The following is a 57671-nucleotide window of genomic DNA, read 5'->3' as shown; positions in this document are numbered from 1 at the left end:
GCGGTCTGCATGATCCTCTCGCTGCCGCAGTGGCCATTGATCCCACCTTCGTAAAAACACTGCCTATGAACATGCAAGTAGACGTGGATGGGCCTACCCGAGGCCGTACCATCGGTGACAACACGCGCTTGAATGATCCACGAAAGACCATGGAGGTCGCGGTACAGGTCGACGTTCCCCGGTTCCTGAAAGAATTCATGTCCCGCACAAGTGCCGCCTGCCGCTGAAAACAATCGTCAAACTTTGCCGGGCAATAGCCGCCCGGCATCGGTTGGTTAGGAAACTACTTTGTCATCACAAAATACTCAAACTGAAGCTCTTGATAAATTCGATCCCAGACAAGATCCAGAAGTTACGAACAGGGCTGCCGTCAAAGCCTTGATTCCCCTCCTCATAACCTTCGTGCTGGGCACATTGTGCATGCAGGCATTTAATCTGGTCTTCGAACAAGTTGGCCAAGACGTGGGTGATCCCGCACATGCCTCGCTCATCACGGCAATACCGGGTATCATTCTCGGCATTGTCTGTTTCATTTACGGATCTCTCGGAGATTTCGTTTCGCTGAAAAAGATGGTCATGGTGGGCATGGCCTTCCTTTTGACAGGTTCGATTCTCGGATTCCTAGCCACATTTTTCATCACCGGCAATCTGTGGGTGGTCATAATCGCCCGCTCAGTTCAAACGGCAGGCGAACAGGTCGCTGGTTCCGTCTATCTGGTGGTGGCTACGAAGTATCTGAAACCGTCGTTAAAGGTCATATTCTTCGGCGTCTTCACTGCAGCCTTCCAGCTTTCCAACGTCATTGGAATTCTGGCAGGTGGGTGGCTGGCCACCTTGCATTGGCAATTCCTCTTCCTCATTCCCGTGGTGACCATCTTCTTTATCCCGATCCTGATGCACAACCTCCCCAGCGATAGCGGTAATGGGAAAAAGATTGACGTACCAGGCTTCATACTCTTCGGTGGCGGTGCTGCATTCCTCACGCTCTTCTTCTCATTCAATGCGTGGTGGATGCTGATCGTCTCCATTCTGCTGTTTGCAGCCCTTGCGGTGTACATCCACAAGGTGGAGGAGCCCTTCATCACGCCCGGCTTCTTCCGTAATGTCCCCTGGCTGCTGGGATGCCTGTTGGTCTTCGTCATTGATTTCACGCCGAACTGGTTCTCGCCCATGCTCAACGCCATTGGCCGCGATGTTTATTCCATCAATTCCGCCAAGGTGTCCCTGCTCATCGTATGGGGACCTGTCGTTGCAGTCATCGTGGGATGCTGCTCCGGCTTCATTGTCGACAAGATCGGTCGTGGGGCATCAATTATCTGCGCTGCTACTTCAATGGCCATTGGCATGTTGATGGTTGCATTCCTAGCCCAGAAGAACACGATTTTCATGGCAATTGCCCCCATCTTCTTCAACGGCGGCCAGGCCTTCCTGTATTCTCCTTTGGTTGATACGGTTCTGGGAACACTGCATAAGGACGAATCCGGACGTGGTGTTGGCCTGAATGATCTGATTATGAACACCACCGGTTCTATCGGAATCTCTGTATTCGGTAGTCTGATGGCCAATCCGGCATTGTCGAAAGGCAGCTTGATCGGGAAAACCGGAGCGGGTGCCACATACTCCAATCTGGCTCTCATTTCGGTTGGTACCCTGATTGTAGGTGTCGTTCTGGTACTCATTCTTCGTCACAAGCTATATGGCTCTCGTACCGACCTCCAGAATGAGCGGTGATGATCAGTAGTTTATAGCCCCATCGCGGCGACAATCATATTTGTAAGTTAAACAGAATGAGTAAGGCCTGGTGGCGATCATCAAAAGACAATCGTTACCGGGCCTTCCACCAATGACCTACCAATGTTTCCCTCTGTAGAAGCACTTTTCTAAAGCAATAGGGCCCTTACCACCCAGGGAAACAACATATGTTCACTCTTTCCCCAGCAGCCCCGGTCCAAAAGCGAATTGCTTGTTATTGTAGGTTTACAGCAAGAGTCGACAACGAATTGTCTTATAAGACAGTACTTGGATAAAACAAAAGGAGCGGCTATGAGCGTACGAGTGAGGTTGAAGGATGTTGCTTCGGCCGCTGGCGTATCGGTGGCCGCCGCGTCTTTGGTTCTCAATGATAGACCTATCCGCATGTCCAAGAACAAACGGAAACTCATCATTGAGACTGCAAAGAAGTTAAAATATGTTCCCAATCAGAATGCTCGCAGTCTTGTAACAAATACCTCAATGCTGTTAGCCCTGCTGGTCCCCGATATAGAAAACTACTTCTTCGCCTCGCTGGCGAAACGTATTGAAGACACCTGCCGGTCATATGGATATTCACTGATAGTGGCCAACTCCGACGACAAGGAGAAAATCGAGCATGAGTTGTTAATTCAACTCGACTCACAGGATATCGATGGACTGTTTTTGATCCCCTCTCAAGAATCCGTAAGGAATAGCGCTGATCTTAAAGCAGCAGTTACTCGGATGAGTTGCCCAGTGATCCTCACCGATAGACTTCTTGGGATGGACTGGTGCGATAGCGTGGGTTCAAATAACTATTCAGGTGGAAGACAAGCTGCTGAAATACTGGTACGTCACGGTCATACACGCATAGCATGCATATCCGGTGATAGGGAATCCGATACCTCGGAGGCCCGCAAGGCTGGTTTTCTGGACGGTCTTTCAGAAGCAGGGTTTCCCATTAATCCAGAGCTCGATGTCAATGGAGATTATCGCTTCGGCAGCGGCTATGAAGCAGCGGATTCACTGATCGACAAGGGTGCAACCGCCGTATTCTGTTGCAACGACCTGATGGCTCTTGGTTTTGTTAACAGATTAAATGAACGTGGAATGAAAATACCCGATGACTGTTCTCTCATCGGGTACGATAATACTTTGAATCATTTAGGGGTTGGGCAGAACCTGACAACCTTCGATCAAGGGATCGCCGAAATGGCCAAAACATGCTCCTCGCAAATGATGCGTAGAATCTCTGAATTGCAAAAAGACGCTAGGAACAAGACCTGGTTGGAATCGCCTGTCACGCATGTTCTCGAACCAACGGTGGTCTACCGCGGTTCTGTGCGAAATATTCCGTCTAAAACAGATTGATCATCCTCAACAACGCACTACTAAACAGTCGTCTGTTGCAAAATGGGACATAGACAGATACGTGTGATAAATGGAAAATCTTACATATTAGAGCCGGTGCTTAATTATTCTGCATCCTGGATAGTGTCCAGAATTTTCCTTGACCCGACCTGCTCAAGACCAGGACATGAGCATCCAATACACAGCTATTTACCGAATTCGACATCAACCCACAAGAACCAGAAATTACGATCCTGACATATTGACAGCTCTTTGAATATCGTGGCTGCAAAACGGTGGCAACTCATCCATAGAGACGACACACAGTGTAACGAGATGCACCAATCCTCGGAATCCAGCATGGCAGAAAACAATTGGCTTCCGTGCACATTGAATCAAGATAAAAAGCAGGACGGGGTCATATGACGTACCTTCCTTAAATTGAACCCTTTGCTACCCACGAATGAACGAAAGCCACGGATAGGAGTATCCGCAGCAATGAAGTTCGGCATCCGAACGTTTACCCCAGACCCTCCCCCAAGGCGAGAATCTGAGCCGGCGAAAATGGCAGACTAAGAAAGCCCTAACTCCCGGATGTGGAACGAAAAGCATGGGGGGGGGGGGATACAGAACTCCGCGAAAACCTCCTACAACAAAATCTATTGGATGACCATAATTAACCTCCGGGACCCGTTCAAGTAATGTAGATGATGACTTGCTCTTCAGAGGTGCTTTTATCGTGTTAGGACTTTTGCCGCCCAAGTGTCACACAAAATCGTGCTTTTGCCGGAATCGCCGAACTATGGACAGGTTGGATCGATCCCGGATTTGTCTCGGCGGGATGGAGCCGGACTTCACGATACCATGCATTGCGCGCCGTTGCCTCTCTTTCTGTCTATGTTTTATGGCAAGCGTTTGAAAGCCATTGAAGGTTGCCCAACTGTTGTCGTCCCCTGAGACGCTATGGTCGCTATCGGTTCCTATTCGGTTGCAACCTTCCGCATGGTGTCTGGCTTGGCATTTGCCGCCTGCCCCGGCTTTGTCCTTGGCTCTGATCCGCTGCAAGTCGCCGGGCAGCCGGTCGCGCCTGCGCGAGGTCTGCCATCTGCAGTGGCTGCTTGGCATAGCCATTCCTGGAGAGATATGGATGTGTAGCCTTAGCTCGCGTCCAGAGGTAGGGGTTGTGGCGCGGCCAGGCAGGGGGCCCGCAGGAAGACGAAGGAAGGCAAACAGCACCTGCGGGCAGGTATAAGAAGAGGCCGGAGCCTCTTTCGGGTTCCGACCCTTGCACGTTAACAGGCTACGCCAAGTTCATCTGCGTTCGAGTTCATGCTGTGCATCGTGCACGTCGTCATGCTGGACGATCCTAATCAAACATAGAAGCAGCAAAGCAGTCCGACGGCTAGGTGAGCGCAAAATAGCACGGAAAGCCCGAAAAACCACGGCGCTAGCTTCGTGTTGCCTAAAATATCAATCGATGATGCCTCCGGTAATTATGCTGCGCTGATGAACCTGCGGTAGCTTATGGAAAGCCAGTTGCTAACCATGGCATCCCCTGCGCTTATTCCCAGTCCCCTGAAAGATTCCAGCTCGTAGGCAAGACGGAACGACCACTACGTCAGCGACGCTTACCGGCGGTGCTGCGACGGTTGGAATGGCTATGTATAGATTCCCTGTATTGAAGTTGCCTATCGTTTTCACAAAATTGGGAGTCGCGGATATAGCGGATATATTAGTCAGCATAAGTGAAATTGGAGTACGACAATAATACGGTATTCACTATTGTCGAGTGGTCTTTAACTCTCCGTAGAAGAGATTTCAGTTTAAGACTCGTATTAACACCCTGCTTGTGTCCTACTCAGTATCATTACTGTCCTGACTTCTTCCGGAATTTACGAATTGCATCATACATTCCAGCAATAATCTGGTTCGGATCCATGGCTTCATCAGCGTCGCCGAACTCGGTTCGCACTGTCATTCTCTCTTTGAAAAAGTCAACCTGCTCGACCTTGATTTTGCCATCTTTGCCAGGCTGGAGTGTCTTGACCTTTAACCGCGAAACGTGTGCCCCAGGTAATCCGCCGTTTACACCTTTCGCGAGTATCCCGGCTTCTTTAAGTAGCCAGTCAACGGCAAGGCCCTCTTTCTGCGTGCGATCGAGGGTGATATTTAAATTAATCTTCATGTTGTCACTCCCAGCCAACCCTTTTCCCGATGCTGCGACCGCTACCCCCTTTTCAATCTGACTTTCCGACTTGCCATACGGTTGTCCCTCGAACTGGACATACAAGGATCTTACGCCTACTGCAGATTGGAGTTTTTCCTTGGCATTCTTGCGAAGGACGGGCTTAAACACAAACCTTCGGCCTTTTTGCTGCAGATTCAAGTGAAGTGTCATCCATTCAGCGGCCGCTATGGATGTCGGGCCGGCCGACGAGCGAAACATTGCCACATATTTGGTGCCTTCCACCGGCAGCAAATATGTGTATTCATCAATCTCGCTCAACCCGAGTGCCTTTCTATTGACACCCAGGCTTTGTGTATTCCCCTGTACATCTTTGCCTTCCGGCCAATCGTGAAGCGACCTAGGCTTCAAAAGGTGAAAATATCTTGCTACCGGAGTTGAGCTTTCGCCAACTTCTCCTTCATAATAATTTTTCCCTAAAAAGTATGACTTCCATGGTTCGTTATATTCATTGAAGAATCGCTCCCACTCAGCTGGATCCCATTCCTTGACATTGCCCTTATTATCTGTCTCTTCACCGGTGTAGAAATATACGGTTCTTCTTTTCCCAGCCATAACCTTGCTCCTTCGTACAAGTTTAGCTGGGTAAAGAATACAACAAAATCCGGAAATACGTTTCTACAAGCAGCCACATCATACGAAAGGTCCGGGCATCTCTGCTCGCCCCTTACAATAAAAAACCTGTGTGGCAATCACACGTCAACGGACCAGTTTTGTCTAGTCCTGTTGCGTATGCGCAGGCTGTGGGCTAGTCGATGTCGAACACACACTTACCAGGCTCTTCCGTTTTCACTGCTGAGGGCAGTTTCCCGTGTTTGATCCACAGGGTCACCTGCTTGCGATTGATTTTTCATCCGATCTGTCTCGAGTCCGGTCGACGGCATCCCTGGGCGTGCAGGTGATGGTCCTGCCTTTGAACTCCTCCATCCTGGATTGTCTGATGGCTGTTATGCTCCACAATCTGCCACATACAGGGCAGGTGGCCATCTGGTCGTCAGAGGGCCTAGGATATCCGCTCCGCGCTTGGGGTTGAGGCATCCGTCCATGGATGATCCGGTCCGCGATGGCGTGGTGCGCACCCTGACCCAGTGGAGAGCATTGGTCAGGTGCCGGTAGTCGCGTCCGTGGTTTGGAGCGTCGGCGAGCCTGCCCACCCGGACTGTCAGCTTGGCGAGCAGATGGGGCGCTCTACGTCCCCAGAGGCCGATATCGCCGGGCGCACCCTGAAGGGTATCCTCCATCTGGCTGTACAGGTCGGCCTTTCCCCGTGCGCTTAGGGTATCCGACTACAGCTCTAATCTTGCTGGTAGTCTGCTGATAGTCCCAGACGATGCAAAAAATCACATGGTCAAGAATTGGCCTCGTTGCTCCTGGTGATATGCGCATCAGTCTCGCAGGCTGCATGCGGAGAACAGAGCTCCGATGCGGTAAAACGACTCAACGCCAAATGCAGCAAAGCATCCGATGCTATTCAGTACAACAAAAAAGAGAACAGCATACTGTACATGTCTGAATTGGACTCGGACATAAGCTCTGAGGCTTTGCCCAGTCTATCGTGCATCACGAAAACCGTTGGCGTTACCGCTGATGAGCTGAACGATCGAGTGCAAGACGACGGCAGCGGATATCTGGAGAAGAACGGATACAGCATAGGCATATCGTCTACCGGGCAAAATGTCATGCTTACCATAGAAGACCAAGAGAAGTGAAGGCAATGAAGATCGGCATGCGCACCCCCAGCCCCAGACGCTCCCTCAAAGCACGAACCACCGGCAAGTGGAAGAGGCAGGCGAAGAAGGCCCTCATTCCCGGATACGGGAGGAAAGGCATGGGATGGATACAAAACCCCAGGAAAGCCATGTACAACAAGATCTACCGGAAGACCACGGTCAGCATCTGGAACCTGTTCAAATGAGGCGAATCAGCAGCCCCGCTCCGGCGGGGCTTTTTCTATGCGTCGGGAGTGTCGGAATAATCCGATGCAATTTAGTATACATTTAGTATACATTTTGGGGCCTGCATGCCTTGGTCCGGATAAAGGAAAAGCCCCGCAACCGTTGTGGCTGTAGGGCTTCCGTGTGGTGCGCCAGACAGGATTCGAACCTGCAACCTGCTGATCCGTAGTCAGCTGCTCTAATCCGTTGGGCTACTGGCGCATGTCATCTTGACGAGGAACTCGTTTTTGACAACTCATTAATACTACCGCAATTGTGGATTCTGTCCAGCCTGGTGTGTCGCACAGGAAGCGAGAAACCATAGGCCTCAGGCCGACTGTGGCCAAGACAGCCAGAGCAGATATTCAATGTTGCCATGAGCACCGGTTATGGGCGATGGCATGGTAGCTCGGACAGCAAATCCATGCTCACGTGCACAGGCCAAGACACGTTCCAGAGCCTCTTGCCTGCGGTCCTCGTCCGTCACAATGCCATGATGGCCCAGCAGGCTACGTCCGACCTCGAACTGGGGTTTGACCAGCAGCAAGCAGTTGGCAGCAGGCGCGAGCAACCTAGGCAGGACGGGAATGACATAGGTCAGCGAGATGAAAGACACATCCGAGACCACATATTCCGGATGATACGGCAGGTCTCCCGACTGGACTTCGCGTATGTTGACACCGCTCATGTCAATCACCCTAGGATCAGCGGCGATCCGTTCCAACAACTGTCCGTGGCCCACATCAAGGGCGATAACACGCCTCGCACCATGTCTGAGCAGAACGTCAGTGAAACCGCCCGTGGAAGCCCCGATATCGAGGCAAAGCCTGTCACGCGGACCGGGCATCCCCTGCGCCGCAAAAGCCGTCAGGGCACCCTCCAACTTCAACGCCCCCCTTGAGGCATAGTCATCGCCCGGATCCAGAAGGATCACATCGCCTGGCTGGACGCTCTGAGAAGGCCTCGATGCCGGATGATCATTGACCGTAACCCGACCCTGACGAATCAAAGCCTGGGCTCTGGCACGCGAATCCGTCAGCCCTTGCGCAGACAGGATGCGGTCAAGCCGGTCGCGGGCAAGAGCAACGGTTCTTCTACGACCGGCCCCTGCTTTGACGACCAGGTCCTCATCGTTCACTTGCCCTCCCGGTTCAGGTCCTGCTGGAGCCCCGTCAGCACCTTGCCGAGCAGCTCGACCTGTTGTGCATCGTCCAGATTGTCCAATTCAGCCAAATCAGGGAAACGCTCCAAGAGAGGGGCCATAGCTTGCTTATCCATGGGCTTTTCAGGTGCTAATGCAGTCGTATCCTCATCATCTGCCTGTGAGAACCGTCCAGAATACTCAGACCCTACAGGCTGCCCAGTCTGGCCGGACTGCTCAGGTAACCCGTAGTGATTTGATTCCTGGGGTGATCCACTCGCTCCGAACTGTCCGGAATTGGCCTCTTCCGACATGGCCGCTATGCCCCTACGACGAAGGCGGGCAGATCCAGTGAGTGCATGTCTCCACCACGATCCTGGTGCTCCCAGAGCGCACAGGCGCAAGCTCGCACAGCATCCAGATCAGACAGTGGATCGCCGCCTCCCTCAAGAGCACGCAAGGTGATATGCCCGTCATCATCTACTTTTGCTGTTTGACCGCCGCAGTGCCATGTCTGGTCTGCCTCCTTACTGGGCTGGGGTTGTGGCGAGGTGAGGCCGCGCAGGTCTTCAGCCAGATAAGTCGGCCGCAACTTGGCCGGTGCAGTCAGAATGGCGGGTGTTCGCGCCACGCCTGTAAGAACAACCATGGAGTCGTACCCACCCCGGTTGGCTGCCTCGATGTCGGTGTCCAGACGATCACCTACAGGCAGGCATTGGTCAACGTCCAAGTTCTTCTCCTGGCTGCCAGCCAACAGCTGCCGAGCCTCGTCGTACATGGCCGATTCCGGCTTGCCGGCTGAGTCCTCCGGCTGCTTGCCAGTAGCCAGAATCACCGGTTGGAGCATGGCTCCGTTGCCGGGTGCCATACCTCCTTCGCGGGGCAGGGTCCTATCCTTGTTGGTGGTGAAGTAACGTGCACCGTTTTCGATGGCAAAGGCGGCCTGGGCCAGATCCTGCCAGCCCAGTTCGGGATACCAAGCCTGAATAACAGCCACTGGCTGATCTGCAGCCTTGTCCACGGGCACCATCCCGTTGAGGCGGATCTGATCTCGTAGATGATCGGATCCGATAACCAGTACCCTGGCTCCCTCCTGCAGGTGTCGGCGCAGCATTCGTGCGGCAACGACGGCCGATGTGATGACCTGACCATCGTCCAGGGTCAGACCGAACCCGCGCAGCTGATCGGCCACTACATGGGGAAACCGGGATGCATTGTTGGTCGTGTAGGCCATGCGCATGCCGAGCGTCTGAGCGCGGTCGATGCCCTCGGCCGCATGCTCGACAGGGTCAGCGCCCCGGTAGACCACCCCGTCCAGGTCCAGCAGGGCCAGACGGTAGGTCTTTGCCGGAGCGTCATCAGTTCCTTTGAGGAAGACGGTCACGATTCAGCCTTGTCTTCATCAGAAGTATCGGACTCCTTGACCTGCTCATCCCTGACCTGCTCATTTTGAACATCGATAGTGTCTGACTCGGATCCTGCAGCCTGGACCGTCGTGTCACCACCGACGTCAGCAGCCGATTCACCGGTAACAGCCACGCCAGTTTCGTCACCAACTTTGTCGCTTTGAGAACCATCGTCTGAAGTTTGCGCATCAAGACTGGTTGACTCTCCCCTTGATTCCTCCACAGCATCTGATGATTCCCGCATTCCAGATTCCGGCATTCCGGATGAACCAGCTGAGTCAGACGAACCTGTTGAACCAACCGTGTCAGGGATAACGGCTGAATCGGAAGATTCAGTCGAATCACTTGAGCCACCTGTGTCAGTTGAGCCCGCTGAATCGTTCGAAGCTACTGATTCAGGAGATTCCTCAACCTTACTGTCATCGGCACCCTGATCGGATGCATCAGTGACATCAGCCTCCTCCGAATCATTGTCACCGCCATCCGGGTCAATGGAGAGCTCCTCCATCATGGCCGAATCCAGGTGCTCCAGGTCATAGTCAATCAGGATCTCCTCGGACTGTCCGTCCTTCTGGCCATCTTCGTCCTCATCCTCGTCGGCATACTCCGCTTCCAGCCGATCCAGCAGGGGTTCCAACTCCAGAGCCTCCTGGCTGCGACCAGCCTGTTCAAGGAAGTTCTGCTCGGCCTGCACGGCACGCATCCGGTAGTCGCCACTAAGTCCGCGGGCCTTGACCAGGGCCTGAACGGTCTCGATGGCCTTGTCCCACAGGCCCAGATCGCCCAGCGCTCCGGCATAAACCAGGAACATCTCCGCCTTGGATTCGCCCTGCAGCTGGCTGCCCTCCTCGGAGGTGGCCTCCTCAATGGCCTTGCGGGGATTTCCCAGACCACGTTCACAGTCGGCGATGAAGGGCAGGTAATCGGAATAGCCGTTCATGCGGTGCGCAGTGCGGAATTCCTTCAGGGCCAGCTTGTAGTCGCCCTGGCGGTAGGCCACCAGGGCCAGCGTCTCACGGGCAAGATCGATTCGCGAGGCCTGCCGGGCAGCCCACTTGGCATGAGCCAGGGCCCCCTGGGGATCGGTCTCCTCAAGCGCGTAGGCGGCCAGGATGTGCAGGCCGATGTTCTCTGCGTGCTCCTTGCTCAGTCCACGTAGGCGCAGGCGATCATCCTTGGAGAGCATGGACCATTCCAGGCCCTTGGGCATCTTGGGCTCGCCAGGCCGACGATCCGTGTAGGGGTTCTGCGAGGGGTAGGAGATGGTCCCGTCAGAGTTGCGGCGACCACGGTCATAGCCATTCTGGCGGTCACGTTGATAGGCCCCGCGGCGGTCGTCATGGCGATAAGCGTCACGACGACGCTCATCACGGCCGCGCTGGCCCTGATACCTGTCGCCACGGGAACGGTCGCCCCGATAGCCGCCTTGACGATGGTCATCACGGGAACGGTCGCCATAGGAGTGGTTGCCGTAGGGACGATCCCCATGTGAACGGTCATGACGTGGACGGTCATCACGGGAGCGGTTGTTCCAGGGGCGATCCCCACCGGACCGCTCATCCTGCCGACGATCAAACCTCCAGTCGTCATTCCGACGGCGGTCCCCGTGGAAGCCCTGGCCACGATCACGGTCACGGTCATGCCGCTGGTAGCCATACCCCGACCGACCGCGGTTGTTGTCACGATCACGATGCCCATATCCGCCATTCCCGTTGGCATGGAAGTCGCGACGTGGACGGTCGCCATCCTGCCGACGGCCGTGGCGGTCGTCACGCCTGTCAAAATGCCGATCCCGGTCGGAATCCCTGCGGAAGCCGCCGTGACCATCCTGACGGTCATGTCTGTATCCGCGATTGTCACTCTCGAACCGGTCGTGCCCGCGCCCGCGGAAGGGCCGCTGGCCATTCCTGTTCTCGGAACGACGCTCTTCGCCGCCCTCGCTGTCATGGTTTCGGAAGTTGCCGGAACGGTGACCCCCCGAACGATAGCCTCCGGAGCGGTATCCGCCCGAGTGCGAACCGCCCTTGTGGAAGCCCGAAGAGCGATGGCCGCCCGACCGGAAGCCGCCTGGGCGCGAACCGCCCCGGCCCCGTCCGCGATCGCCCCGGGAATGATTGTGTTCTTCTGCCATCAGTGTCCTTAATTCCTACGTTCCTACTTGCCGGCCCGACGCTCAAGCGCGCCCAGGGCCTTCTTTCCTCTGCGAACCAGGGCGAAGCGCCCATGCAGAAAGTCCTTGTTCTCCAAAACTTGATCCGGATCCTCGACCCGCTGGTTATTCAGGTAGAAGCCGCCCGAGGCCACAGTCTTGCGCGCCTCGGAGACCGAGCGGAAGAGCCCGACCGCAACCCCGGCCTCCACCAGACGCTGGCCCTCGCTGGCTGCGGGCAGGACTCGCCCACCTTGACCATCATCGACTTTGAGGCCATCGAGTGCGGAATCCAGCACATCCTCGTCCAACTCCTCCAGGGTCTTGCCGCGACCAAAGAGGGCACCAGAGGCATCAATGGCCCCCTGGGCGGCATGCTCGCCGTGCACATATGAGGTCACCTGCCAGGCCAGAACCTTCTGGGCCTCCCGCGCCCCCGGATCCTGGGCGGTCCTCTCCTCCAGACGCTCGATCTCGACCTTGGGCAGGAAGGTGAAGGTCTTCAGCAGCTTGACCACCTGGTCGTCAGGCTGGTTGAACCAGAACTGGTAGAAGCGATAGGGGCTGAACATGGTGGGATCCAGCCAGACCGCATTGCCTTCGGACTTGCCGAACTTCTTGCCCTGGGAGTCGGTGATCAATGGGCTGGTCATCACGTTGACGGAGGCATTGCGCACCTTGCGAATCAGGTCCAGGCCGCTGGTCAGGTTCCCCCACTGGTCGCTGCCGCCCAGCTGCAGACTGCATCCATAGCGGTCGAAGAGCTCCAGGAAGTCGTTGCCCTGAAGCACCTGGTAGCTGAACTCGGTAAATGAGATGCCCTCGTCGGAGTCCAGACGGCGGGCCACCGTGTCCTTGGCCAGCATGGTGCCCATGCGGAAGTTCTTGCCCACATCGCGCAGGAAGTCGATGGTGCTCATAGAGCCGGTCCACTCATAATTATTGACGAATCGGACGGGATTGTCCCCCTCGGTATCCAGGAAGCGCCCGATCTGGCCACGCAGGCGCTCGGTCCATTCGGCCACGGTCTGCTTGGGATTCAGGGTGCGCTCCCCCGACTGCCGAGGGTCGCCGATCAACCCGGTGGCCCCGCCCACAACAGCGATGGGATGCAGACCGGCCGCCTGCAGGTGGCGCATGTTGAGCAGCTGGACCAGATTGCCCACGTGCAATGATGGGGCCGTGGGGTCAAATCCGCAATAATAGGTCACCGAGGGGTCGGCCAGCACCTTCCTGAGCTCGGACTCGTCCGTGCACTGGGCAATGAGACCGCGCCACTTGAGTTCGTCGAAAAGCGAGTCGAAACCCGCCTGCCTGAAATCGGTGACCTGCGACATGAGAGGCTACTCCCTATCGAATATTTGATGAATGTATGCTAAACCCTACTATTCTTGCAACAGATACCGACACGGCAGAGCCTCGAACCACTGCAGACAAGGCCGCATCAAGCCGGAATCACCAAGGCACGAAGCCGGACTGATTATTTATTGCGGATCAGCCGCTGTCGATTGACTATTGACCACTGACTGTCTCTCTAAGGCAGGGCCGATCCGAAGGAGCCTCTCAGCATAATCGCTGCATTCAAATCAGGAATGTGCCGATACAGATAACTGATTAATCAAGTCTTGGGGAATGTGGTCGACCACGCAGGCGGCCATGCGCTGGTACCCTTGGACTCCCGGATGAAAGTGGTCAATGCCCCAGAAGTCGGGTCGGTCGGTGCCAACGTCGTCGCGGGTGGCATCCACGAAAGGCACCGAGGCGTCTTGGCAGACCTGACGGCTGGTCTGTGTCTGACGGGCTATCCGACGCTCCACCTCGGCCCTGAGCGCCCTGCCCAGGGCTGGATCCCGATAGAGCTGACCGGAGCTGAGGACCAGCACCTGACGGCCCTTATCTTTAGCCAGCTCGATGCTGGCTGCCAGGTCATCCCGCCACTGCTCATCGGTGCGGTTGGCCATGATGTCGTTGGAACCTGCACACAGGACCAGCAGATCAGGATGGTCCTGCAGAGCGGGCAGGAATCTATAGCGCACCCTGCGAATGGTGGCCCCGAGCCGACCCTGGGTCGACCAGGATACCGGGCGCCCCAACCGGGCGGCCAGGCAGGCGGCTATATCAGGGACGAAGCCCTGGCTCTGGTCCTCCACCCCGCAGCCGACCGCCATGGAATCGCCCACCACCAGCATGGTCAGCGGTTCCAGGTCGCGACCTTGATCCGGAGGCGAGCACAACCCCTGGCGTGAGCCGGGCGGTTCCTTGGCCAGAGTGATGTGCTGCTTGGCCCACCAAGCCTGGACCAGTGCCACCGGATTCATGTTCGCCGCCGCCTTTCGCTCTTTGCCGTCCCCCTTGAGGAATTGCCGTTCGGAATTCTAACGCGGCCACCGGCCTGGCGGAAACCAGAGAGCTCACCTGGGCGGGCGGTAGGCAGGCCCATCAGACTGCGAGTCGGCGAAGGCCTTCAGTTCCTCCAGCTCATGTGCAGCCTTATCCATCTGCTCCTTGACCCTCTCCGGTGCGGTGCCCCCCTGGCCCTGGCGAGCGCGCACGGCTCCCCCGGCGGTCAGGACCGAACGGACTTCAGGAGCCCTCTCGGCGGGCACCCAGTCAGCGAAGACCCTGACGAAATCGTCATCCTCCAGATCAGCCAGCTCGCAACCTCGCCCCTCGGCCAACTTGACGCAGGTCCCGGAAAGCTCATGGGCATGCCGGAATGGCACTCCTTCCCTGACGAGCCACTCCGCCAGGTCGGTGGCAAGAGCGAAGCCTGTGGGGGCCTGCTCCTCCAGGCGATCCTTGTTGAAGGTCAGAGTGGCAATCATGCCGGCAAAAGCGGGCAGCAGGACCTCCAGGGTGTCCACCTGGTCGAAGACCGCCTCCTTGTCCTCCTGCAGGTCACGTGCATAGGCTGTCGGCAGCCCCTTGAGTGTGGTCAACAGACCAGCCAGATCCCCGACCAGTCGACCGGCCTTGCCGCGAGCCAGCTCGGCCACGTCGGGATTCTTCTTTTGGGGCATGATGGAGGACCCAGTCGAATATCCATCGTCCAGGCGGACGAAGGCGAACTCCTGGGTATTCCAGATGATGATCTCCTCGGCCAGTCTGGACAGGTCCACGCCGACCATGGCGGCGACGAAGGCGAATTCGGCCACCACATCCCTGGCGGCTGTCCCGTCGATGGAGTTGGCGCATACCCGGCTAAAGCCCAGATCCCGTGCCACCGGCAGTGGGTCCAGCCCCAAGGTGGTGCCCGCGAGCGCACCAGATCCATATGGACTGGCATCGGCACGCTGGTCCCAGTCCCTCAGGCGCTCCAGGTCACGGACCAGGGGCCAGACATGGGCCATGAGCTGGTGGGCCAGCAGGACCGGCTGGGCGTGCTGCATATGGGTGCGCCCAGGCATGACCGTGGTCCCCGCCGCCCGAGCCTGATCCATCAGAGCCTGGGCCGTGCGCAGCAGATCCTTGGCCAGCACCCGGGCGTGACGACGCAGCCAGATTCGAATCAGGGTGGCGATCTGATCATTGCGCGAGCGCCCGGCCCGCAGCTTGCCGCCCAGCTGGTCCCCTGCTATGTCTATAAGGCCGCGCTCCAGTGCCGTGGCCTCGTCCTCATCGCCAGGCTCAGGGGCGAAGGCACCGGAGTCCACCTGGTCCTGGAGCTCATCCAGGGCCTGCTCCATACGTTCCAGCTCGCCGTCATCCAGCAGCCCAGCACGGTTGAGGGCCCGGGCGTGGGCACGGGAACCAGCCAGGTCGTCATCGGCCAGGCGCCAGTCGAACTGGGTGGACCGGCTGAGCTCGACCAGCGCCGGCGAGGGCCCTCCGCTGAAGCGCCCGCCCCAGAGGGCCATGGGCTTGTCGTCGGTGCTCACTGCTCTTGCCCGTCCTGTGCGATGCCGTTGCCAAAGCGCATATCGCGTGCAGCGGCCACCTTGTCGGCCAGACCATAGATGGCGATGAACCCGTTGGAGGCATTCTGGTCGAAGCTGTCACCCGACTCGTAAGTGGCCAGGCTGTAGTCGTAGAGGGAGCTGTCGGACTGTCGGCCGGTGACCACAGCCCGTCCCCCGTGCATGACCATGCGGATGCGGCCGGAGACATAGCGCTGGGTCTCCTCGATGAAGGCGTTCAGAGAACGGACGGCCGGCGAGTACCACTGAGCATCGTAGACCAGCTCTCCCCAGCGCTTGTCGATGTCGCGCTTGATCCGGTGCTGTTCACGCTCCAGGCAGCAGTTCTCCAGCTCCTGGTGGGCGGTGATCAGGGCCACGGCACCTGGTGCCTCGTAGAGCTCGCGGGACTTGATACCAACCAGCCTGTCCTCGATCAGATCCACACGTCCGATCCCTTGGGCTCCGGCCCGGCGGTTCATCTCCTCGATGGCCTCCAGGGGGGTGACGGCCCTGCCGTCGATGCGCACGGGGATGCCCTGCTCGAAGTCGATGGTCACCTCGTCCTCGACCGGCGGGAATGCCGGATCGTCGGTGTAGGAGTAGACATCCTTGGTGGGACCGTTCCAGGGGTCCTCCAGGTAGCCGGTCTCGATGGCCCGTCCCCAGACGTTCTGGTCGATGGAGTAGGGGCTCTCCTCGGTCTGCTCGATGGGCAGATGGTGCTCCTTGGCATAGGCGATCTCTACATCCCGCATCAATCCCAGGTCACGGATGGGGCTGATGGCCTTCAGCGAGGGGTCGATGGACATGATGGAGACCTCGAAACGGACCTGGTCGTTGCCCTTGCCGGTGCAGCCGTGGGCGATCGTATCAGCACCATACTGGTGGGCCGCCTGGACCAGATGCTTGGTGATCAGCGGCCTTGAGATGGCCGATACCAACGGGTAGACGCCCTCGTACATGGCATTGGCCTTGAGCGCCAGCATGCAGTAATCCCTGGCGAACTCGTCCCGGGCATCCACCACGACGGACTCGACGGCTCCGCAGTCCAGGGCCCGCTGGCGGATGGTCTGCAGACGCTCCCCGCCCTGGCCCACATCCAGGGAGACGGCCACCACATCCTTGCCGGTGCGCTCCTTGAGGTAGGGAATGGACACCGAGGTGTCCAGGCCGCCTGAGTAGGCCAGCACGATGCGATTGTTTTCGGTCATGGCGATCCTCTTTCCTTGTAATTTCACACTTGCAGATGCTGAATTGGTATCTTCGGCACTCATCGGGCCCTGGCATCCTCCTGGCCTGAGACGATGGTCATGAGCCAGTCGGCCCGGGATGATGCCGCCTGATCGTCGGCGGCGATGATCAGAATCGTGTCGTCCCCGGCTATGGTGCCCAAGATGCCCTTGATGGGCTGGCGGTCCAGGGCTGAAGCCGCGTACTGGGCGGCGCCGGCCGGGGTTCTGACCACCAGAAGGTTGCGGGCCCGGGCCACCGAGGTGATCAGCCCGGTCAGAATCTTGGCCAGGTAGGCATCGGTCTTGTTCTCCCCCTCGACCTCAGGCCCCTCGGCTGCAGCGGCCTCCATGGCCTGCTGATCGGTGGTGGCGGGAATCCAGTAGGCCATGCTCCCATCTGCATAGCGCAGCTTGGTGGCGTGCAGGTCGTCCAGATCCCGGCTGAGGGTGGCCTGGGTCACTTCGATGCCCTGATCAGCCAGCAGGGCCGACAGCTGCTGCTGGGAGTTGACACGATGTCGGTTCAATGCCTGGCGGATGGCGTCCAGCCTGGCCACCTTGGTCGTTGGACGCATCAGCACACCCCCCGCAGGAGGGATTCATCACCCCGGGAGCGGGCCACCAGCCAGGTCATCAGGGCCTTCTGGGCGTGCAGCCGGTTTTCCGCCTCGTCCCAGACCACGGACTGTGGACCGTCGATGACCTCGGCCGTAACCTCCCGGCCCCTGTAGGCGGGCAGGCAGTGCTGGAAGAGGGCATCCGGGCGGGCATGGGCCATAAGTGCGGCGTTGACCTGATAGGGCAGGAAGGGATGGGAGCGAATGGCGTACTGGTCCTCCTCGCCCATGGAGACCCAGGTGTCCGTGAAGACGCAGTCGGCATCCTCCACGGCCCGGACCGGATCCGTGGTGACCAGAATGGATCCCCCGTTTTCAGCAGCCAGAGCCCGAGCTTGATCCACCAGACTCGGATCAGGCAGGAAGCCGCGTGGGCCGGCAATACGCACGTTCATGCCGGCCACAGCCCCGCCCAGCAGATAGGAGTTGGCCATGTTGTTGGCTGCGTCTCCCAGGTAGGCGATGGTCGTGCCGGCCAAGGCGTCAACACCGCCCCTGTGCTGTGCCAGGGTCAGGAAGTCGGCCAGGACCTGGCAGGGATGGAAGGAGTCGGTCAGCGCGTTGATGACGGGCACGGTGGCATGTGCAGCCATGGTCTCCACCCGATCCTGGCCAAAGGTGCGCCAGACTATGGTGGATGTCATCCGCGTCAGCACGTTGGAGGTGTCCGCCACGGGCTCTCCACGGCCCAGCTGCGAGCCAGAGCTGTCGATGACCATGGGATAGCCGCCCAGCTGGGCCACGCCCACACAGAAGCTGGTTCTGGTGCGCGTGCTGGGCTTGTCGAAGATGATAGCCACGGCCTGAGGCCCCTGATAGGGCTGAGATAAATAGGGATTGGCCCTGAACGCCATGCCCAGTCGAAGAACCTCCAACTGCTCCTCATGGTTGAGGTCGTCGTCACGCAGCATGTGCCGCAAACCGTTGTTCATCTCTGCCTCCCTATCGATATGGTCATGTACGTCATTGATGGCTGATCTCACTGATCATCCTGCCGCATGCCCCTGTCCGCGAGACTGGCCGGAGCCTTGGACAGGATGTCCACGGCCAGGTCGATCTGATCGGCCTGGATGATCAGGGGCGGGGCCAGACGCAGGGCATCAGGCGCCACTGCGTTGACAATCAGCCCATGGTTCAGGGCCCAGGAGGCCAAATCCCCGGCACAGGAAACGCTCAGCTGGACCGCATCCAGGAGCCCCCTGCCCCTGACCTGGGTATAGAGGGGATTGCCACAATCGGTAAGGCCGGCACGCAGCCTCTCCCCCATCTGCCGCGCCCGTTCCAGCAGACCCTCCCGCTGGATGGTCTCCAAGGTGGTCAGTGCCAGGGCCGATCCCAGGGGATTGCCGCCGAAGGTGGACCCGTGCAGGCCAGGGGTCAGCAGACCTGATGGCCCAGGGCCGAAGGTGATCATCCCGCCCATGGGGAAGCCGCCTGCGACCCCCTTGGCGAAGGTGAGCACGTCCGGGCAGGCTCCTCCGGACAGGCTCTGGTCCTGGAAGGCGAACCAGTGGCCGGTCCTACCCATGCCGGTCTGCACCTCGTCCAAAATCATCAGGGCCCCATGTCGGCTACAGAGCTCACGCACCTGGCTAACGTAGTCAGGATTCAGCGGCAGCACCCCGGCCTCTCCCTGAATGAGCTCCAGAATGATGGCAGCCACCGGCTCTCCTGAGGTCTCCCCCTGTGCGAAAGCCTCTTCTATAGCCTCGTCGTCTTCTGCAGGCAGGAAGCCCATACCCGGAACCAGGGGCTGGAAGGGCTCACGGATGGCAGGTTTCCATGTCAGGCTCAAGGAGCCCATGCTGCGGCCGTGGAAACTATGGATAAGAGCCAGGATCCGACCGGGATGCCCGCCCATGCGGGCGCCATGCAAACGGGCAAGCTTGATGGCCGCCTCATTGGCCTCGGTTCCCGAGTTGGCGAAGAAGATGCGGGATCCCTTTGGGGCCTGGGCCAGGTCCAGCAGTCGTTCGGCCAGCTCGATCTGAGGCTGTGAAGCGAAGAAGTTGCTGATGTGGGCCATCTTTCCAGCCTGCTCAGCCAATGCCTTGTTCCAGGCAGGATGGGCGTAACCCAGGGCATTGACCGCGATGCCGGCCATCATGTCCAGGTAGCGGTTGCCGTCCAGGTCCCAGATCCAGGCACCTCGGCCATGGTCCATGACCCTGCCCGGTCGACCGAAGACCTGCATGTGGACTCGCTCATAGCGGTCTGCCCATTGACTGCTCTGCGGCCCCTCGGGAGTCCTCATGGGCTCAGCAGTTTCGGCAGTGGACGCATCAGCCTTCGTCATGACTCCTCCTCATGATCATGTCCCGGCCCGGCGTGACCACCGTGCCGATGCCATTGCGGGTGAATATTTCGTTGAGCATGGAATGCGGCCGCCGCCCATCGATGACGTGGGCCTCCCCCACCCCGGAGCGCACGGCCTGCAGGCAGGCCTCCATCTTGGGTCGCATCCCCTCATGCATGTCCTCCAACATATCCTCCAGCCGGTCCACACCGATGCTGGAGACCAGGGAGTCGGCTTGAGGCCAGTTGGCGTACAGTCCCTCCACATCGGTAAGAATGACCAGTTTCCGTGCCCCCAGAGCTACTGCCAGAGCCGAAGCGGCCGCATCGGCATTCACGTTGAGCACCTGGGTGGGATCCTGCTCGTCAGGAGCCACAGAGGAGACTACAGGAATTCGCCCGGCATCGATCAGGTCCTCGACGGCCGAGGCATCCACGCCTACGACTTCGCCTACCAAGCCCAAATCAACCGGCTTGCCATCCGCCATGCCGGTACGGCGGGCTGCACTGAACAGGCCAGCATCCTCCCCTGACAGGCCGACAGCCATGGGACCGTGTGCATTGATGGCACCGACCAGATCCCTGCCTACCTGTCCGGTCAGCACCATCCGAACCACCTTCATGGTTTCGGGGGTGGTCACCCGTAGGCCGCCGCGGAAAACCGAGGGAATGCCCAGAGCCTGAAGCATACGGGATATCTGCGGACCGCCCCCGTGCACCACCACCGGATGCATGCCCACCTGCCTCAAGAAGACCATGTCCTGAGCGAAGCACTGCCGTAGATGGTCATCCACCATGGCATGGCCGCCGTATTTGACTACGATCCGCTGTCCGGCGAACTCCTCCAGCCAGGGCAGGGCTTCGATGAGCACCTGGGCCTTGCGGGCGTCCTCCAAGGCCTTTTCATCTCCGGCATCCTGCTCGTCTTCCGCCATCCTCTTCCCCTTCCTTATAACCATCTTCCGATCGCTGCAGCTCTTGGTGCCGCCTCTTAATCAGGTTTCCCGTCAGGTGTGGTACTCGGCATTGATGGTCACGTATTCGTGGGTCAGATCATCGGTCCATACCGTGGCCTGGCCGTCACCTTGTCCAAGGTCGATGTCGATATGGACCTCGGGAACGTGCAGGTCGACCAGCTCCGGGTCCTGGCCGGGACGGCCCCCCTGGCAAACCTTGATGCCGTTGAAGCTTACATCCACATGGGCCGGATCATAGGCCGCCGTCGCAACCGGCACTGTGCCCAGCGAGGACACCACTCGACCCCAGTTGGGATCCTCACCGGCCACCGCGCACTTGAGCAGCGTGGAACCGGAGACCGCCCTAGCGCAGGCAAGCGCCGCATCCTCGCTCTCGGCACCATCCACACGGATGCGAATCCGATGGCGGCTGCCCTCACCGTCCGCCACGATCCGATGGGCCAGGTCCGCACAGGCCTGAGCGAGCTTCTCCTGGAACTGGCCGGGGTCAGGCCGTATACCAGATGCCCCGGAAGCCATCAGCAGGACGGTGTCATTGGTGGACATGCATCCGTCCACATCGATCCGGTTGAAGCTGAGCCGGCAAGCCTCGGACAGGGCTTGACGTGCCTGCTCCGGCTCCAGAATGGCATCGGTGGTGATTACGCAGATCATGGTGGCCAACTGCGGGGCGATCATCCCGGAGCCCTTGACCATGCCGCCCAGCCGCCAGCCGGATCCGTCCAGGGCCACTGTCTTGGTGCAGGTGTCGGTGGTCAATATGGCCTTGGCGGCCTCTTCACCAGCCTCCTGGCTGGCCGACATCTTCTGGGCGGCCTGGTCGATGCCGGTCAATATGGAATCGAGATGAAGCAGATGGCCGATGATCCCGGTGGAGCAGACAGCGACCCGCTTGGTCGGCAGGCCCAGTTTCTCCCCTGTACGCTCGGCCATGGCTCTGGCCTGGTCCAGGCCCTCGGGACCGGTGCAGGCGTTGGCATTGCCGGAGTTGATGACCACCGCTCCAGCATGGCCTTCTTCAAGGATTCGGCTGGTCCAGATGACCGGAGCAGCCCGGAAACGATTGGGTGTGAAGACCCCAACAGCCGTGTCCATGGGTCCGCTGTTGACGACCAAGGCCAGGTTTCGGCGCTGTGAACCTCCCGGTCGATGGGCGATGGCGGTGCCGGTCCGGAAGCCTGCAGGATAGGTGATGCTCATGGTGCCACTCCTATGGTTGTCAGTCCGGTCTCCTCGGGCAGGCCCAGAGCCAGGTTTACGGCCTGGAGGGCCTGGCCTGCGGTGCCCCGGGTCAGGTTGTCGATGGCGGCGAAAGCGTAGAGGCGGTCGGCGCGCTGATCCACGGCGACTTGGATTTGAGCGCGGTTGGAACCATACACATCTGCCGTGGAGGGAAGCCTGCCCTCAGGCAGCAGATCGACAAACGGCTCCTCGGCATAAACCTCTTCCCAGACGGCGCGAATTTCAGCCATCCCCATGCTTTGCCCACGCGCGCTCAGCCGGGCCGAAACCACGGCCAGTATCCCGCGTGACATAGGAACCAGAACGGGAGTCAGCCCCAGGCGGATAGGTCCCCGGGACCCGTCGCTGTTGGGGTCCGCGGCTGCGGCCTTGCGCAGGTTCTGCAGAATTTCGGGTATATGCCGGTGGGTTCCTGCTACCGAGTAGGGATGGGCCGAATTGATGGCCTGGGCTGCCAGCAGGTCCATTCTGCCACTTGAGCGTCCAGCGCCCGAGTAACCGACAGCAAGGTCGGCCACCAGATCATCGGTCTGGACCAGTCCGGCGGCCAGGGCTGGCTGGAAGGCCAGAGTGACTGCTGTGACATTGCACCCAGGACCGGCGATCCGTCGGGTCCGCCCAAGCAACTGACGCTGACGACCCCCGCCCGGGTTGAGCAGCTCAGGCATCCCGTAGGTCCACGGGCTCGAGAAAGGTCCACCATAGTAGCTTTTCCAGTCGCCCGGGTCCTCCAACCGGTGGTCAGCACCCAGGTCGACCATCAACGATTGATTGTCCAGCTTGTCGGCCAGGGGACCCGAAGCCCCGTGAGGCAGGGCCAGAACCACCAGATCATGGCCAGCCAGTGTCTCCGGCTCAGTGTCCTGAATCTGCATGGAGGCCAGCGACTCAGGAAGATTGGGCGAGAATTCTCCCAGCAACCTGCCCGCTGAGCCATGGCCAGTGACCGTGCATACCTGAAAGGCAGGGTGGGCCGCTAATAGACGAATCATCTCCGAGCCGGCATACCCCGAAGCTCCCGCTACAGCCACTGTGTATTGCCGCATGAGTGCTCCCTTCGTCGGGCACAATCATACATACTCATGCAATAAAGCGCATATTTATGCAGTTCGGCGTGTCGTTATACCTCTGCCTTAACTGTGCAGCACTCTCTTCCGTGCGAAGGGGTCATAACCGGAATCCCGGTTGCGGATATATTCCATTTGCATGCTGGCCTTGTCCGCAGTCTCGGACCCGCATGTATCCTCCACAAAGGCCAGGGCCATATCGATGCCGGCCGAGATGCCCGAAGAGGTACGAAACCTTCCATCGACCACCCAGCGGGCATCCCTGATCCAGTCCACCCGTTCGCCAGTGCTGACGACCCAGTCAAAGGCCAGGTCATTGGAGGTCGCACGCCGACCATCCAACACACCGGTGGCCGCCAAGAGAGCCGAGCCTGTGCAGACCGTCATTACCTGCGGCGAACGAGTGGCCAGGCTTGCCAACTGGCCTATCCAGCAATCGTTCCCAACCAGGGCTCGCGTACCGGACCCGCCGTGTATCAGCAGAACCCCCTTGGGATCAACCTCTTCAGGCCCCATGGCTTCGACCCTGACACCGCCATCACCGACTTTCACACCGGGGCCGTCCAAGGAGAAAGCCGTACGCGGGCGTCATCAGTGTTGTCGAAAACATCAAAGGGACCAAAAACATCCAAGGGTTCGAATCCATCGAGTACAACGATATTGACATCCAGAACCATTTGAATGAAGCTCTCCACCCCTGCAGACCTGCCACTCAACAACCCCACGGATGACAATGTCATCAACGTTTTGATCAATGGTGCCGCTCATGCCTATAGCAACCAGGATTCCCCACCCTCAATCACAGCCCGCATGCTATGGCCTCAACAGGTACCGGATCTTTCGCTGATACCGGCGGCACCTACACCTCAGGACCTTAAGAGTTCAGGCGCTGACACCGCCGCCATCGGAGCCTCCCCCGCCCGTCGAAGGCGACGGCATCATCTGCTGGTAGAAATCGTTTAGGGAAATCCCGTTGATCAGCAGCCAGATCCAAGCCAAGGTGAAGAGCAGGTTGATGATCAGGGCAGCCATGGCCAGCCCGTAACCCTTCATATGCAGGCGATGCGTCCGATACATGGAAATGCCGCCGAGCAGAGCTGGAATCACAGGCATGGGTAGGAAGAGAGCCATGAAGAAGGCGATGATCGCACAGGGATCCCAGTGACCGTAGACCGGATTTTGGGATGGATCGTTCAAATTGGGCATACCCTGGGGATACCAGCCTGGCGTGCCGCGATGATCCTGAGGATTCCCGGGATTCCCGCCGCGTCCAGGGGCCGGCTGCCCCGCCATGGGCATGGGTCGGTTGGCGGGGTTGCCCTGGGATGAATCGGACTCCTTGGCCTTGGGTTCCGGGTCTGGGCGACCGTATATGTACGGATTCCATCCAGGATAACGATCGGCACGCGCGCCGTACAGGGGTTGGTCGCCCCCATCATGATCCTGGCGGTCAGGTCCACCGGCTGTGCCCTGTTCTTGAGAATCCGTCATGTCCCTCGGTCCCCTTGATGCCCGGTCAGGCGCGCAGTATGGCGCCCAGACCAGCGGTCTTGTCCACGATGGCCTGGCGCAGGGATTCGCTGTCCTCGGACGTCAAAGTGCGGTCCGGGGCGCGGAAGGTGACTGCGAAGGCCAGCGATTTTGCATGCTCACCGATCTGATCGCCAGTGAAAACGTCGAACAGCTCGATGGATTCAAGACTAGACCCAGCCGCTTCTCTGATGGCGGAAGTCAGGTCGGCGGCCGAGACCGTGTCCGGCACGGTGAAGGCCAGATCCTGACGGACCGGCGGGAAGGTCGAGACAGGCTTGGCCTGCAGGGGGGTGTAGTCCAGGTGGTCCAGCACCATGTCCAGGCTCAGCTCGAAGGCGGCCGAGTGGGCAGGGAAGCCCAGAGCCTGATCAACCCGGGGATGCAGCTCGCCCACCATGCCGACGAGTGTGCCGTCATTGAGAACCAGCCTGGCGGCACGGCCTGGATGCCATTGGTCGGGCACCTGCTCGGCCGAGGGCTGCTCCAACCGATAGTCGGCGCCCAGCCTGTCCAGGACCCGCCGAGCCGATTCGACTGCATCGGTCCAGTCCACGTCCCTGGTGTCCTTGAGCCAGCCATCCTCCTGGGCGCGGCCGGTCAGCAGGGCCGCCACATGCAGTCGTTGCTCTGGCAGACCCTGGTCCAGGCGGGCCAGATCCTCATCGCTGGGCCGTACACCGCCCGGAAGGGTGGGCACCGCAGGAGCCTTGGGATCCCGACGGAAGACATAGCCGATCTCGAAGAGACGCACATCCGTGTTGCCACGCCGCAGGTTGCGCTCCACGGTGTTGGCCAGTGGCAGCAGCAGGTTCTGACGCAGGTAGGGCCTGTCAGCGGCCATGGGGTTGGCCAGCTCCACGCTGTTGACATGGACCTCGTCAGGATCCATACCGAAGGCCTTGAAATCATTGTCGCCGACGAATGGGTAATCCAGAACCTCGGTCAACCCATACTCGGCCAGGGTGTCGGCCACCCAACGGCGACGCTGCTGGCGATCGGTCAGGCCAACAGCACCGGACACCTTGGGTGATGGCACGGTGACGGGGATGCGGTCGTAGCCCACCAGGCGTGCCACCTCCTCGACCAGATCGCAGCCCTCACCCAGATCGGACCTCCAGGTTGGCGGGGTCACCGACAGCTTTCCGACCGGATCTCCCTGGACCGTGCAGCCGATGTCGCGCAGGATGTCCACGATGCGCTGGGGCTCCACTTCCAGACCGGTCAGCCGGGCCACCTCGCTGACGGCAAAGTCGATGACCGGCATGGGCTTGGTCTGATTCATGTCCAGCGGGGCATCCAGGTCCTGGCCACCGGCAAGACGATGCAGCAGATCAGCGGCCATGGCTGCGGCGGCCGGTTGCATCTGCGGATCGACCCCGCGTTCAAAGCGCTTGGAGGCCTCCGAGGGCAGCTTGTGGCGACGGGCCGTCCGTGCGATGGTCACTTGGTCGAAGTGGGCGGACTCGATCAGGATGTTACGTGTCTGATCGGTCACCTCCCCATACAGGCCGCCCATGACTCCGGCCAGTCCCAGGATGCGGGACCCCTCTTGCCCCTCGGGCGAGTCGGTGATGAGCAGATCTTCGGTGCTGAGCTCGCGATCCTTGCCATCCAGAGTGGTCAGATGCTCACCCTGCCTGGCCCTGCGGACGACGATGGGCCCGCTGAGCTTGTCCAGATCGTAGGCGTGCAGGGGCTGTCCAAGATCCAGCATGACGTAGTTGGTGATATCCACAGGCAAGCTGATGGAGCGCATGCCGGCCCGAACCAGCCGCCGACGCATCCAGCTGGGAGTCGCCGCCTTGGGGTCGCACCCGGTCAAGGCCCGCAGATAGTAGCGGTCACAGCCGGGCTGACCATGAATGGGGTTTTCATCCTCAACATGCACGGCCAGCGGAGCCTGATCCTCCTGAGCTGCGGAGGGCGGCACGGTCTTGTTCAGCTCAATCACCGGATCCGTGTACTCGGCGCCCGTGGAGTGGTGATATTCCCTGGCAACCCCCCGGTAGGAGAAGGCATAGCCGCGGTCGGGGGTGATGTTGATCTCCAGGACAGGCCTGTTCATATGGAGCAGAGCCATGGCATCGTCCCCGGGCTTGAGCTGCTCGTACTGTGCGGGGGTGAACCCGTAATTGCGCAGCAGGATGATGCCCTGATGATCCGACCCCAACCCCAGCTCGCGCTCGGAGGCGCACATGCCATCCGAGATGTGGCCATAGGTCTTGCGCGGTTCGATACGGAAGTCCCCGGGCAGGACGGCCCCCGGCAGGGTCACCACCACCTTCTCGCCCGCAGCCATGTTGGGGGCGCCGCAGACGATGCCCCGGGGCACCTTGCGACCCTGGTCGTCCACGGCGTTGTACTGCTCGCCCACATCCACATGGCACCAGTTGATGGTCTTGCCGTTCTTCTGGGGCTCGGGCTCGGCATCCACCACATAGCCGACCACGATGGGGCCGGTCACCGTGGACTGGTGAATGTCCTCTTCCTCCAGACCGACCCGGACCAGGTCCTTGGCCAGCTGTTCATAGGTCAGATCCTCAGGGATCTGCACATGCTCCTTGAGCCAGTCGATATCTATCATTGGCATCTGACGGTCACTCCCCCATCTCGAACTGCTGGCTGAACCGCACGTCGCCCTCGACCAGGTCGTGCATGTCGTTGATGTCGTGGCGCAGGAGCAGGGTGCGCTCCATGCCCACGCCGAAGGCGAAGCCTGAGTACCGCTGCGGATCCACGCCGGCCGACCTCAGAACGTTGGGGTTGACCATGCCGCAGCCTCCCCATTCGATCCATCCGGGTCCGCCCTTCTTGTCGGGGAACCAGAGATCCATCTCGGCGCTGGGCTCGGTGAAGGGGAAGTATGAGGGCCGCAGTCTGGTCCGGGCCTCGGGACCGAACATGGCCACGGCGAGCTTGTCCAGGGTGCCCTTGAGGTCGGCCATGGTCAGGTGCTCATCGACGGCGATGGCCTCGCACTGGTGGAATACCGGGGTGTGGGTGGCATCCAGCTCGTCGGTGCGGAAGACCCTGCCCGTGCAGGCCACGTAGAGCGGCACGCCACGGGTTATCAGGGAACGGGCCTGATCGGGCGAGGTATGGGTGCGCATGACCATGTTGGAGCCGACGAAGCCGGCGGCATCCCTGGCCTGGCTGCCCTTGACGTAGAAGGTGTCCTGCATCTGGCGGGCAGGATGGTCTGGGCCGAAGTTGAGGGCATCGAAGTTGTACCACTCGGCCTCCAGCTCAGGACCCTGGGCGATGCTCCAACCCATGGAGACGAAGAAATCCTCCACGTCCTCCATGAGTTTGGACAACGGGTGGCGGGCGCCCTGGGGACGGCGGTTGACCGGCAGGGTCATATCCACCTGTTCGGCGGCCAGGCGGCGGGACTCCTCCTCCTGGCGCAGCTGCCGCTCCTTGAGCCCGTAGGCACGGCCGAAGTCAGCCTTGAGCTTGCCTGCCAGACGCCCGGCGGTCTTCTTCTGATCCGCTGGCAGCCGTCCGATCATCCGGCCTGATCCGGCCAAGGCTGAACCTGTCCCTGCATACTTGGCCTTGATCGCCTTGAGTTCTGCCAAATCGGAGGCTTCGCGAATCCTGCCAATGCCCTCGTTGACCTCGTCGGTCATCGCCGCGGGGTCGAATTCTTCCTGTGCCACCATGGACCTTTCCACTGTTGCCAATGCCGTGTCCGGGCCGCAAATCAGCGGAAATCCCGGTCGTTGACGCCTTCACATTCTTTCAATACGACTCGACATGGCCATGGCATAAAGCAGCACCGCCGCCGAGGTGGCCAGGTTGAGGGATTCAGCCCGCCCATATAGAGGGATGCGGACGATCTGATCCATGGATTGCAACAACTCCTTGGGCAATCCGCGTGCCTCATTGCCAAAGAGCAGAGCCATGTGCTGACCAGCCAGGTCCGGCTTGGCCTGGGCACCGCCCGCCATGAGGTCTGTCAGCAAGCGGACCGGTTTGTCCGGCGTGCCATAGACATCCGCGGCCACCATGGTCCGGCCCTGCCGCCTGCACAGGGCCAGGAAGTCCTCAGTGTCCATGGTCACCAGGGGTATGTGAAAGGCCGATCCGGCCGTAGAGCGAATGACCTTAGGATTGGTGGGTTCCACGCACTGATCCACCAGTACGACCGCCCTGCAGCCTGCGGCATCGGCGGTCCGAATGACGGTTCCGGCATTGCCCGGGTCACGAATCTGCCAGAAGGCCGCCACCAGGTCGGGCCCCTCCCCCGTTAGGCGCTGTGAACCTTCAAGGTCCGTCGATTGTGCCAGAAATCCGTCCGTACGCGCCTGGGCCAGGATTCCCTGGGCATTGCCGCTGATGGCACGCATGACCCGGGACGAGACGAAGTGTACGTAGCAGTCAGGCAACTCCCGAGCCTGCTCCACGATGGCGCCCACGGTCTCGTTGAGCGGTCGTGGATGACCGCCCTTGGATACAGGAAAGGACTCATCCGCCTGAATATAGAGGTCGGTCAGCAGATCGGGACGCCAGCGGACCGCCTCGCGCACGCTCTGCGGCCCCTCTATCAGGAAGCGGCCATGACGCTGCCGGGCCCGCCGATCCTGCAGTTCAGCCAGGCGACGAATTCGTTGGGCACGTGGATTGTCGAGGAGGGAGTCATCAAAGCGCATGGGCACAACTTTAGCCCCGGCAGCCGAGAGCACTGCTGAGGGATCCTCATGAACCCACATCTGTGGGAAATTTCACTGAAAGAAAGGTCCTCACCCCTTGTGCTTGGCGAACAAGGGGCTAGGGTAAAAGAACCGGTCGGGTCGACCACGTCCATAGCTGGTATGGCGCAGACCGACCATGGCACATCTGGCTTGGCCAGAATCATTGTGAGGAGACGATATGCCCGTATACACACTTCCTGATCTGCCCTACGACTACTCGGCACTGGAGCCGTACGTGTCCGGCAAGATCATGGAACTGCACCATGACAAGCACCATCAGGCTTATGTGAACGGGGCCAACAAGGCCCTGGAGCAGATCCACGACGCCGCCGAGTCCGGCAACGTGGCCCAGTCCAACCTGCTGGAGAAGAACCTGGCCTTCAACCTGGCCGGACACAAGAACCACTCCATCTTCTGGAAGAACATGGCCCCGGCCATCGGCCAGGAGCCCACCGGCGAACTCAAGGCCGCCATCGAGGATCAGTTCGGATCCTTCCAGGGCTTCCAGACCTACTTCGAGTCCATGTGCGCAGGCATCCAGGGCTCCGGCTGGGCCGTTCTGGCCTGGGATACCCTGGGCGAGCGCCTGGTCACCCTGCAGATGTACGACCACCAGGGCAACCTGCCCGTCACCATCTTCCCGCTGGTCCTGCTGGACCTCTGGGAGCACGCCTACTACCTGGAGTACCTGAACGACCGCGCCAGCTACGTCAAGGCCTGGTGGCACATCGTCAACTGGGAGGATGCCTCCAAGCGCTTCGACGAGGTGCGCAACATCAACACCACTCTGGCCAGGTAAGAGGCCAGCGCTTCCAAACACAGAGGAACCCTGGCCCTTTTCCCCTCTCTGCGGGGGGTGGAGAGGGCCGGGGTTCCTCTATAGCTGGAGCCTGCGGAAAACCTGGCGGATCAGTTGCCGAAGAAGGCGATGGAGCCGGTCAACGCAGCCACAGTCAGTGAGATTGCAGGCACAGACAGACATATGAGCAGGAAGCCCACATCACGTGGTCTGACCTTGGAGACCTTGGCATGGGTGCGCGGTGTGATGCCGCCGAAGCCCCGAGCCTCCATGGCCGTGGCCAGGGTCGTCGAACGCCTGATGGACAGAACCAGCAGGGCGAAGGCCTGGGGCATGAAAGCCTTGAAACGGTTCTCGTCTCCCAGCCCACGACTGCGGCGCGAGGCGGTCAGAGCCGACCAATCATCCTTAAGAACAGTGAAGAGCCGCATGCCGGCCAGCCCACCATAGACGAAGCGGTCAGGCAGATGGAGCACCTGGCTAAAGGCATCGGCCAGGTCGGTGGCATCTATTCCCAACACGGTGATGATGGCAGGGATTCCTATGGCCAGGATCCGCAGTGCAGTAGCCAGGGCCAGATCCAGCGAGCGCTGGGTGATGTGGATCATTCCCCACTGCCAGAAGGTGGCACCGCCGCTCTTGCCGTAGAGGATAATCGCCAGGGCCGAACCCGGCGCCCCCAGGAAGATGGGCCAAGTGGATCTGACCACGCGCAGGGGCGTGAAGCCTGCCGCACCCAGCAGCAGGAACTCCAGGATCAGGGCCGTCGTGGCCGAGACCGGGTCCAGGCTGATCAGCAGGGGCAGAGCCGCCAAAAAGGCCCCAATCAGACGGAAGGCCGGATTGATGGAGGCTATGTATGGTGACCGGCTGGCCGGCTTGATCGGCTCATTCCGCTGATCCATGGGCGTGACGGTCAGTCTGGCGGCAACAGTCTCCTGATGAGCCTGCAAATCTGACCCGGCTGTAGGCCAGATTGCCTTCTTGGCCCCTGGGGGCATCATCTCCACCAGGCGGGCATCCAGGGCCTGGACCAGTTCCCGGTCGTGGGTGACCAGGATGATGCAGGCTCCCTGGTCGCGCAGGTCTGCAATCAGCTGGGCCATGCTGACCCAGGTGTTCCTGTCCTGCCCGAAAGTGGGCTCGTCAAGAATCAGCACCTGGGGTGCGGCAGCCAGGGCCGAGGCCACGGTCAGCCGCCGCTTCTCACCGCCCGAGAGCGTGTAGGGGTTGGCGCGTGCGTACTGCCTCAGACTGAAGCGGTCCAGCAGCTCCAGGGCACGGGCCTGGGCCTGGTCCTCGGTCATGCCGGTACGGATGGGGGCCAGCTTGACCTCATCCAGGACCGTGCCCCGGGCGAACTGATGCTCTGGATTCTGAAAAACATAGGCGATGCGTGCCGCCAGTTGGGATGAGGTCCACCGGATGGGCTCGGGCTCCGCAGGCATCTGCCCTTGGGGTACCCGAAGCAGGTGATCCAGGGCAAGGACCGAACCATCCACCGGCTCCAGCAGGCCAGCCAGGGTCATGGCCAGAGTGGACTTGCCGGCTCCGTTGACCCCGACCAGGGCAGTAACCTGCCCGGCCCTGAATTCCAGATCGATGTGCTCGGCCACCGCCTTGCCGCGACGGCCCACCGCCAGATCCTGAGCGGCCAGCAGGACGGGATGTTCATCCTGGCCGGTACCTGATTGCTCGGATCTGATCCTGTCCTGGCCGAGCTCAGGGAGCGAATCCTTGGCGCCCCTATAGGCCTCGGGAACCCATATGCCCAGGGAGGCCAGATCCAGTCCGGAATCTGTGAAGACATCCTCGGGACTGCCGTCGGCCATAATCACGGTCTTGCGATAGACCGCAGCACCCGAACCGCCGGCATCGCCTTCAACATCACCCAGCCCAAGCACGATGACCCGGTCGATCATGTCCATCCAAGGCCCTGCCCGGTGCTCGACCAGAACCATGGTGGAACCTTGCCGGTTCAGGACTTTTCTGACGGCATCGACAATCTGGTCGACACCGACCGGATCCAGATTGGCTGTGGGCTCGTCCAGCAGGAGCAGCCCAGGCTGCATGGCCAAGGCACCCGCCAGGGCCAGACGCTGCATCTGCCCTCCGCTCAGGTGCATGGTGGACCGGGTCAGCTGCAGGTCAGCCAAACCCACCTCGGCCATGGCCATCCGCACCCGTGGCCAGATCTTCTCGCGAGGCAGCCCCATGTTCTCTGGCCCGAAGGCCACGTTGTCGCCAAGCCGTTGAAAAATGGCCTGAGCATCCGGATCCTGCAGGACCAGGCCCACACGCCCCCGGCTGGATACGGCAGGATTGCCGTCGATCAGGACCTGACCCTGGGTCACCCCGCCCTCATCATCCTCAACCTGATCCTGGCCGCTCTGCGGGGCGTGATCGCCCAGCAAGCCGGCCGCACCCTCAAGGATGGTCGATTTGCCGATGCCGGAGGCCCCCAACAGAAGCACCCGCTGACCCGCAGGAATGTTCAGGGAGAGATCCCTGACGGCGAAGTGATTCCTATAGGCATGCCGATAACCCCAGCCACGCAGTTCCAAGGCTGCGGGGCGGTAGGGATTGTCCTGGATGCTCTGATCCACGCCCGGACCTCTACTTCCCGGCCGTACGAATATCGCGGCCGGAGGCGAAGCGGTCCAGGGCCCCGGTTGCGGCGATGGCCTTGTAGAGGTACCAGACCAGCACTCCGGCGATCAGAGCGCCCGAAATCAGGGTGGCTATCAGATAGATCACCCCGTAGGGACCAGTCAGGTTGATGGCCTGCAGGTGCGTGCAGAAGGAGTAGAGCCAGCATCCGAAACCAGCTGCAGCGCCCGACAGTGCCACCGTGGACATGTTCCAACGCCGGTAACGCAGCAGCATGAAGACCAGCTCAGCCATGAAGCCCTGCAGCAGACCGATCAGTATGGTCTCCACAGGCACCCAAAGGCTGCCCAGCAGCGACTCCAGGATGGCTGCGACCAACTCGGCATAGACGGCCGCTCCCGGCTTGCGTACGATTACCGAGGCCAGTGGGCCGGCAAACAGGTAGAGACCGTTGAGAATGCCACCCAGACCGGGCACGACCCCGTCCAGGAAGGACCAGGGAATGGTGGTCACCATGGCGACCACCCAGTAAATGACGGCGGAGGCCACCCCTATGACCGAGGCGACGGCGATATCCACCACCCTCCACCGTTTGGAGGGAATCCTGACCTGGGACGGAGTCCGCTCGGACTCCGGCTCTGATCCGGAAACGGTATTGTTCATGAAATGACCATCGGTCATGATCTTGTGCCTTTCCTCGGGGCGCTCCCTATGAGCGCCATCCCGTTCAGGCACGGGTCCAGTGACATCCGTGCGCCGGCATTGCCCGGTAAACGTTCGTCCGGTTGAGGCTGAGCCTCCTCTCAGCCGCACGCCCTTAGGCATACGGCCCCCGTGTCACCTTTAACCCTAGAACAGGCCGTGGCCAAAAATCAGTTCTGACGCTCGCCCAGGGAGTCCAGCAGCAGGGCCTCGGTGACGATGTTATCGACCAGCCCCTGCAGGGAGATGGACTCGTTCGGACTGTGCGCGTTGGACTGGGGATCCTCGGGACCGGTCACCAGGACCTGAGCATCAGGGAAGAGCCGCTTGAGCTCGGGGATGAAGGGGATGGATCCACCCTCGCCCTTGTTGACCGGGTCGCATCCGAAGGCCTGCCGCATGGCCTCCTCGGCCTGCCGAACCACCGGGCTGTCGGCATCCATGGCCCATCCCATGCCCAAGTCGCTGGGCGTGGCCTCCACCCTGGCCCCTCGAGGAGCATGGGCGACCAGAAAATCGGCCAGGGCCTGTACAGCCTGTTCGGGCCGCTGGGTGGGCGCAGTACGCAGGGAGATGCGGAAGCGGGTCTTATCGGCCAGGACGTTGAAGGAGCCCTCCACTGGGTGAGCATCGAAGCCGATCACGGCCGCCGCTGGCTTGGTCCAGAGCCGAGAGGCCAGGGAGTCGGTTCCAGCCAGCTGGTAGGAGTCAAGCACACCGGCGTCCGCACGTAGCTGGGCCTGATCCAGGTCACGCTGCAGGCCGCCGATGGGCTGTCCACCCTCCAGGCCGGGCACCGCAAGCTGACCCTGGTCGTCATACATGGAGGCAATCAGCATGGCGGCCAAGGTGTTGGCATCCAGGATGGGCCCGCCGAACTGGCCGGAGTGGACCGGATGCTCCAGAACGGTAACCGTGACATCCAGGTCGGCATTCCCCCGCAGAGAAGTGGTCAGGCTTGGGGTGTCCGCCGACCAATTGCCCGAGTCGGCCACGATGATCAGATCCGAGGCGAAGTCGTCCCGATGAGCCTGAAGGAAGGGGATGAAGCTTTGCGAGCCCATCTCCTCCTCCCCTTCGATGAAGACCTTGACGTTGACGCGAAGGTCCTTGCCCAAGGCATGGAGGGCACCCGAGTGGATGGCAATACCACCGCCGTCGTCGGCTGACCCGCGTCCATAAAGCCGCCCCTCCTTCTCAACGCCAGTAAAAGGATCAGTAGACCACTGGGAGGGGTCAGGCACCGGTTGTACGTCGTGATGGGCATAGAGCAGAACGGTCGGGGCATTGGCATCCACCTGCCGGGATCCGATGACTTCGAAGGCTCCAGGGGTGCCGTCCGGATTGGTGGCCTGGACTACCCGGGCGTCTACGCCCACCTGCTTAAGTTGTCCGGCCACATAGTCGGCCGAGCGCCGCATGTGGTCTCCGGTGATCCCCTTGGCCGAGACCGAAGCCAGGGCGATCTTGTCCTTGAGCAGATCGACGACCCTGCTCCTATCGTCTTGGACACGTGTGCGGATCGTCTCCAGCCCCAGTTCCGCCATCGTTACCTCCTAATTATTACTTGCGAATCAATGCTTGCGAGTCTAGGCGTCACCGTAACCTGTTCGCATGACATGGAATCCCTTCTCACGCAAGGATCGTCGGGACAAAGAGGCGGAGGCGGACCAGACGGCCTCTGCGGAGGATGTACAAGGCAAGGGACGCCCCACACCCAAGCGCAAGCAGGCCGAGGCCCGGAACCTGCGTCCGCTGGTCCCCAAGGACCGCAAGGCCTCACGCAAGGCCGCCAAGGCCCGGATCCGAGCCCGTGAGGACGCCCAGTACGAGGCCATGAGGACCGGCGACATCGACCACATGCCCAAGTCGGAGCGTCTGCCTTGGAGGATCTACATCCGCAACTATGTGGATGCCCGTTTCAATCTGCTGGAATGGATTTTCCCGGCCATCATCCTCATGTTCGTGGCCACTCTGATGGGCATGTTTGTGGGTCCGCAGCATTATGCCACTTTCACCATGGCAGTGACCATCCTTCTATATGCCTATCTGATTGTGGCCCTTGTCGACACCTGGCTGATGTGGCGCAAGCTCAAGCGCCTGCTGATCGACAGGTTCGGCGAGCGCTCGGTGGCCAAGGGATCACGCTCAGCATCCTATGCATGGCAGCGGGCCATGATGGTCCGGCGCTGGCGGGTTCCCAAGCCCAACCAGAGCAAGCGTGGACACTGGCCCAAGTGACAGCCGATTAGCGACAGCCGATTGTTTTGATATTCCGGCCTGCAGGTCGGTCACACCGCCCGGTTCCTCTTGAGGAACCGGGCGGTCTTCGTATTCACTCCGCATTCTGCGAATGGTCTTCATTCTCCCAGCCTGTACGGCTAGCATGGATTGATATGCAGCAATCGATCAACCAACCCGGCACACAGTCTCTTGACCCATGGGATGCCGACAGCCGCCAGTACGACACCATCATCATCGGATCCGGGCCAGGCGGCTATGCCACGGCCCTGCGCACGGCGGAGCTGGGCGGACGGGTGGCCCTGGTCGAACAGGACCCTGTGGTTGGCGGCGTCTGCCTGAACCGCGGATGCATCCCCACCAAGGCCCTGCTGACCGCTACCCAGGTTCTCGAACAGGCCGGCCTTGGGGCCGCCATGGGCATCAATATGGCGTCATACAGCATCGACTACCAGAAACTTCAGAACTATCAGGACCGGATGGTGGACGCCATGACCGGCGGCCTGTCGAGCCTGCTGAAGCAACGTGGCATCACCGTGTTGCACGGCCGCGGCAGCATCGTCGGCGACGGCCTTGTGGAGGTGACCGCCGATGACGGCAATCGAACCCGTCTGACCACCTGCGACACCATCCTGGCCACCGGGTCTCATCCCCGGGCCTTGGAAGAACTTCCCTTCGGTGATCTGGTCATCGACACCGACCGGGCCCTGACCCTCAAGCCCTTCCCCCGCCGGGCCCTGATTATCGGCTCAGGTGCGGTGGCCCTGGAATTCGCCACCATTTGGAATCAAGCCGGCTGCCAGGTGACCCTGATGGTCAGACGGGATCGGGTGCTCTCCCACTGGGGTCGTCGGACCGGTCAGATCATGACCAGGGAGCTGGAGCGACAGGGAATTCAGATCGTCACCCATGCCCGCTGCTCGGGCGGACACCGTCTGCCCGCAGATGGAGGCATTCAGGTCGACTACCAGCCGACCGACGACAAGGGCCAATCGGGACAGATCGAGACTGATCTGGTTCTGGTCGCCATCGGCAGGGACCCCAACACCGATCCGAAACATATGAAGGAGCTGGGCATCGACCTGGATGAGCAGGGTCAGGTCCTGACCGACTCACAGGGACGCACCAGCCGCGACCGGGTCTGGGCCCTGGGCGACATCACCCCGGGTCACCATCTGGCCCACAGGGCCTTCCAACAGGGCATCACCCTGGCTGATGCCGCCTCCGGTCTGGATCCCGAGCCAGTCAACGAGGCCACCATCCCCCGCGTGGTCTTCTCCTCCCCCCAGGCCGCAGCTGTAGGCTTCAGCCGCCAGGAGGCCGAGGACGATCCATCGCTGAACCAGGTCAAGGAGACCATCTACCCCATGATGGCCAACTCGCGCATGCGCATGAGCGGCCTGCAGGGCACCCTCAGCCTCATCACCGCCTGCCAAGCCACCGATATGGAGAAGCAGATGGTGGTCGGTCTCGAGATGGTATCCCCTCAGGCCTCCGAGAACATCGCCGAGGCCCAGCAGCTGGTGGGCAACCAGATCCCCCTGCACCGGGCGGCCGGCCTCATCCATCCCCATCCCACCTTCTCGGAAGCCATTGGAGAGGCCCTGCTCAAGGCCGACGGCAGACCCCTGAACATGCGGTAGGCATGCGGTAGACTGGTCAACCAGTGAACGTTTCCAAGTGAGGATGGCATGGCTACAGAGGACACCAAGGGCAAAAAAGCAAAAAAGAAGACCAGCACGATCAGCCAGATCGCCAAGATCTACCAATTCACTTATGAAGAGGACAAGACCCTTCCCTGGCTGCTGACCGCAGCAATTCTGGTACCCACACTGATAGCAGTGGTGATTTGCCTGCTGGCCCACTTCGGCTGGCTGTCCTGGATACTGACTGTGCTTCTGGGCATCATGCTCGGCCTGCTCCTGGCCACCATGACCCTGACCAGACGCTCCGACAAGGTCGGCTATGCCAAGATGGAGGGCCGCCCAGGTGCTGCCGCCGCCGTGCTGAGCGGCATCTCCAAGGCAGGCTTCTCCTTCCCCCAGGAACCCGTCTGGATCGATGCCAAGACCAAGGATGCCGTCTGGAGGGGCACTGGCCGTACCGGAGTCTATCTGATAGCCGAAGGTGACTACAACCGCGTCAACAAGGCCATGAACCGCGAAGAGGAGAAGATCCGCCGCATCACCCGCGGATCGGCCATCCCCATCTACCGAATCAGCGTGGGCCGCGGACCGGACCAGGTCCCGCTCAATAAGCTCCAGCGCACTGTGATCAAGAAGAAGGTCAAACTGACCGCCACCGAGCTGGAGACCCTGAACGACAGGCTGGTCACCCTGCAAAAGCGTCAGAGCGCCCTGGGTATGCCCAAGGGCATCGACCCGACCAAGATACACGTCAGCCGCAAGGCCATGCGCGGGCGCTGATGTTTTTTGAAGGTCCCGGCATCTCCCTCAGGGAGGCGCCGGGATCTTCGCATGAAACACCCCCGTAACCTCAGCGGTGCATTGCCGAAAAAAGCGGTCCCCTAGACTGAGTGACCGTTATGGTTTTCCAGGAAAGGAGCAGTTCAGTGAGAGAACTGAAATCAAAGGCCGATTGCGAAGCTGTGATCAACCAAGAAGGCGTGGAATACGTCTCGGTCAGGTTCACGGATCTGATCGGCGTCCAGCAGCACTTCACGGTCCCAGCCAGCGAATTCCTCAAGGATGCCTTCACAGACGGCATGGCCTTCGACGGCTCCTCCGTCCAGGGATTCCAAGCCATCAACGAGTCCGATATGAAGCTGATTCCGGACCCTGAAACCGCCTACCTGGATCCCTTCCGCCGTCATCGCACTATGAATGTGGCCTTCTCCATCGTTGACCCGGTAACCGACGAGCCCTACTCGCGTGATCCCCGGCAGATTGCTTCCAAGGCCGAGGCCTACCTGCGCTCCACCGGAATCGCCGACACGGCCTCCTTCGCTCCTGAGGCTGAGTTCTTCATCTTCGACAAGGTCCGTTTCGAGAACAGCATGCAGCGCTCCTTCTATGAGGTCGACTCCATCGAGGCCCCATGGAATTCAGGCGTGGATGTCGAGGAGGACGGCTCCGACAACATCGGCTTCAAGAATCGTGTCAAGAGGGGCTACTTCCCCGTACCACCCATCGACCACTACCAGGATCTGCGCGACGACATGGTTGCCAACCTGCAGAAGGTGGGCCTGGTTCTGGAGCGCTCCCATCACGAGGTGGGCGGCGCCGGCCAGCAGGAGATCAACTACCGTTTCAACACCCTGCTGCACGCTGGCGACGATCTGATGAAGTATAAGTACGTGGTCCACGAAACCGCTGCCCTGGCCGGCAAGGCGGCCACCTTCATGCCCAAGCCAATCGCTGGAGACAACGGGACCGGTATGCACTGCCACCAGTCTCTCTGGAAGGACGGCAAGCCCCTCTTCTATGACGAGAATGGCTACGGCGGACTCTCCGACATCGCCCGCTGGTATGTGGGCGGCCTGATTGAGCATGCCTCGTCTGTTCTGGCCTTCACCAACCCCTCCACCAACTCCTACAAGCGGCTGGTGCCCGGGTATGAGGCCCCGGTCAACCTGGTCTACTCGGCCCGGAACCGTTCGGCGGCCATCCGCATCCCCCTGGCCGGCACCTCACCGGCTGCCAAGAGGATCGAGTTCCGCGCCCCCGACCCCTCCTGCAACCCCTTCCTGGCCTTCTCGGCCCAGCTGATGGCAGGACTGGACGGCATCCTCAACCACACCGAGCCTCCGGCCCCCATCGACAAGGACCTCTACGAGCTGCCTCCGGAAGAACACGCCCAAATCAAGCAGGTCCCCGGTTCCCTGGAGGAGGCCCTCAACGCTCTGGAGGAGGACCACGACTTCCTCAGCGAGGGCGACGTCTTCACCGATGACCTGATCCAGACCTGGCTGGACCTGAAGCGCGGTGAACTGGACCAGACCCGTCTGGCCCCCACCCCCCTGGAGTACGAGCTCTACTTCCACATCTGAGTCCGCATAACGACTGACGCCGGCTCGCCGGCCAGGTCGCATAGGGCCCGATCCTTCCTGCTGAAGGGTCGGGCCTCTTTGTATTATCACGACCTTCTGCATCCGCCCATTGACGGCAACACGCCAGCCCCGGCATCCTGGCAGCAGTCGGGACAAAATGATGTGCAGGCATAAAACGGATCCGATGGAGGTGGAAACCGATGCGCTGGCTGCGTGAGTTCATGGAGTTGCCCGTATATCTGCGAGCCATGCTCATAGTGGACCTCATGTGCAACTTCGGCATCGGCCTGGTCATGCCCATCGAGCTGCTTTTCGCCACCCATTCCCTGGGCGCCACCATGAGTGAGGCTGCCCTCCTGGTGACCATCAGCTCGGTGGGGTCCCTGATCTCCAACCCCATCATCGGCTGGGTCTCAGACCGTCGCTCCTCCTGGCTGGCCATGCACACGGCCATGATCTTCTCGGTCTTCGGCCCCCTGATCTTCACCGTGGCCCACGACTATCGGGCAGCAGTCGCTGGAGCCTTCGTATCGGGCCTGGGAATGGGCATGCAGACCTCCTGGGCCAGCATTCTGACCCAGATCTCCACCAGGGAGCAACACCGAATCGTCTACGGCATCAACCAGGCCGAGCTTAACCTGGGCATCGGCCTTGGAGCGGCAGTTGGCGGACTGCTGGCCGCCGGTGGTCAAGACTTCCTCTATCGGCTCGGCTTCGGCGGCAGGGCCCTGGGGTTCGCCCTGCTCAGTCTGTCCCTGCTGGTCATCGAACGACACTGGCAGCTGCGCCGGCTGACTGCTGAGCTCAAGGCCAAGGTGGAGCAGGAGGTCGTCCAGAAATCCGCAGAGACAACCCGCGCACTTCAGGCAAGCAAGCCGGACAGCACAGAAAGCATGACCGTCAACGGCACCTTCGGAGGACGGACCAGTTCCCTGACCAGGGTGCTGGCCTCCATGATCCTGCTGACCATGGGCACCTTCTTCATGGACCTGTTCGGCTACTCCCAGTTCGACGCCGGCCTGGTCACCACCCTGATCTCCGATCCGCACATCCCCCGCTGGTCCCTGTCGGTGGTGGACGTGGTCAACACTTTCTCGGTGGTCATCATGAACATCGTGCTGCTGCCCCGGCTCAAGGACGCAAACCATGTGCGCCTGCTGCGCACCGTGCCGGTCTTCTGGGCTGCGGCCTGGGTGATCATCGTCCTGGGCCTGCGCCTGGATTCCACCCCCGGTGCCCTGAGTGTGGCCTCCCTGGGCATCACCATCTTCGGGCTGGGCGAGGTCATGATGGGCATCTCCCAGCCGGTGGTGGCCGCCGAGCTGGCCGGGCCATCGTTCAGCGGGCGCATGTTCGGCCTGCTCAACACAGCCGCATCCCTGGGCTACATCGTGGGACCCATGTTCGCCTCCTACATCCTGGCCGGGCATGAGACCATTCCCTTCCTGGCCATGTGCGCCATCGGCCTGGTCGTACTTGCAGTCCCCTGGTTCCTGGCCATTCCCTCGCGGCAGATCACCAGCCAGAAGAGCCCGGCTGCCTTGTAGTCTTGGACAAGGCACGGCACCGAATTAAAAACTTGGAGGTTGGCTAATCCAAAGGTGGCCGAGAAGGCATTTCTACAGTGGCCAGTCCAGCGAACTGATTCCTCTCTTCAGTGGCGGTTCTCGTGTAAAGTCAGTCTTCACCGGCGGCCCGACGGGCATCGCCAGGCTCCGAACCCGCCATCAGGGTCTTGGCTAGGTCCACGAATCGCTTGGTCAGCGGCGAATCATCCAGGGAGCCATCTGATCTGAGGACAGCCGGCCGGCCGGACTCCCCCGATTCGCGCAGGTCGGTCTGCAGGGGAAGCTGCTCCAGCAGCGGCACCTGATACCCCAGATCCCGGGTCAGCTGGTCGGCCACACGCTGGCCACCTCCCTGACCGAAGATGTGCAGCCGCTCGCCATTGTGCTCGTACCAGGACATGTTCTCAATCACACCCTGGACCTTGGTGGGCAGCTGGAGGGCCACCAGCCCTGAACGCACGGCCACCTGTGAGGCCGAGGGCTGGGGTGTGGTGACCACGATCAGCCGACTGTTGGGCAGGGCCTGGGCCACGGACAGGGCCATATCCCCGGTGCCTGGGGCCAGATCCAGCAGAAGTACATCGGGGTCGCCCCACCAGACATCAGAAAGGAACTGCTCCAGCGAGCGCTGCAGGCGCGGACCCCTCCAGAGGATTGCCCGGTCCGACCCGGCGAACATGCCGATGGAAATCAGTTTGACCCCCCATGCGGTGACCGGCATCAGCATGCCGTGCAGATTGGTGGGCCGGCTGTGCACACCGAAGAGCCCAGGCAGGGAGAATCCGTAGATGTCCGCGTCAATGGCGGCCGTGTCATAGCCCAAGGCAGCCAGCGTGGCAGCAAGATTGACCGTCACCGAGGACTTGCCCACGCCGCCCTTGCCCGAGGCAATGGCGAAGATACGGGTGCCCACGCCGGGCTTGGAGAAGGGGTTGCTGCGGCGGGCGGCCTTGAGGTCGGCAACAAGATTGTCCAGCTTCTCCCGGCTCATGGAGGAGACATCGATATGGGGGCGCAGCCGGGCTCGTGGATATGAGGTCACGGTCCCGTTGATCTGGTTGGTGATGGTGGTCGACAGCGGGCATCCCTTGATGGTCAGTTCAACCCGAACGGTCACCTCATAGTCGGCCTGGGCATCCCTGGCTGGCTCGACAATGATGTCGGTGATCATGCCCAGATCGGTGATGGATCGACCCAGTTCTGGATCGATGACCCGACTGAGCCGCTCATAGACCTCGCCCTTGATTCTTCGAGGCAGCTCCTCCAGATCCCGGGTCCCTTCCTTGCGATGCTCTACTTGTTCCATGCCGTCACCATATCGCGCCCAGCCATCTGCTGCTAGGGCGCGGCTGGTCGGATATTGCGAATGTCACTATCAACCTTGGGCTGGGTTGGGGTCGCCGGTGTCAAGCAGGCGGTGGAAGGCCGCCTCATCCAGGATGGGTAGCCCCAGGCTCTCAGCCTTGTCGGCCTTGGAACCCGGGTTGGCGCCCACCACCACATAGGTGGTCTTTTTGCTGACGGATCCAGAGGCCTTGCCGCCGCGTTCCACGATGGCCTCCTTGGCGGAGTCCCTGGAGAAGTCCTCCAGACTGCCGGTGACCACCACGGTCATCCCCTTTAGGGTCTGCGGCTTGGTGCTGCGCTCGACGTGGGCGCCCACCCCGGCTGCCTGCCAGGCATCCAGGATGCGTCCACGCCAGTCGTCGGGCTGGCGGGCGCCCTGGAACCAGTCGTGGATGGAGTGCGCGATCTCGGGGCCCACACCGTCCAGTTCGGACAGGTCCTCCACGCTGGCCTCCTCCACGGCCTTGAGCGACGGGAAACGGGTGGCTATGGCCCGGGCCGATGTCGGTCCCAGGTGCCGGATGGACAGGGCCACCAGGACCCTCCACAGGTCGGCATGCCTGGCCTTGTCAATCTCTTCAAGCATCTGCAGGGTATTCCTGGAGGGTTGGGCATCCGCACTGTCCAGAGCAGCCTCCTGGACCTGGGTCTCATGGCTGTTCATGGCCCGCTCGCCCTGGCTCGCCTGAGCGCTCTTGGGCAGGTTATAGAAGGCAGGCACACGGTACCAGAGGCCGCTGCCGCCTGTCCGACGCTTGGTTGTGGCACGTCCCTGCCGGCCTTCGACCTCCACCCGCTCCATCAGGGGAACCTCACGCCAGACATAGACCTGGCGCAGGTCCTCCACTTTCAGATCGAACAGGCCCGCCTCACTGGTCAGGACAGGTTCCTGACGAGATGGAAGTTTCAGGTCCGGGTCCGGCTGGTAGGGGGCTGCCTGGCCGCCCTGGTCGACCAGGACCTCACGCAGACCGGGAGCGTAGACCTCCACGGAATCGGGCCGGTTCTCATCGGGGTTGGTCAGTGCTATGGCGCTCTGCTCCCCCAGATGCTCTATGTCCAGCGCCTTTCGCGAGGCCATGTGGATGATCCGCTCGGTCAGTTGGGCCGGGCAGGACTCCACATTGGGGCAGCGGATGTCCACATCGCCCTCCTTGGCCGGGGCCAGCCGGGCACCGCAGCTGGGGCAGGTCTCAGGCATGACGAAGGGTCTCAGATCCCTTTCACGCCCCTTCCTGGCTTCGATAACCGGTCCGACCAGCTCGGGGATCACATCGCCCGCCTTGCGGACCACAACCGTATCCCCGATCAGAATGCCCTTGCGCTTGACCTCGGATGCGTTGTGGAGGGTGGTCCTGGAGACCGTGGACCCTGCCACGGTGACCGGGGTGAGAACAGCCACCGGGGTGATCCGGCCGGTCCGGCCCACCTGGACGGTGATGTCCAGAAGTCTGGTATTGACCTCCTCCGGCGGGTACTTGTAGGCCACGGCCCAGCGGGGGGCACGGGAGGTGGCTCCCAGCCTGCGCTGGAGATCCCGGTCCTGGAGCTTGACGACGATGCCGTCCAGGGCGTGCTCGATGTCATTACGGTGCTGGCCGTAATAGTCGATCATATCCAGAATCTGGTCGAAGGAGGTGATGACCCGGTTATGGGGGGAGACCGGAATTCCCCACTGCTTGTAGAGGTCGTAGGCCTGGGACTGGTCGATGACCTCGTCGTGGGTCCCCTTGGGATGGGCCGGGCCCCACCTCAGTGAACCCAGACCATGGGCGTAGAAACTCAGACGGCGGCTGGCCGTGATGCGCGGATCCTTCTGCCTCAGCGACCCGGCGGCGGCGTTGCGAGGGTTGGCAAAGGGCGCCTTGCCCTCCTGCTCCTGCTGTTCGTTCAGGGCGTTGAAGTCATCGAACCGCATGAAGACCTCACCACGGACCTCCACGAACTCGGGGATGTCCCGGGCCGATCCCGACAGGTTCTGCGGAATGCTCGAAATGGTCCTGACGTTCAGGGTGATGTCCTCCCCGGTAACTCCGTCCCCCCTGGTCAGGCCCTGCTCCAGGACCCCGTTGCGGTAGAGGAGGTTGAGGGCCAGGCCGTCAATCTTGACCTCGCTGGTCATGGGCAGGGCCTTGCCCTGCGGCCAGTCGAGCTCGTTGCGAAGCCCGTCGTACCACTGACGCAGCTCGGCGACGCTGAAGACGTCATCCAGGCTGAGCATCTGGGAGGGGTGGCGGACTGAGGCGAAGTCGTTGGAGAAGGTCCCCCCGACCCGGTGCGTCGGCGACTGGGGGGTATCCAGACTGGGAAAGTGGGACTCCAGCTCCTGCAGGCAGCGCATCCTGGCGTCATAGGCCGCGTCGGAGGAGACCGGCGCATCGTCTATGTAGTAGGCGACCTGGTCGGACTCCACCCAGGCGGCCAGCCTGGACCAGAGACGCTGGGCCTGTTGGGCTCCCAGAGAATCAAGGTCCAGCTCCCCCAGTCGCATGGCATCAGCATCGTCGGGCTGCAGGGAGGCTATCCATCGGTCAGTGCCCGGCCTGGGCCTGGAATCGGTATTCCCGCTCTCATCGCTGGTTTGCTGAGTATTTTCCTGAGCTGTTCTGTCATGCATTGAGCGACCTCATGAACTGTGCCTGTACCACATCAACACCTTCATTATCGTCGTCGTTCATCCTGGCGGCCGCCATTGACAGTGTCCGGGCCGGGACGAAGAGACCGCCGTCCACACAGATGCGCGCTGCCTGTCGCACTATCGAAGCCACTTCGGTGTGGGGCCAGACCGGTAGGCCGTGTTCTGCCAGCACCCGTCGGGCCTGCCTGTGGTCTTCGGGCAGAACCACGCACTGGGAGCGGGCCCTGGCCTGCAGCTCGGCCAGCTCACTCTTGAGGGCTGGTATCCGGTCGGGACTGATGTGCTCGCTCATCAGGTAGGCCGCTGCAGCCACGTCGAACTCGTCGCGCATCCATGAGGCATAGGCCAGGCGATAGTAGGCGAAAGAGGCATCGTCCCGGTCCAGGGCCACCCTCAGAGCATTGAGCGTGGCGGCCCGGGCCGAATCCCAGTCCTCCCGGTTGGCCAGCATGACAGCCAGCTTCAGGTGGGAGAGCGGGTAGGCGGGCGCATAGGCCACCATGGCGTTCAGATGCTTGAGGGCTGCCTGGTCCTCCTTGATCTGGGCCAGCAGATCGGCAATCTCCAGGTGGGCGTAGAAGAGGTTGTCAGGAATGAGCAGGGTCCGCTCCCCCGGTGTGGCAAAGAGGCGGTTGTAGACCACCCGTTCGGCATATGAGTTGAAGTAGCGGGGTACCTGGCCCTTGGCAGCGAAGACCGCATCCAGATGAGCGATAGCGTCCTGTTCGACCTGTATGCCCTGGGCCGCGCCGCCGGAGAAGAGCAGATCTCGGGCTTTGACGCGCTCCTTGTCCAGCTGGGAGGAAAGTGAGAAGTCAAAGTCCGGAACAGGGGTGCCATCGATCATGGCGCTGGCGACCTGGGGGGCCAGCTGTTCCAGCTCAGGGTCGCCGATGCTCTGGATGATACCTGTGGCTTCCTGGGCCTTGGCTGCCGAAGTCATGCTCCGATCCGAGGCCAGCTGGTGGAAACCGCCTACAGCCCTCTGCAGCAGGTCGGCACGCTGGATGGAAAGATCCACTGCCTTATCTGCTCCTAGGGCCTTGGCAGACTTGTCGGCAAAGGCCACCTCGGAGAACTCGGGCTCCTCCTGGCTGCCGTGGGGGCTGAAGCGGTCATCGCGCATGTCGAATTCGGCCTCAGTGGGCTTGAGCCCGCCCTGGGTATCCACCTGCATGGCCGCGTCGAAGAAGCGGTAGATGGCGCGTGGATCCTTCAGACCCTGCGAACGGATGCGGGAGAGGAAGAGCTCCCTGCTGAAGACCACCGAGACCAGGGTGCGTATGGTCGGATTACTCTGCAGAGCGCTGAGCGGATTCTGGGATGCGTCGTCGTCGGTCTTGTCTGCAGAGGCATCATCATTCGAGACATCCTTCTTCGATGCATAATCAGCAGTCGACTCACCCGCGTCGGATTCATTGGCTGACGACGGCGGCGCAAAAGCAGCAGAGTCAAGGTCCGCGCCCTGCATGAGATCCTTGAACTCACGGTCCACGGATTCCTTTTCACCCTGATCCTCGGCCTTGTCCTCCCCGTCTTCCTGTCGTTGCTCAGGAGCCATCCGGGAAGCAATGGGCTTGGTGGGATCGCCATGCACGTCGCCATCCTTGGGATCAGCCTTGGACCCGGTGGGGGCCACCTCGCCTGAACGCATGCGCTCGAAGGCCTCAAGGGCCTGTCCCATCATGGTCCTGATAGCCGAGTTCTGCTGATCTACAGCCTCTTCCAGACCGATGGAGTCGATCTGCAGGCTGACCTCACGCACGGCCGGATCCGCCCCGAAGGCCAGGGCGGCCATCATCAGACCGATACGCAGGTTGTAGTCTGCGCTCATGGCGGACCGCTCGCCCTCGTCCAGGTCCCGCCAGGCACGTGACTTGTCCTCATAGCGGCTGGAGGGCATCATGGTGCGCCCAGCAGCAGTGAAAGCCAGGGCCACCTGCCCCTGGGCAAGGTTGGATCTGAATTCCACGTCGAAACGGAAGGGCAGCCGAAGGGATCGCATCAGCATGGACAGCGTCTGCCGGTAGACCCACTCGGATCGCACCGGCTCCTGACCTTGGCCGTCCGCTCGCACCGGCAGCGCCTGGGGAGCCTGTTGACGCACCATGACGGCGGTCGCCGCAGCCTTGTCGACCATGGCATTGATAGCGGTCAGCCCGTCGTCCTCCAGGGGGTCGAAGCGAACCGGATAGTCCCCCGGGCGCAGCAAGGCGACAATGGCGGGATCATCCAAAAGCGCCTGATCCAGCCGGGTTGCCTGGACGCGGTTGATCGAGTCCTCGGTGGGCAGCGTTCCCAGGCGGGTATTGCGCTCCAGCCAGGCGCTGACGGCGGCAAACCTGTTGAGATTGCCCTCGATGCGCAGGGCCGCAAGGGCGGCGGTGAACTCCAGTCCATTGTCCCAGCTCAGGAAGTAGGCGCCGGAATAAGAGGAAGCATACAGATGCAAGGGCTCTGCCCCATGAACGGCCTCAAGGCCTGAGACGGGCGATAGGGCCCCAGCCTCGCGCATCAGGTCGGCGAACAGATCCTCCAGACCGGAGACCCGCTGTCCGTGGGAGCGTGCCTGAATCATGTCACCAACGCTGCGTCGGATGGCTCCCATGGGCGCCTCCCTGTTGAGCCTGTAGAAGATGTTGCCCGAGCCGAACCCGGTGAAGGTTCCCTGGATGCGCGGCAGCAGGTATGCAGCGAAGAAAGCAATGCCCACAGCATCCCGGTACTCCAGATCCAGGCGCATCTCCGGAGGCAGCAATGGACGCAGCTGCTCAAGTGAATAGCGGCCATCGGCTCGCAGCCAGGAGGCCAGCCAACGCATGTGGCCGGCCTCGTCACGGCCTGCTACGGCACCCTGCAGGGCACGAACCGGACCCGAATCCTGATCCGGATCGCGGCCCAGCCGACGACCATCGGCCAGGGTCACCTCCTCCTCCCTGCCCAGCAAGAAGGCAGGCTCCATGTTCTGCAGGTCCATCCGGCTCTGCTCGCCGATGAAGACCCGGCCATGGTCGTCGGCCAGAGCAATCTGAGCAAAGTGACGACGATCGGTGAAAATCCCCAGCGCGAAGCCGCGGCCGGGCGCATCAGGCCACTGGACCCAGCCCAACTTCAACCCCTCGGGCACGCCCTGCAGACGAGGAAAAAGCCGACGCTTGACCGCGATACCCAGGATACGGCTGTGGGAGGCCAGAAATTCGCGCATCTGACGATCATCTGGATGGCGTCCCGTCCTGTTGATCAGATTGACCATGTCGGCCACCGAAGAATCCAGGGGATGATCCCCGCGATCCCCCGTGGTCGGCCGAGAGGAGCCTACCAATCCCTCCAGTGCGGAAAGAATGGAACGGCCCAGGCCTGACAAATCCCCGATCCCCCGGGACTTCTTCGCGTTCTTGGACATACTTTCGATTGTCCCAATCCAGCCCGACATGTCGCCGTTAGAATAAAACAGTGATGACTCTGCCAGCCCTGCGACGCCCCACCCCGACCAGGGGTACGACTATTCGCCTGCTGGTGACACTTGTCGTTATACTCGTCCTCGAACTGGGGGTATTCAATCTGGCCCATTGGCAGTCATTGGCCAGCTCCTCCTCGAACCCTCCAACAAGAACCACAGGCAATACTGAGTCCCGGTCGGGCCAGCTGGGGCCAGGACTGTCCACGTTGCCGGGTGGGGGACTAAAGGTCATTGATCCGGCCGGCGCCTGGATGGATGTCCCAGTCGCCGACGGACAGACAACCTTCGTTCAGGCCCACCTGACGGAAGACGTCGAGGAATCCCTGTCGCAGATTCATGTACGTCTGGACCTGCGCCTGGCCGGCGACAAGGGTTGGACCCAGGGCACACGAGGGTTGATCTGCCCCGGTCTGACCCGCAGCCACTATCTGCGCATCAGAGGCAATTCCCATGAAGACCGGATCCAGGCCATGCGCCTATGGATACAGGAACCCATCGGATCTCGGCTGGAGCTGACCGGGATGACCCCTGCCAAGGTGGTCCCCTTAGACTTCAATCCGGCGCGGATACTTGTGCTGGTCTTTCTGGCGGCACTGATCCTGGGCTACCTGCCAGGCTCGGTTCTCTGGCGGACTCGGCTGGATACGGGCTCGGTGAGCCAGCGCCTGGTCCTGGCTCTGATTCTGGCTCCCCTGGCAGCCTGGTCCTGCTGGAACATCCAACATGATCTGTCCACCTTCACCCCCATGGCCTACCACCAGCCGAATGCCTACGTCTACGACTTCAACCAGTACGATCATGTGGCCCAGGCCCTGCTGCATGGACGCCCTTGGCTGGATCTTGGCCAGGCGCCTGGTCTGGCCAAGGCAGCAAATCCTTTTGACATAGCCACCCGCAACGCGCTGCTGGCCCAGGATCAGCAACCCATATATTGGGACTACGTCTACCGAGACGGCCACTGGTACTCCTACTTCGGAGCACTTCCCGTGCTGCTGCTCTTCCTGCCCTATAGAGTGATAACCAGCCTGGTGCATCCGGGTGGCTATGCCCTGCCCACCAGTTCGGCCGCAGCCATGCTCGTCGCGATGGCCACCATCATGACCGCCCTGGCCACCATCCGCCTGCTGAACCGATGGTTCCCCCGGGTCAACCTGGCCGTGGTCGGTATGGCCCTCATGACCATGCTGGGAGGATCCGGCATGGCCTACCTCTGGTGCCGTCGCAACTTCTATACGATTCCCTTCGATGCCTCCTTGCTGGCGGTCATGACCGGACTCTGGCTCTGGATGGGAGCCAGGCGGGTCCATCGACAATCTGCGGGCACCGGTGGGCATTCGGGTCGTCGTTCAACACGAATGTGGACCGTAGAGGACGGGGACCGACCCTGGCAACTGTCCAGACCCCGGCTCTTCCTGGGATCGCTGTCAGTGGCTGCCACCCTGGGCTGCCGACCAACCTTCCTGGCAGCCGGCCTACTGGCGTTGCCCCTGTTTGCCGAGGAAATAAGGGCTGTCATCAACGCCCTGTTCAGGCGTGGGCGCCATACTGCCGGACTGTCTCGAAGGCGGGCGCTGTCCCTGCTGGTCTGTGGCCTGTTGCCGGTTCTCCTGATTGCCGCTCCCCTGCTCTGGTACAACCGTTGGCGCTTCGGATCTCTGCTGGACTTCGGCAACCGGTATCAGATGACCGTCCTGGATCTGACCAACTATCATCCCGGCACCGCGGGCCTGCTTCAGATCTTTGGCTACTACCTTCTGCAGCCGTTGACCACCCTGCCGGTCTTCCCCTACCTGCAATTCTCCCCTGCTCCCATGCGGGTCTGGCACTTCACCGAACCCGGCCTGGGCGGGCTGCTTGTCACCACCCCGGTACTTATAGCGGCCCTTGCCCTTCTTGCTCTACCCCGGGTACGAGAAGAGCTGCAGCGTCGGGGGTGGATCCCCGGACTGATTCTGGCCCCTGCCCTGGCGACTCTGGTCATGGCTGCAGACTCCTATATAGGAGGGTTCTCAGTGCGATACAGCATTGACTTCGCCTGGCTGATCTGCCTGGCAGCCGTTGTGGTCATGGCCGCCGCATCCTCAACATATGAAGACGGCCGTTCCCGCTCCGGAGCGGGAACGGCCGTCATGAGCCTGCTAACACTCGCCTGTCTGACTGGGTTGGTCTTGACCTTCATCAACGCCATGGTCCTACTGGAGCACTTCGACTCCAGTCAGGCCATGAACGTAGCCGTCTGGTTCCTAGCACCCTGAGCCCGGCCGACAGCGATGTCAGGAGTCGAGGCCCTGCCGCTTGAGGGCTTGGTGATACCGGTCGACCATGTCAGCCACGATGCCATTGCCATCGCCGCCTGACAAGGTGATGACCGATGCCAGGGGCATGGTGTCGAAAAGTTGGGCAGTATTGGGATCGTCCGGCAGCGGTATGCCATCCTGATCGATACGATCGCGCATGATAGGCCCGCCAATCGAATTCTCGCGCCACTCGGCCATGGTCGATTCGGCATTCAGCGGAATGAACCTGCCGTCGCCATCCACCTGCAGGTCCTCTTCCGCAACCAGATCTCGACTTGAGGTACCCACCTGGATGCGGTAGGTGCCCGCCTCAACATGCCAGGCATCCATGGCCGTCGACCAGTAGGCGAAGTCGCGCTCGGTCAGGTCCATGCTCACCCTGCTGGACTGTCCGGCCTTCAGGAAGACCTTGGTGAAGGCCTTGAGCTCATGGCTGGGCCGATTCACCCGGCTGGCGCAGGGGGCCACGTAGACCTGCACGGTCTGTGCACCATCCACCTGCGAAGTATTGGTCACGGTCACCTCCACCCGAGCCGAGTTGGCTCCGGTCTTGGTCACTGCAACCTGATCCAGGGCGAAGTCGGCATAGGACAGACCGAAGCCGAAGGGGAAGGCCACGGGACGCTGGAAGGTGTCATAGTAGCGGTAGCCCACATAGACGCCCTCGCCATAGCGTGAATGACCCTCCTCGCCGGGGAAGGAGGTGATGGTGGGGTTGTCCTCCAGCCGGACCGGGATGGTTTCAGGCAGGTGGCCCGAGGGAGTGGCGGCACCGGTCAGCACATCCACCACGGCGCGACCACCCTCCTGGCCCAGCAGCCAGGTCTCCAGCAGACCCTTGGTCTTGTCCATCCAGTCGGCAACCGTCACCACTGCTCCATTGGAGAGGACGGCGACCACCCGGTCGTTGACCTCGGAGACAGCCTTGAGCAGAGCCACCTGCTTGTCGGGAAGATCCATGCTGGTGCGGTCGAAGCCCTCGGACTCGGCATCTTCAGGCAACCCCAGAAAGAGCACCACGGTGTCGGCTCCGCGCGCAACCTCAAGCGCCTGCCGGGTCAAGGCGGGATCCTGCTCCTTGTCGTCCAGCGTGAAACCGGGCGCGAAGTCCACACTCATGCCGGCCTCCTTGAAGCCATCCAGCGCTGAGGAGACCTCGGTCGGCGTGATATGCGAGGAGCCTCCACCCTGATAGCGTGGGGTCCTGGCGAACTCGCCGATGACGGCGACCTTCTTCTGCGGGTCAAGGGGCAGAATCCGGTCTTCGTTGCGCAAGAGGACGATGGACTCCTGGGCCGCGCGACGGGCCACGTTGTTGTGCTCTTGGACGTCGTAACGGTATCCCTGCTGGGACATGGCCGGACGGGCCTTGTCGATCAGATCCAGAATCCCCTGGGCCATCCGGTCCAGCTGTTCCTTGTCCAGCTGGCCAGCCTTCACGGCCTGGACCACCTGGTCATCGGTGCGGGAGGGCGGCATCTCCAGGTTGAGCCCGGCCTGCAGGGCGTTGACCCTGTTGTGGACGGCCCCCCAGTCGGACATGACCATGCCCTGGTAACCCCACTCGCCGCGCAGAACGTCCGTCAGCAGCCAGCGGTTCTCCGAGCTGAAGACCCCGTTGAGCTTGTTGTAAGCGCACATGATGGTCCAGGGCTTGGCATTCCTGACCACGTATTCAAAGGCCGGCAGATAGATCTCGCGCAAAGTGCGCTCGTCCACGTCAGAGCTGACCCTGAGCCTGTCGGTCTCCTGGTTGTTGGCTGCAAAGTGTTTCAGAGAGGTTCCCACACCCTTGGACTGGACCCCTTCGACCAGACCTGCGGCTTCATGCCCAGCAAGGACCGGGTCCTCCGAGTAAAACTCGAAGTTGCGGCCGCCCAGCGGGCTGCGCTTGATGTTGATGCCGGGACCCAGAATCACGGCCACCTTCTCCTGGATGCACTCTTCGCCCATGGCCTGGCCCACCTGGTAGGTCAGATCGGGGTTCCATGAGGAGGCCAACCCAGCGGTCGGAGGGAAGCAGGTGGCCGGAACCGATCCGTAGACGTCGGAGCCAGTAGCCTTGCGCAGGCCGTAGGGGCCATCGGTGATCATATAGCCTTCATAGCCCTTGTCGGGAAGTCCCTGCAGGTGCCAGGAGTCGGATCCCGAGGTCAGCGAGGCCTCCTCTTGCAGATCCAAATCCTTGGCTTTGGTATGCGTTTGTTCTGTCATGTCTTTTTCCTTTCGAGTTTTCGGGTTCGATTAGCCGGTCCGCGGCTCAGCACAGGTCCAGATTACAGGTTTTCAGCCTCACTTGACCTTGCGGATCATCATGATGAAGACAGTTCCCACCAGCAGGCAGGCGATGGCGAACGGGAAGATCATCCTGTAGCCGCCGAAGAGGCCAATGACCAAAGTCGTGCACCCGGGGGCGATCACCTGGCCGATCGTATTGGCCAGGTTGAGGATGCCCAGATCCTTACCGGCCTCCTTGGCATTCGGCAGCACATCGACATTCAACGCCTGATCCACTGACATGTAGCAGCCGTTGCCGATTCCAGCCAGGGCGGCATAAATGTACATGCCGGTTGCGGTCGGCATCAGGAAGGGGAAAACCATCCCGAGAGCAATGATCAGACAGCTGATGGCCACGATCACTTTCCGCTTCTGCAGGAAGTCCGAGAGAGGGCCTGAGACCACAGCGGCCAGGATGGTGGTGATTACCGAGAGCAGAGCCATGACCTTGAGTGTGGATGCAGCCTGGTCATCACTCAAATGGCAGTACTTCTGCAGAATGTAGAGCTGGTAGCCCTGGATCATGTAACAGCCGACGATGAAAGTGAACCTGCCCAGAAGCGCCATGTAGAAGTCCCGGCTGTTCTTGGTGGGCGGTATGAAGGACCGGCCGACATCAGCCCAGGTGCGCTCCACGACTGTGTTGGCTGCCGACTTCTCCCGGGGCCAGATCAGCACGGTGAGGATGCCCGAAAAGAGGAAGATGATCATGCCGACTACCAGGCCGGTGCGAATGTTGGTCAGAAACGAGCTTCCAATAACTGTCCCCAGCTGCTGACCGACTACCTGGCTGGCTCCATACAGTGCCGAATAGGTCCCCCTGGTTGACTCAGGGATCCTGTCGGAGAGGACCGCCACCGCCGGGGCTATCAGGCAGTTGATGCCCACCTGGACAATGCACCAGCCAAAGATGATCATGACCAGCGTGTGGGACTGGATGACCATCAGGAATCCCAGGGCGCCGATAATGCCGCCCAGCACGATCCAAGGGGTGCGCTTGCCGACTCGGAACCTGGACATATCCGAGAGAGCGCCGAAAACAATATTGGCCACAAGGGCGAATACGCAGCCGATCGAATTCATCGTCCCCAGAGCCGCTTCGGCGCTGACCCCGTGCAGGGTATTGAAGATCTGAGGCAGAAGAACCCCTGACCCCATGGAAAAGGGCGCTGCCCAGAGCAGGGATACCATGGCGAACCCGATGGCGAAACGGACCTTCTCCTTGCTGTTGAGCCTTCTGCCGGTATCAGGAGCCAGGCTCGCATCCATGCCCTGGCCTGCGACAGCGCCTCCGGCCTCGTCCGCAGAGGCCATGGCTTTGATGCCCTCCCCTACTCGATCACCGACCCCCGCAGCCAGGTCTCCCCTTCGATCATTATTTCCGTTCCCCATCATCAATGCTCCTTCGTGTGCAACCTTGCAATCAGTGGCTCATCATTGAGCCCCACCAATCTCCCCCTTCCATGACGGGTGATCATTCCGAATTCATTATCGGAGCAAACCAGGCAAGAGGAGGGTTTTCATCACAGCATTTTTTCGATAGCTGAGACGACTGAATCTACATTTCGGCGGAATTCCAAGGTTTCCGGAAGGAGCGACAGGGCCAGATATCCGTTGCCTGGCATGTCGAAAAAGTATCCGGGCTGGCCAGTCAACCCGTAGGACCCAATCAGGCGAAGAATCAGCTCCTCCTCGTCGATAACCTGAGGAAAACGCAACAGAACGTTCCAGCCTCCCTCAGGCCTGAGCAGGGAGACGCAGGACTCCTTTTGGCCCAGTGTCTGTCTGAGGATTCCGAGATTGCCCCTGATACGCTTGCCCACCCGGCTGGTCTGAACGGGAATATCCGAGAGCATGGCTTCCATATCCCTGGTGATCAGAAGACTCATGGGCAGGTAGTCATCGGCTATCAGGTCAAGATGACGCTTGGCGGCGGCTACTTGGTCTGCAGGCCCGGAAACCTGGATCCAGCCCACCTTGGCATGGGGGGCTGCCAGACTCTTCGAGAACCCATCCAGGGCGAAGGTCAGCACCCGATCCTCACCAGCCAGCCGGGCACGGCCCGGCAGGGGATCCAGAGGATAGCCGAAGAAGACCTCGTCGGCGATGATGGCCACCCCCTGCCGCTGGCAGAGTTCTAGCAGCGACCGACGCTCTTCCGGATGAATGTAGGAACCGGTGGGGTTGTTGGGGTTGATAAGGACCAGGGCACGGATACGGTCGCCTCCAGGCCCCTCCAAGGCCTGCCTTACCGTGGCCAGGTCAAGGACCCAGGACCCGTCATAGGTCAGGCGGTATGGGATTGTTCGGACGCATTCCAGACCGGCGATTGATTCGATCAGAGGATATCCGGGTCTGGGCTCCAGAATGGCATCACCCGGGTCGCAGAGGAGCTTCATCAGCCAGGAATAAGCCTGGGATGTGGAAGAGAGCAGGTAGAGATCATCAGAATCGACCGATGTACCGTCCTCGCTCTGGCTCAATCTCTGCCGCCTGGTCAGAAACCCAGCCAGGGACTGGCGGGCCGCAAGAGGTCCCCTCGGTTCCGCCTCATAGACTTGGGGCAGAAATGACGGGGCCAGCCCGAAGCGGGTGGGATTGGAATCATTCAGCCTGCCCAGCTTGAGACCATGGGCACGTGCTTCGGCCTCGGCCAGGGCAATGCGATTGGGGCGGTCAGACCCGGTACGGTGAGAAAAATGCACGATTTTTCAGCTCCTCATCCGATCCGGCAGCCGCCTGAAGGCCCCAAGCAAATTGGTCGCAGAAAAGCTCTGCTTCACCCCAGGTGCTTTTGCCGAAGGTCAGCCAGATAAGCGGCACCCACGATGCCGGCCTGGTTGCGCAGCTTGGCGGCCACAATGGGGGTCTTGATGTCGATGTGAGGCAGGAACTTCTCGCTCATCCGGCTGACCCCGCCGCCGACGACGAAGAAATCGGGATTGAAGTAGTGCTCAAGCAGGCGGTAGTACTTGGTCAGTCGATTGGCCCACTTTTTGTAGCTCAGCTTCTTGCGGTCGCGCACCGATGAAGCTGCGTACTTCTCGGCATCCTTGCCATCCAGCGTCAGGTGACCAAGCTCACTGTTGGGAATCAGAACACCGTTATAAATCAGAGCCGTACCGATGCCGGTGCCCAGTGTCGTGGCGATGACCAGACCCTTCTGCCCTTTGGCCGCCCCGTACTGCACCTCGGCAAGACCGGCAGCATCCGCATCGTTGACGACGCTGACGGGCCTGCCGCAGGCCTTGGAAAGGACCTCCTGAACATTGGTGCCAACCCAGGACTGATCCAGGTTGGCCATGAAATCGAGCGGCTTGTCGGGCTTGACAGGGGCCGGGAAGGCGATGCCCAAGGGCACATCCGAAGGAACTTCAAAACGATCCAAGAGCTCCTTGACGACAACCCCCACAGCCTCTGGCGTGGAGTGCTCGGGAGTGAGAATTTTCTTGCGAGGCTCTGCAAAATCACCGATTGTCAGGTCAACAGGGGCAGCCTTGATACCGGATCCACCAATATCCACTCCGAAAGCCTGCGCTGTTTCAATCATTGCTGCTCCTTAGCTGATCAAAGATGAGGGTCCGAACCGGCACGGTAGCGATTGTAGCGCAAGGCATGCCTCTGCAATCCTTGGCAGCGGCACAAGCCGGACCAAGCCGCGGCCCCTTGCACCAACCCTGTGCCACTACCCTGCAGGAAGGGGAATTGGGTGGGATAATGAGGTTATGACCGAACATACACAGCTTATTGACGCAGTCAACGTGCGCATCACCACCCGAGAATACGACCCCAAGCCCATCGATCCCGACCTGGCCAGGCAGCTGGGCAGCACCTTGAACGCTCTGAATACGCTGAGCGGCCTGGACATGCAGCTGGTCCTGGGCAAGCCGGACGCCTTCGCAGCCGACAACGCCTCCGGCCACCTGGCCAATGCGGCCAACTACCTTGCCCTGGTCGGACCCAAGGATAATCAGGAGAGCCTGGAAAAAGCCGGCTTCTACGGCGAGCGCATGGTTCTTGCCGCCACCCTGTACGGACTGGGGACAGGATGGGTGTCGGGCAGCTGGGACCGTCAGGCGGCCGAGCGCCACTGCCGTATCACCCCCAGCCAGTCACTCTATCTGGTGGTCACCATCGGCTATCCGGCCGACCAGGTCGGCTATGGCAACCAGGACTTCGAAAAGCTTTGCCGACGTCAGAGCGAGCAT

At 60.9% G+C, this 57671-nt stretch carries 42 protein-coding genes, 1 tRNA gene and 3 pseudogenes (2 of these 46 running past the window's edge); 12 read left to right on the top strand and 34 right to left on the bottom strand.

Annotation, left to right across the window (positions count from 1 at the left end; genetic code table 11):
• From H3T89_RS01215 to H3T89_RS01205, 3 genes are all read left to right on the top strand, one after another.
• Window positions 1-227 carry the end of a nucleoside hydrolase gene (locus H3T89_RS01215; RefSeq protein WP_110417350.1) on the top strand. The gene continues 718 nt to the left of window position 1, outside the view, so the window shows 227 of its 945 coding nt (coding positions 719-945); its start codon lies off the left edge, out of view; it ends in the stop codon at window positions 225-227.
• A 61-nt stretch (window positions 228-288) separates the two neighbouring features.
• Window positions 289-1731, top strand: coding sequence for an MFS transporter (locus H3T89_RS01210; protein ID WP_015022049.1), 1443 nt, complete (start codon window positions 289-291; stop codon window positions 1729-1731).
• Between the two features lie 312 nt (window positions 1732-2043).
• Window positions 2044-3102: a LacI family DNA-binding transcriptional regulator gene (locus tag H3T89_RS01205; protein ID WP_198203500.1), complete on the top strand. Its 1059-nt coding sequence runs from the start codon at window positions 2044-2046 to the stop codon at window positions 3100-3102.
• A 1846-nt stretch (window positions 3103-4948) separates the two neighbouring features.
• Here H3T89_RS01205 and H3T89_RS01200 read toward each other — a convergent pair.
• Both H3T89_RS01200 and H3T89_RS01195 read right to left on the bottom strand, forming a co-directional pair.
• The gene (locus H3T89_RS01200) at window positions 4949-5881 is read right to left on the bottom strand and encodes a hypothetical protein (RefSeq protein WP_198215985.1); all 933 of its coding nucleotides are present in this window, start codon (window positions 5879-5881) and stop codon (window positions 4949-4951) included.
• A gap of 392 nt (window positions 5882-6273) precedes the next feature.
• Complete coding sequence (locus tag H3T89_RS01195) at window positions 6274-6567, bottom strand: hypothetical protein (protein WP_198215984.1); 294 nt, start codon at window positions 6565-6567, stop codon at window positions 6274-6276.
• A gap of 473 nt (window positions 6568-7040) precedes the next feature.
• On the opposite strand from H3T89_RS01195, the gene H3T89_RS01190 reads away from it, so the two are divergent.
• Window positions 7041-7241: a hypothetical protein gene (locus H3T89_RS01190; RefSeq protein ID WP_198216180.1), complete on the top strand. Its 201-nt coding sequence runs from the start codon at window positions 7041-7043 to the stop codon at window positions 7239-7241.
• A gap of 164 nt (window positions 7242-7405) precedes the next feature.
• Here the strand turns inward: H3T89_RS01190 and H3T89_RS01185 are convergent.
• The 20 genes from H3T89_RS01185 to H3T89_RS01090 form a co-directional block, all read right to left on the bottom strand.
• Window positions 7406-7482 (bottom strand) — tRNA-Arg (locus H3T89_RS01185).
• 106 nt (window positions 7483-7588) lie between these two features.
• Entirely contained in the window at window positions 7589-8383 is a 795-nt protein-coding gene (locus H3T89_RS01180; RefSeq protein WP_198216179.1) for a TlyA family RNA methyltransferase, read from the bottom strand.
• A gap of 11 nt (window positions 8384-8394) precedes the next feature.
• Complete coding sequence (locus H3T89_RS01175; protein WP_157930020.1) at window positions 8395-8538, bottom strand: hypothetical protein; 144 nt, start codon at window positions 8536-8538, stop codon at window positions 8395-8397.
• Window positions 8539-8720: 182 nt separating this feature from the next.
• Window positions 8721-9785 (bottom strand): HAD-IIA family hydrolase, encoded by a 1065-nt coding sequence (locus H3T89_RS01170; protein ID WP_198203499.1) that lies wholly within the window; start codon window positions 9783-9785, stop codon window positions 8721-8723.
• Window positions 9782-11938: a helicase gene (locus H3T89_RS01165; RefSeq protein WP_198203498.1), complete on the bottom strand. Its 2157-nt coding sequence runs from the start codon at window positions 11936-11938 to the stop codon at window positions 9782-9784. Before H3T89_RS01165 ends, H3T89_RS01170 begins: the two co-directional genes overlap by 4 nt.
• Window positions 11939-11961: 23 nt before the next feature.
• Window positions 11962-13293, bottom strand: a complete 1332-nt coding sequence (gene tyrS, locus H3T89_RS01160) for a tyrosine--tRNA ligase (RefSeq protein ID WP_198203497.1) — start codon at window positions 13291-13293, stop codon at window positions 11962-11964.
• Window positions 13294-13542: 249 nt separating this feature from the next.
• Window positions 13543-14274, bottom strand: coding sequence for an SGNH/GDSL hydrolase family protein (locus H3T89_RS01155; protein WP_198203496.1), 732 nt, complete (start codon window positions 14272-14274; stop codon window positions 13543-13545).
• Window positions 14275-14367: 93 nt separating this feature from the next.
• Entirely contained in the window at window positions 14368-15813 is a 1446-nt protein-coding gene (gene argH, locus H3T89_RS01150; protein ID WP_232348405.1) for an argininosuccinate lyase, read from the bottom strand.
• A 17-nt stretch (window positions 15814-15830) separates the two neighbouring features.
• Window positions 15831-17066: an argininosuccinate synthase gene (locus H3T89_RS01145; RefSeq protein WP_198215982.1), complete on the bottom strand. Its 1236-nt coding sequence runs from the start codon at window positions 17064-17066 to the stop codon at window positions 15831-15833.
• Between the two features lie 59 nt (window positions 17067-17125).
• A complete protein-coding gene (locus tag H3T89_RS01140; RefSeq protein WP_015022062.1) occupies window positions 17126-17662 on the bottom strand; it encodes an arginine repressor in 537 nt (178 codons plus the stop codon).
• Entirely contained in the window at window positions 17662-18636 is a 975-nt protein-coding gene (gene argF, locus H3T89_RS01135) for an ornithine carbamoyltransferase (protein ID WP_198215981.1), read from the bottom strand. Before argF ends, H3T89_RS01140 begins: the two co-directional genes overlap by 1 nt.
• Before the next feature lie 47 nt (window positions 18637-18683).
• Entirely contained in the window at window positions 18684-19958 is a 1275-nt protein-coding gene (locus tag H3T89_RS01130) for an acetylornithine transaminase (protein WP_198216178.1), read from the bottom strand.
• Between the two features lie 28 nt (window positions 19959-19986).
• On the bottom strand, window positions 19987-20934 hold the full coding sequence (argB, locus tag H3T89_RS01125; RefSeq protein WP_198215980.1) for an acetylglutamate kinase: 948 nt from the start codon (window positions 20932-20934) through the stop codon (window positions 19987-19989).
• Between the two features lie 72 nt (window positions 20935-21006).
• Window positions 21007-22176 carry a bifunctional glutamate N-acetyltransferase/amino-acid acetyltransferase ArgJ gene (argJ, locus tag H3T89_RS01120; protein WP_015022066.1) on the bottom strand — a complete coding sequence of 390 codons (1170 nt, stop codon included), beginning with the start codon at window positions 22174-22176 and terminating at the stop codon, window positions 21007-21009.
• Complete coding sequence (gene argC, locus H3T89_RS01115; RefSeq protein WP_015022067.1) at window positions 22173-23264, bottom strand: N-acetyl-gamma-glutamyl-phosphate reductase; 1092 nt, start codon at window positions 23262-23264, stop codon at window positions 22173-22175. The genes argJ and argC overlap by 4 nt, the downstream gene beginning before the upstream one ends.
• An 87-nt stretch (window positions 23265-23351) precedes the next feature.
• The gene (locus H3T89_RS01110) at window positions 23352-23837 is read right to left on the bottom strand and encodes a DJ-1/PfpI family protein (protein ID WP_198215979.1); all 486 of its coding nucleotides are present in this window, start codon (window positions 23835-23837) and stop codon (window positions 23352-23354) included.
• Between the two features lie 330 nt (window positions 23838-24167).
• Window positions 24168-24776, bottom strand: coding sequence for a DUF4190 domain-containing protein (locus tag H3T89_RS01105; protein ID WP_015022069.1), 609 nt, complete (start codon window positions 24774-24776; stop codon window positions 24168-24170).
• A 25-nt stretch (window positions 24777-24801) separates the two neighbouring features.
• A complete protein-coding gene (gene pheT, locus H3T89_RS01100) occupies window positions 24802-27408 on the bottom strand; it encodes a phenylalanine--tRNA ligase subunit beta (protein ID WP_198215978.1) in 2607 nt (868 codons plus the stop codon).
• A 7-nt stretch (window positions 27409-27415) separates the two neighbouring features.
• The gene (pheS, locus tag H3T89_RS01095; RefSeq protein WP_015022071.1) at window positions 27416-28483 is read right to left on the bottom strand and encodes a phenylalanine--tRNA ligase subunit alpha; all 1068 of its coding nucleotides are present in this window, start codon (window positions 28481-28483) and stop codon (window positions 27416-27418) included.
• A gap of 69 nt (window positions 28484-28552) precedes the next feature.
• On the bottom strand, window positions 28553-29473 hold the full coding sequence (locus H3T89_RS01090) for a TrmH family RNA methyltransferase (RefSeq protein ID WP_198216177.1): 921 nt from the start codon (window positions 29471-29473) through the stop codon (window positions 28553-28555).
• 220 nt (window positions 29474-29693) lie between these two features.
• Between H3T89_RS01090 and H3T89_RS01085 the strand changes: the two genes are divergently transcribed.
• Window positions 29694-30314, top strand: coding sequence for a superoxide dismutase (locus H3T89_RS01085; protein ID WP_015022073.1), 621 nt, complete (start codon window positions 29694-29696; stop codon window positions 30312-30314).
• 110 nt (window positions 30315-30424) lie between these two features.
• On the opposite strand, the pseudogene H3T89_RS09165 reads toward H3T89_RS01085, so the two are convergent.
• From H3T89_RS09165 to H3T89_RS01070, 5 genes and pseudogenes are all read right to left on the bottom strand, one after another.
• Window positions 30425-31153, bottom strand: a pseudogene (locus H3T89_RS09165) (energy-coupling factor transporter transmembrane component T family protein); the annotation flags it as partial.
• A gap of 309 nt (window positions 31154-31462) precedes the next feature.
• Window positions 31463-32146: pseudogene (locus tag H3T89_RS09160) on the bottom strand (energy-coupling factor ABC transporter ATP-binding protein); the annotation flags it as partial.
• A 213-nt stretch (window positions 32147-32359) separates the two neighbouring features.
• Window positions 32360-32920 (bottom strand): annotated as a pseudogene (locus H3T89_RS09155) (energy-coupling factor ABC transporter ATP-binding protein); the annotation flags it as partial.
• Between the two features lie 10 nt (window positions 32921-32930).
• Window positions 32931-33605 carry an ECF transporter S component gene (locus H3T89_RS01075; RefSeq protein ID WP_227028572.1) on the bottom strand — a complete coding sequence of 225 codons (675 nt, stop codon included), beginning with the start codon at window positions 33603-33605 and terminating at the stop codon, window positions 32931-32933.
• Window positions 33606-33796: 191 nt separating this feature from the next.
• Window positions 33797-35173, bottom strand: coding sequence for a dipeptidase (locus tag H3T89_RS01070; RefSeq protein ID WP_015022076.1), 1377 nt, complete (start codon window positions 35171-35173; stop codon window positions 33797-33799).
• 67 nt (window positions 35174-35240) lie between these two features.
• Here H3T89_RS01070 and H3T89_RS01065 point away from each other — a divergent pair, with 67 nt between their 5' ends.
• The 5 genes from H3T89_RS01065 (at window position 35241) to H3T89_RS01045 (ending at window position 41423) form a co-directional block, all read left to right on the top strand.
• Complete coding sequence (locus H3T89_RS01065) at window positions 35241-35867, top strand: DUF3043 domain-containing protein (protein ID WP_015022077.1); 627 nt, start codon at window positions 35241-35243, stop codon at window positions 35865-35867.
• A 155-nt stretch (window positions 35868-36022) separates the two neighbouring features.
• Window positions 36023-37510 (top strand): dihydrolipoyl dehydrogenase family protein, encoded by a 1488-nt coding sequence (locus H3T89_RS01060; protein WP_015022078.1) that lies wholly within the window; start codon window positions 36023-36025, stop codon window positions 37508-37510.
• Window positions 37511-37558: 48 nt separating this feature from the next.
• Complete coding sequence (locus H3T89_RS01055) at window positions 37559-38293, top strand: DUF4191 domain-containing protein (protein WP_015022079.1); 735 nt, start codon at window positions 37559-37561, stop codon at window positions 38291-38293.
• A 146-nt stretch (window positions 38294-38439) separates the two neighbouring features.
• Window positions 38440-39876, top strand: a complete 1437-nt coding sequence (glnA, locus tag H3T89_RS01050) for a type I glutamate--ammonia ligase (RefSeq protein ID WP_046323088.1) — start codon at window positions 38440-38442, stop codon at window positions 39874-39876.
• Window positions 39877-40076: 200 nt separating this feature from the next.
• Window positions 40077-41423, top strand: coding sequence for an MFS transporter (locus H3T89_RS01045; protein ID WP_198215976.1), 1347 nt, complete (start codon window positions 40077-40079; stop codon window positions 41421-41423).
• Between the two features lie 130 nt (window positions 41424-41553).
• Here the strand turns inward: H3T89_RS01045 and H3T89_RS01040 are convergent, their stop codons facing one another.
• The 3 genes from H3T89_RS01040 to H3T89_RS01030 form a co-directional block, all read right to left on the bottom strand.
• Entirely contained in the window at window positions 41554-42750 is a 1197-nt protein-coding gene (locus tag H3T89_RS01040) for an Mrp/NBP35 family ATP-binding protein (protein ID WP_198215975.1), read from the bottom strand.
• A gap of 69 nt (window positions 42751-42819) precedes the next feature.
• Entirely contained in the window at window positions 42820-45408 is a 2589-nt protein-coding gene (gene ligA, locus H3T89_RS01035) for an NAD-dependent DNA ligase LigA (RefSeq protein WP_198215974.1), read from the bottom strand.
• A complete protein-coding gene (locus H3T89_RS01030; protein WP_232348368.1) occupies window positions 45401-48832 on the bottom strand; it encodes a tetratricopeptide repeat protein in 3432 nt (1143 codons plus the stop codon). Before H3T89_RS01030 ends, ligA begins: the two co-directional genes overlap by 8 nt.
• 53 nt (window positions 48833-48885) lie before the next feature.
• On the opposite strand from H3T89_RS01030, the gene H3T89_RS01025 reads away from it, so the two are divergent.
• Window positions 48886-51144, top strand: a complete 2259-nt coding sequence (locus H3T89_RS01025) for a hypothetical protein (RefSeq protein ID WP_198215973.1) — start codon at window positions 48886-48888, stop codon at window positions 51142-51144.
• Window positions 51145-51162: 18 nt separating this feature from the next.
• Here the strand turns inward: H3T89_RS01025 and H3T89_RS01020 are convergent, their stop codons facing one another.
• From H3T89_RS01020 to ppgK, 4 genes are all read right to left on the bottom strand, one after another.
• Window positions 51163-53400: an exo-alpha-(1->6)-L-arabinopyranosidase gene (locus H3T89_RS01020; RefSeq protein WP_198215972.1), complete on the bottom strand. Its 2238-nt coding sequence runs from the start codon at window positions 53398-53400 to the stop codon at window positions 51163-51165.
• A 78-nt stretch (window positions 53401-53478) separates the two neighbouring features.
• Complete coding sequence (locus H3T89_RS01015) at window positions 53479-54855, bottom strand: MFS transporter (protein WP_198215971.1); 1377 nt, start codon at window positions 54853-54855, stop codon at window positions 53479-53481.
• A gap of 131 nt (window positions 54856-54986) precedes the next feature.
• Complete coding sequence (locus H3T89_RS01010; RefSeq protein ID WP_198215970.1) at window positions 54987-56168, bottom strand: pyridoxal phosphate-dependent aminotransferase; 1182 nt, start codon at window positions 56166-56168, stop codon at window positions 54987-54989.
• A gap of 74 nt (window positions 56169-56242) precedes the next feature.
• On the bottom strand, window positions 56243-57013 hold the full coding sequence (ppgK, locus tag H3T89_RS01005) for a polyphosphate--glucose phosphotransferase (RefSeq protein WP_198215969.1): 771 nt from the start codon (window positions 57011-57013) through the stop codon (window positions 56243-56245).
• A 175-nt stretch (window positions 57014-57188) separates the two neighbouring features.
• On the opposite strand from ppgK, the gene H3T89_RS01000 reads away from it, so the two are divergent.
• Window positions 57189-57671 carry the 5' portion of a nitroreductase family protein gene (locus tag H3T89_RS01000; protein WP_198203475.1) on the top strand. Its footprint extends 297 nt past the window's final position, so the window shows 483 of its 780 coding nt (coding positions 1-483); its start codon is at window positions 57189-57191; the stop codon falls past the right edge of the window.

Source organism: Bifidobacterium sp. W8114 (assembly GCF_016101165.1).
In the GTDB taxonomy this organism is placed as follows: Bacteria; Actinomycetota; Actinomycetes; order Actinomycetales; family Bifidobacteriaceae; genus Bombiscardovia; species Bombiscardovia asteroides.
The sequence above is the reverse complement of the archived record's forward strand: the minus strand, read 5'-3'. Positions and strand labels throughout refer to the sequence as shown.

Excerpts from the sequence above, each read along its gene's own strand:
- H3T89_RS01165 (WP_198203498.1), bottom strand. The coding sequence starts at position 11,938 with ATGGCAGAAGAACACAATCATTCCCGGGGCGATCGCGGACGGGGCCGG.
- H3T89_RS01205 (WP_198203500.1), top strand. The coding sequence starts at position 2,044 with ATGAGCGTACGAGTGAGGTTGAAGGATGTTGCTTCGGCCGCTGGCGTA.
- H3T89_RS01130 (WP_198216178.1), bottom strand. The coding sequence starts at position 19,958 with ATGAGGACTCCCGAGGGGCCGCAGAGCAGTCAATGGGCAGACCGCTAT.
- H3T89_RS01195 (WP_198215984.1), bottom strand. The coding sequence starts at position 6,567 with ATGGAGGATACCCTTCAGGGTGCGCCCGGCGATATCGGCCTCTGGGGA.
- argC (WP_015022067.1), bottom strand. The coding sequence starts at position 23,264 with ATGCGGCAATACACAGTGGCTGTAGCGGGAGCTTCGGGGTATGCCGGC.
- H3T89_RS01055 (WP_015022079.1), top strand. The coding sequence starts at position 37,559 with ATGGCTACAGAGGACACCAAGGGCAAAAAAGCAAAAAAGAAGACCAGC.
- H3T89_RS01025 (WP_198215973.1), top strand. The coding sequence starts at position 48,886 with ATGACTCTGCCAGCCCTGCGACGCCCCACCCCGACCAGGGGTACGACT.
- H3T89_RS01040 (WP_198215975.1), bottom strand. The coding sequence starts at position 42,750 with ATGGAACAAGTAGAGCATCGCAAGGAAGGGACCCGGGATCTGGAGGAG.
- H3T89_RS01090 (WP_198216177.1), bottom strand. The coding sequence starts at position 29,473 with ATGCGCTTTGATGACTCCCTCCTCGACAATCCACGTGCCCAACGAATT.
- H3T89_RS01155 (WP_198203496.1), bottom strand. The coding sequence starts at position 14,274 with ATGAATCCGGTGGCACTGGTCCAGGCTTGGTGGGCCAAGCAGCACATC.
- H3T89_RS01200 (WP_198215985.1), bottom strand. The coding sequence starts at position 5,881 with ATGGCTGGGAAAAGAAGAACCGTATATTTCTACACCGGTGAAGAGACA.
- argB (WP_198215980.1), bottom strand. The coding sequence starts at position 20,934 with ATGGCGGAAGACGAGCAGGATGCCGGAGATGAAAAGGCCTTGGAGGAC.
- ligA (WP_198215974.1), bottom strand. The coding sequence starts at position 45,408 with ATGCATGACAGAACAGCTCAGGAAAATACTCAGCAAACCAGCGATGAG.
- H3T89_RS01175 (WP_157930020.1), bottom strand. The coding sequence starts at position 8,538 with ATGGATAAGCAAGCTATGGCCCCTCTCTTGGAGCGTTTCCCTGATTTG.
- H3T89_RS01030 (WP_232348368.1), bottom strand. The coding sequence starts at position 48,832 with ATGTCCAAGAACGCGAAGAAGTCCCGGGGGATCGGGGATTTGTCAGGC.
- H3T89_RS01045 (WP_198215976.1), top strand. The coding sequence starts at position 40,077 with ATGCGCTGGCTGCGTGAGTTCATGGAGTTGCCCGTATATCTGCGAGCC.
- H3T89_RS01060 (WP_015022078.1), top strand. The coding sequence starts at position 36,023 with ATGCAGCAATCGATCAACCAACCCGGCACACAGTCTCTTGACCCATGG.
- argJ (WP_015022066.1), bottom strand. The coding sequence starts at position 22,176 with ATGAGCATCACCTATCCTGCAGGCTTCCGGACCGGCACCGCCATCGCC.
- argF (WP_198215981.1), bottom strand. The coding sequence starts at position 18,636 with ATGAACAACGGTTTGCGGCACATGCTGCGTGACGACGACCTCAACCAT.
- H3T89_RS01085 (WP_015022073.1), top strand. The coding sequence starts at position 29,694 with ATGCCCGTATACACACTTCCTGATCTGCCCTACGACTACTCGGCACTG.
- tyrS (WP_198203497.1), bottom strand. The coding sequence starts at position 13,293 with ATGTCGCAGGTCACCGATTTCAGGCAGGCGGGTTTCGACTCGCTTTTC.
- H3T89_RS01075 (WP_227028572.1), bottom strand. The coding sequence starts at position 33,605 with ATGACCGATGGTCATTTCATGAACAATACCGTTTCCGGATCAGAGCCG.
- H3T89_RS01105 (WP_015022069.1), bottom strand. The coding sequence starts at position 24,776 with ATGACGGATTCTCAAGAACAGGGCACAGCCGGTGGACCTGACCGCCAG.
- H3T89_RS01020 (WP_198215972.1), bottom strand. The coding sequence starts at position 53,400 with ATGACAGAACAAACGCATACCAAAGCCAAGGATTTGGATCTGCAAGAG.
- H3T89_RS01145 (WP_198215982.1), bottom strand. The coding sequence starts at position 17,066 with ATGACCGAAAACAATCGCATCGTGCTGGCCTACTCAGGCGGCCTGGAC.
- H3T89_RS01065 (WP_015022077.1), top strand. The coding sequence starts at position 35,241 with ATGACATGGAATCCCTTCTCACGCAAGGATCGTCGGGACAAAGAGGCG.
- argH (WP_232348405.1), bottom strand. The coding sequence starts at position 15,813 with ATGGCCCTCTGGGGCGGGCGCTTCAGCGGAGGGCCCTCGCCGGCGCTG.
- pheT (WP_198215978.1), bottom strand. The coding sequence starts at position 27,408 with ATGCCAATGATAGATATCGACTGGCTCAAGGAGCATGTGCAGATCCCT.
- pheS (WP_015022071.1), bottom strand. The coding sequence starts at position 28,483 with ATGGTGGCACAGGAAGAATTCGACCCCGCGGCGATGACCGACGAGGTC.
- H3T89_RS01140 (WP_015022062.1), bottom strand. The coding sequence starts at position 17,662 with ATGCGTCCAACGACCAAGGTGGCCAGGCTGGACGCCATCCGCCAGGCA.
- H3T89_RS01015 (WP_198215971.1), bottom strand. The coding sequence starts at position 54,855 with ATGGGGAACGGAAATAATGATCGAAGGGGAGACCTGGCTGCGGGGGTC.
- ppgK (WP_198215969.1), bottom strand. The coding sequence starts at position 57,013 with ATGATTGAAACAGCGCAGGCTTTCGGAGTGGATATTGGTGGATCCGGT.
- H3T89_RS01190 (WP_198216180.1), top strand. The coding sequence starts at position 7,041 with ATGAAGATCGGCATGCGCACCCCCAGCCCCAGACGCTCCCTCAAAGCA.
- H3T89_RS01070 (WP_015022076.1), bottom strand. The coding sequence starts at position 35,173 with ATGGCGGAACTGGGGCTGGAGACGATCCGCACACGTGTCCAAGACGAT.